50 protein-coding genes (1 of these 50 running past the window's edge) are annotated in these 57,671 nt (G+C 69.4%); 35 read left to right on the top strand and 15 right to left on the bottom strand.

Going from position 1 to position 57,671, the window contains the following annotated elements:
* Positions 1-883, top strand: the 3' portion of a protein-coding gene (locus ADL01_RS27160) for an ABC transporter substrate-binding protein (RefSeq protein ID WP_053744646.1). It extends 725 nt beyond the left edge of the window; only the last 883 of its 1,608 coding nucleotides appear in the window; its start codon lies beyond the left edge, outside the window; its stop codon occupies positions 881-883.
* Between the two features lie 82 nt (positions 884-965).
* Positions 966-2,546 (top strand): ABC transporter substrate-binding protein, encoded by a 1,581-nt coding sequence (locus tag ADL01_RS27155; RefSeq protein WP_053744645.1) that lies wholly within the window; start codon positions 966-968, stop codon positions 2,544-2,546.
* A 91-nt stretch (positions 2,547-2,637) separates the two neighbouring features.
* Here ADL01_RS27155 and ADL01_RS27150 read toward each other — a convergent pair whose 3' ends face one another.
* Positions 2,638-3,309 carry a response regulator gene (locus tag ADL01_RS27150; RefSeq protein WP_053744644.1) on the bottom strand — a complete coding sequence of 224 codons (672 nt, stop codon included), beginning with the start codon at positions 3,307-3,309 and terminating at the stop codon, positions 2,638-2,640.
* A gap of 108 nt (positions 3,310-3,417) precedes the next feature.
* Positions 3,418-4,296 carry a RecB family exonuclease gene (locus ADL01_RS27145; protein WP_053744651.1) on the bottom strand — a complete coding sequence of 293 codons (879 nt, stop codon included), beginning with the start codon at positions 4,294-4,296 and terminating at the stop codon, positions 3,418-3,420.
* A gap of 179 nt (positions 4,297-4,475) precedes the next feature.
* On the opposite strand from ADL01_RS27145, the gene ADL01_RS27140 reads away from it, so the two are divergent.
* The gene (locus tag ADL01_RS27140; protein WP_053744643.1) at positions 4,476-5,888 is read left to right on the top strand and encodes a site-2 protease family protein; all 1,413 of its coding nucleotides are present in this window, start codon (positions 4,476-4,478) and stop codon (positions 5,886-5,888) included.
* A 56-nt stretch (positions 5,889-5,944) separates the two neighbouring features.
* Here ADL01_RS27140 and ADL01_RS47315 read toward each other — a convergent pair whose 3' ends face one another.
* Positions 5,945-6,067 (bottom strand): hypothetical protein, encoded by a 123-nt coding sequence (locus ADL01_RS47315; RefSeq protein WP_267889944.1) that lies wholly within the window; start codon positions 6,065-6,067, stop codon positions 5,945-5,947.
* 979 nt (positions 6,068-7,046) lie between these two features.
* A complete protein-coding gene (locus ADL01_RS27130; protein WP_053744641.1) occupies positions 7,047-7,877 on the bottom strand; it encodes a glycoside hydrolase family 113 in 831 nt (276 codons plus the stop codon).
* 30 nt (positions 7,878-7,907) lie between these two features.
* On the opposite strand from ADL01_RS27130, the gene ADL01_RS44905 reads away from it, so the two are divergent.
* The 3 genes from ADL01_RS44905 to ADL01_RS27120 all read left to right on the top strand — a co-directional run bounded on the left by ADL01_RS44905 (position 7,908) and on the right by ADL01_RS27120 (position 9,992).
* Positions 7,908-8,066, top strand: a complete 159-nt coding sequence (locus tag ADL01_RS44905; protein WP_159049640.1) for a hypothetical protein — start codon at positions 7,908-7,910, stop codon at positions 8,064-8,066.
* 252 nt (positions 8,067-8,318) lie between these two features.
* A complete protein-coding gene (locus tag ADL01_RS27125; protein WP_053744640.1) occupies positions 8,319-9,221 on the top strand; it encodes a tRNA (adenine-N1)-methyltransferase in 903 nt (300 codons plus the stop codon).
* Positions 9,222-9,416: 195 nt separating this feature from the next.
* Positions 9,417-9,992 carry a hypothetical protein gene (locus tag ADL01_RS27120; RefSeq protein WP_053744639.1) on the top strand — a complete coding sequence of 192 codons (576 nt, stop codon included), beginning with the start codon at positions 9,417-9,419 and terminating at the stop codon, positions 9,990-9,992.
* A gap of 117 nt (positions 9,993-10,109) precedes the next feature.
* Here the strand turns inward: ADL01_RS27120 and ADL01_RS27115 are convergent, their stop codons facing one another.
* A complete protein-coding gene (locus ADL01_RS27115; protein WP_053744638.1) occupies positions 10,110-10,415 on the bottom strand; it encodes a ferredoxin in 306 nt (101 codons plus the stop codon).
* Positions 10,416-10,668: 253 nt separating this feature from the next.
* Here ADL01_RS27115 and arc point away from each other — a divergent pair, with 253 nt between their 5' ends.
* The 6 genes from arc (at position 10,669) to prcA (ending at position 16,819) form a co-directional block, all read left to right on the top strand.
* Complete coding sequence (gene arc, locus ADL01_RS27110; protein WP_006376864.1) at positions 10,669-12,435, top strand: proteasome ATPase; 1,767 nt, start codon at positions 10,669-10,671, stop codon at positions 12,433-12,435.
* Between the two features lie 234 nt (positions 12,436-12,669).
* Positions 12,670-14,181, top strand: coding sequence for a depupylase/deamidase Dop (gene dop, locus ADL01_RS27105; RefSeq protein ID WP_420719742.1), 1,512 nt, complete (start codon positions 12,670-12,672; stop codon positions 14,179-14,181).
* Between the two features lie 155 nt (positions 14,182-14,336).
* Complete coding sequence (locus ADL01_RS27100) at positions 14,337-14,552, top strand: ubiquitin-like protein Pup (RefSeq protein WP_030606474.1); 216 nt, start codon at positions 14,337-14,339, stop codon at positions 14,550-14,552.
* 129 nt (positions 14,553-14,681) lie between these two features.
* On the top strand, positions 14,682-15,194 hold the full coding sequence (locus tag ADL01_RS42615) for an endonuclease VII domain-containing protein (RefSeq protein WP_078960779.1): 513 nt from the start codon (positions 14,682-14,684) through the stop codon (positions 15,192-15,194).
* Positions 15,146-15,991 carry a proteasome subunit beta gene (gene prcB / locus ADL01_RS27095; protein ID WP_053744636.1) on the top strand — a complete coding sequence of 282 codons (846 nt, stop codon included), beginning with the start codon at positions 15,146-15,148 and terminating at the stop codon, positions 15,989-15,991. The genes ADL01_RS42615 and prcB overlap by 49 nt, the downstream gene beginning before the upstream one ends.
* 90 nt (positions 15,992-16,081) lie before the next feature.
* A complete protein-coding gene (gene prcA / locus ADL01_RS27090) occupies positions 16,082-16,819 on the top strand; it encodes a proteasome subunit alpha (RefSeq protein ID WP_053744635.1) in 738 nt (245 codons plus the stop codon).
* A gap of 92 nt (positions 16,820-16,911) precedes the next feature.
* Here the strand turns inward: prcA and ADL01_RS27085 are convergent, their stop codons facing one another.
* Positions 16,912-17,985 carry a LacI family DNA-binding transcriptional regulator gene (locus ADL01_RS27085; protein WP_053744634.1) on the bottom strand — a complete coding sequence of 358 codons (1,074 nt, stop codon included), beginning with the start codon at positions 17,983-17,985 and terminating at the stop codon, positions 16,912-16,914.
* 107 nt (positions 17,986-18,092) lie between these two features.
* Here ADL01_RS27085 and ADL01_RS27080 point away from each other — a divergent pair, with 107 nt between their 5' ends.
* The 11 genes from ADL01_RS27080 to ADL01_RS27030 all read left to right on the top strand — a co-directional run bounded on the left by ADL01_RS27080 (position 18,093) and on the right by ADL01_RS27030 (position 29,793).
* On the top strand, positions 18,093-19,352 hold the full coding sequence (locus ADL01_RS27080; RefSeq protein ID WP_053744633.1) for an MFS transporter: 1,260 nt from the start codon (positions 18,093-18,095) through the stop codon (positions 19,350-19,352).
* 9 nt (positions 19,353-19,361) lie between these two features.
* Positions 19,362-20,723 carry a Pup--protein ligase gene (gene pafA / locus ADL01_RS27075; protein ID WP_053744632.1) on the top strand — a complete coding sequence of 454 codons (1,362 nt, stop codon included), beginning with the start codon at positions 19,362-19,364 and terminating at the stop codon, positions 20,721-20,723.
* Between the two features lie 165 nt (positions 20,724-20,888).
* Positions 20,889-21,887 carry an FKBP-type peptidyl-prolyl cis-trans isomerase gene (locus ADL01_RS27070; protein ID WP_053744631.1) on the top strand — a complete coding sequence of 333 codons (999 nt, stop codon included), beginning with the start codon at positions 20,889-20,891 and terminating at the stop codon, positions 21,885-21,887.
* Between the two features lie 97 nt (positions 21,888-21,984).
* Positions 21,985-22,356 carry an FKBP-type peptidyl-prolyl cis-trans isomerase gene (locus ADL01_RS27065; protein ID WP_053744630.1) on the top strand — a complete coding sequence of 124 codons (372 nt, stop codon included), beginning with the start codon at positions 21,985-21,987 and terminating at the stop codon, positions 22,354-22,356.
* 201 nt (positions 22,357-22,557) lie between these two features.
* Positions 22,558-23,511, top strand: a complete 954-nt coding sequence (locus tag ADL01_RS27060) for a helix-turn-helix transcriptional regulator (RefSeq protein WP_053744629.1) — start codon at positions 22,558-22,560, stop codon at positions 23,509-23,511.
* A 16-nt stretch (positions 23,512-23,527) separates the two neighbouring features.
* A complete protein-coding gene (locus ADL01_RS27055; protein WP_078960778.1) occupies positions 23,528-24,598 on the top strand; it encodes a helix-turn-helix transcriptional regulator in 1,071 nt (356 codons plus the stop codon).
* Positions 24,595-24,888, top strand: a complete 294-nt coding sequence (locus tag ADL01_RS46665; protein WP_053744650.1) for a hypothetical protein — start codon at positions 24,595-24,597, stop codon at positions 24,886-24,888. The genes ADL01_RS27055 and ADL01_RS46665 overlap by 4 nt, the downstream gene beginning before the upstream one ends.
* 175 nt (positions 24,889-25,063) lie before the next feature.
* A complete protein-coding gene (locus ADL01_RS27045) occupies positions 25,064-25,258 on the top strand; it encodes a hypothetical protein (RefSeq protein WP_053744627.1) in 195 nt (64 codons plus the stop codon).
* Between the two features lie 255 nt (positions 25,259-25,513).
* Positions 25,514-25,798 (top strand): Sec-independent protein translocase subunit TatA, encoded by a 285-nt coding sequence (gene tatA / locus ADL01_RS27040; protein WP_053744626.1) that lies wholly within the window; start codon positions 25,514-25,516, stop codon positions 25,796-25,798.
* A 54-nt stretch (positions 25,799-25,852) separates the two neighbouring features.
* Positions 25,853-26,815: a twin-arginine translocase subunit TatC gene (tatC, locus tag ADL01_RS27035; RefSeq protein ID WP_053744625.1), complete on the top strand. Its 963-nt coding sequence runs from the start codon at positions 25,853-25,855 to the stop codon at positions 26,813-26,815.
* Between the two features lie 116 nt (positions 26,816-26,931).
* The gene (locus tag ADL01_RS27030) at positions 26,932-29,793 is read left to right on the top strand and encodes a DEAD/DEAH box helicase (protein WP_053744624.1); all 2,862 of its coding nucleotides are present in this window, start codon (positions 26,932-26,934) and stop codon (positions 29,791-29,793) included.
* Positions 29,794-29,991: 198 nt separating this feature from the next.
* Here the strand turns inward: ADL01_RS27030 and atzF are convergent, their stop codons facing one another.
* The 4 genes from atzF to ADL01_RS27010 form a co-directional block, all read right to left on the bottom strand.
* A complete protein-coding gene (atzF, locus tag ADL01_RS27025) occupies positions 29,992-31,683 on the bottom strand; it encodes an allophanate hydrolase (RefSeq protein WP_053744623.1) in 1,692 nt (563 codons plus the stop codon).
* Positions 31,684-31,920: 237 nt separating this feature from the next.
* Positions 31,921-35,436, bottom strand: coding sequence for a 5-oxoprolinase/urea amidolyase family protein (locus tag ADL01_RS27020; protein WP_053744622.1), 3,516 nt, complete (start codon positions 35,434-35,436; stop codon positions 31,921-31,923).
* Positions 35,433-36,053 carry an urea amidolyase associated protein UAAP2 gene (locus ADL01_RS27015; protein ID WP_053744621.1) on the bottom strand — a complete coding sequence of 207 codons (621 nt, stop codon included), beginning with the start codon at positions 36,051-36,053 and terminating at the stop codon, positions 35,433-35,435. Before ADL01_RS27015 ends, ADL01_RS27020 begins: the two co-directional genes overlap by 4 nt.
* Entirely contained in the window at positions 36,050-36,874 is an 825-nt protein-coding gene (locus tag ADL01_RS27010) for an urea amidolyase associated protein UAAP1 (RefSeq protein ID WP_053744620.1), read from the bottom strand. Before ADL01_RS27010 ends, ADL01_RS27015 begins: the two co-directional genes overlap by 4 nt.
* 228 nt (positions 36,875-37,102) lie before the next feature.
* On the opposite strand from ADL01_RS27010, the gene ADL01_RS27005 reads away from it, so the two are divergent.
* From ADL01_RS27005 to ADL01_RS26980, 6 genes are all read left to right on the top strand, one after another.
* Positions 37,103-37,747, top strand: a complete 645-nt coding sequence (locus ADL01_RS27005) for a TetR/AcrR family transcriptional regulator (RefSeq protein WP_053744619.1) — start codon at positions 37,103-37,105, stop codon at positions 37,745-37,747.
* A gap of 327 nt (positions 37,748-38,074) precedes the next feature.
* Positions 38,075-39,706 carry a sensor histidine kinase gene (locus ADL01_RS27000; protein ID WP_053744618.1) on the top strand — a complete coding sequence of 544 codons (1,632 nt, stop codon included), beginning with the start codon at positions 38,075-38,077 and terminating at the stop codon, positions 39,704-39,706.
* Positions 39,703-40,110: a roadblock/LC7 domain-containing protein gene (locus ADL01_RS26995; protein WP_053744617.1), complete on the top strand. Its 408-nt coding sequence runs from the start codon at positions 39,703-39,705 to the stop codon at positions 40,108-40,110. Before ADL01_RS27000 ends, ADL01_RS26995 begins: the two co-directional genes overlap by 4 nt.
* Positions 40,107-40,547 carry a DUF742 domain-containing protein gene (locus tag ADL01_RS26990; protein ID WP_053744616.1) on the top strand — a complete coding sequence of 147 codons (441 nt, stop codon included), beginning with the start codon at positions 40,107-40,109 and terminating at the stop codon, positions 40,545-40,547. Before ADL01_RS26995 ends, ADL01_RS26990 begins: the two co-directional genes overlap by 4 nt.
* Positions 40,528-41,148: a GTP-binding protein gene (locus ADL01_RS26985; protein WP_053744615.1), complete on the top strand. Its 621-nt coding sequence runs from the start codon at positions 40,528-40,530 to the stop codon at positions 41,146-41,148. The genes ADL01_RS26990 and ADL01_RS26985 overlap by 20 nt, the downstream gene beginning before the upstream one ends.
* A gap of 117 nt (positions 41,149-41,265) precedes the next feature.
* Positions 41,266-42,753 carry a cytochrome P450 gene (locus tag ADL01_RS26980; RefSeq protein WP_053744649.1) on the top strand — a complete coding sequence of 496 codons (1,488 nt, stop codon included), beginning with the start codon at positions 41,266-41,268 and terminating at the stop codon, positions 42,751-42,753.
* A gap of 292 nt (positions 42,754-43,045) precedes the next feature.
* On the opposite strand, the gene ADL01_RS26975 is transcribed toward ADL01_RS26980, so the two are convergent.
* Positions 43,046-43,987 (bottom strand): RluA family pseudouridine synthase, encoded by a 942-nt coding sequence (locus ADL01_RS26975; RefSeq protein ID WP_053744614.1) that lies wholly within the window; start codon positions 43,985-43,987, stop codon positions 43,046-43,048.
* A gap of 1,129 nt (positions 43,988-45,116) precedes the next feature.
* On the opposite strand from ADL01_RS26975, the gene ADL01_RS26965 reads away from it, so the two are divergent.
* Entirely contained in the window at positions 45,117-46,841 is a 1,725-nt protein-coding gene (locus ADL01_RS26965; protein WP_053744612.1) for a hypothetical protein, read from the top strand.
* 92 nt (positions 46,842-46,933) lie between these two features.
* Here the strand turns inward: ADL01_RS26965 and ADL01_RS26960 are convergent, their stop codons facing one another.
* From ADL01_RS26960 to ADL01_RS26950, 3 genes are all read right to left on the bottom strand, one after another.
* Positions 46,934-48,490, bottom strand: a complete 1,557-nt coding sequence (locus tag ADL01_RS26960; protein ID WP_053744611.1) for an amino acid permease — start codon at positions 48,488-48,490, stop codon at positions 46,934-46,936.
* 224 nt (positions 48,491-48,714) lie between these two features.
* Positions 48,715-49,554, bottom strand: a complete 840-nt coding sequence (locus tag ADL01_RS26955; RefSeq protein ID WP_053744610.1) for a siderophore-interacting protein — start codon at positions 49,552-49,554, stop codon at positions 48,715-48,717.
* A 65-nt stretch (positions 49,555-49,619) separates the two neighbouring features.
* Complete coding sequence (locus ADL01_RS26950; protein WP_234354806.1) at positions 49,620-50,549, bottom strand: 5'-3' exonuclease; 930 nt, start codon at positions 50,547-50,549, stop codon at positions 49,620-49,622.
* 216 nt (positions 50,550-50,765) lie between these two features.
* Between ADL01_RS26950 and ADL01_RS26945 the strand changes: the two genes are divergently transcribed.
* The 4 genes from ADL01_RS26945 to ADL01_RS26930 all read left to right on the top strand — a co-directional run bounded on the left by ADL01_RS26945 (position 50,766) and on the right by ADL01_RS26930 (position 55,547).
* The gene (locus tag ADL01_RS26945; protein WP_053744608.1) at positions 50,766-51,860 is read left to right on the top strand and encodes a quaternary amine ABC transporter ATP-binding protein; all 1,095 of its coding nucleotides are present in this window, start codon (positions 50,766-50,768) and stop codon (positions 51,858-51,860) included.
* Positions 51,853-53,703: an ABC transporter permease/substrate binding protein gene (locus ADL01_RS26940; RefSeq protein ID WP_053744607.1), complete on the top strand. Its 1,851-nt coding sequence runs from the start codon at positions 51,853-51,855 to the stop codon at positions 53,701-53,703. Before ADL01_RS26945 ends, ADL01_RS26940 begins: the two co-directional genes overlap by 8 nt.
* 467 nt (positions 53,704-54,170) lie before the next feature.
* Entirely contained in the window at positions 54,171-54,740 is a 570-nt protein-coding gene (locus ADL01_RS26935) for a helix-turn-helix domain-containing protein (protein ID WP_053744606.1), read from the top strand.
* A gap of 63 nt (positions 54,741-54,803) precedes the next feature.
* The gene (locus ADL01_RS26930) at positions 54,804-55,547 is read left to right on the top strand and encodes a helical backbone metal receptor (RefSeq protein ID WP_053744605.1); all 744 of its coding nucleotides are present in this window, start codon (positions 54,804-54,806) and stop codon (positions 55,545-55,547) included.
* Here ADL01_RS26930 and ADL01_RS26925 read toward each other — a convergent pair.
* Positions 55,474-56,640, bottom strand: a complete 1,167-nt coding sequence (locus tag ADL01_RS26925; RefSeq protein ID WP_107091006.1) for a TDT family transporter — start codon at positions 56,638-56,640, stop codon at positions 55,474-55,476. The genes ADL01_RS26930 and ADL01_RS26925 overlap by 74 nt on opposite strands.
* Before the next feature lie 70 nt (positions 56,641-56,710).
* Here ADL01_RS26925 and ADL01_RS26920 point away from each other — a divergent pair.
* Positions 56,711-57,671 (top strand): LysR family transcriptional regulator (locus ADL01_RS26920; RefSeq protein WP_063783594.1); only part of this gene is annotated, 961 nt, incomplete at its 3' end.

The raw sequence follows: 57,671 nt of genomic DNA, 5'->3' as shown, positions 1-57,671 counted from the left end.
GGACGCCGACGCGATGGGCACCGCGCTCTCCGACGGCGACATCGACCTGATGACCCGCACGATGACCCCCGAGCAGATCCGCAAGCTCGACGGGGGCTCGACCGGCGACATCGACCTCGTCCAGATGCCCGGCCTCGAAATCCGCTACCTCGCCTTCAACACCGACGCCCCGACGGTGAAGAACAAAGCGGTCCGCCAGGCGATGGCCCAGATCATCAACCGCGCCGAACTCGTGGCGAAGGTGTACGGCGACGAGGCCCAGCCGCTCTTCTCCCTGGTCCCGGCCACCATCACCGGTCACTCGAACTCCTTCTTCAACAAGTACGGCGAGCCGAGCGACATCAAGGCCAAAAACCTGCTGCGGAACGCCGGAATCACCACCCCGGTGAAACTGACCCTGCATTACACGACCGACCACTACGGGGCCGCCACCAAGCCGGAGTTCGAGGAACTGCAGAAGCAGCTCAACGCCAGCGGGTTGTTCAACGTCACCATCGAGGGCGCCCCTTGGGACACCTTCCGCCCGGCCGAGAAGAAGCGTGAGTACGACGTCTTCGGCATGGGCTGGTTCCCGGACTTCCCCGACGCCGACAACTACCTCGCCCCGTTCCTCGACAAGGACAACTTCCTCAGCCTGCCGTACGCGAACTCCAAGATCCGCGGCAGCCTGATTCCGGAGTCCCGCCGTGAGGCCGACCGACTCACCGCCTCCGCGAGCCTCACGGACATCCAGGACATCGTGGCCGACGACGTACCCGTACTGCCGCTGTGGCAGGGCAACCAGTACATCGCCGCTCGCGACGGCATCACGGGCGCCGAGTGGGCCCTCAACTCCTCCTCGACGCTCCAGCTCTGGGAGCTCGGCCGCGGTGTGAGCAACTGACCAGCACACCCCGCCCGACGCACACGTCCCGACCCGGGGCTGGGGGGTCCCGGGTAAAGACCCGACGACAAGGCACTTCGACGTGAACCTGCGCAACCAGTGGCCGGTCCTGCCCATCGTGGCGGGGCTGGCCTCCGGCCTGCTGACCGCATGCGGCTCGGTGAACGGTGGTTCGGGGGCCAACGGCTCCACCGTGGTGATGGGGATGTCCGACGACGTCCTGGCAACCGACCCGGCATCCGGTTACGACCCGGGCTCCTGGCTGTTGTTCAACAACGTGTTCCAGTCGCTGCTGAGCTTCCCCAACGGGGGCACCGAACCGCAGCCCGAGGCCGCCAAGGAGTGCGCCTTCAGCGACACGCAGACCAAGGTGTACAAGTGCACCCTGCGTGACGGCCTGAAGTTCAGCAACGGTGACTCGCTCACCTCGAAGGACGTCAAGTTCTCCTTCGACCGCATGCTGAAGATCAACGACGCCGCGGGTCCCGCGATCATGTTCCCGATGCTCGGCTCGGTGGACACCCCGGACGAGAAGACCGTCGTCTTCAACCTCAAGGTGCCCGACGCCACGTTCCCCAGCAAGCTCGCCTCCGGCGCCGGCTCGATCGTCGACCACGGCCAGTACGAGAAGGACGGCCTGCGCAAGGACGGCGAAGCCGTCGGCTCCGGCCCCTACAAGCTCGACTCGTTCGGCGAGGACAGCGCGGTCTTCTCCGTGAACCCGAACTACAAGGGCACCGCCGAGGTCCGCAACTCCGGCGTCACCCTCAAGTTCTTCCACGGCGACCAGACCAAGCTGAAGCAGGCCATCGTCGACAAGGACATCGACATCGCCTACCGAGGTCTCAAGGCCGGCGACATAGCCGACATCGAGAACGCCAACGGTCACGAGGGCATCGACATCGTCGAGGGCACCAGCGCCGAGGTCCAGCACCTCGTCTTCAACGTGAAGGACCCGGTCGCCGGAAAGATCGGCGTGCGCAAGGCCATCGCCTACCTCCTCGACCGGGAGGCCCTCGTCAACGAGGTCTACGAGGACACCGCGACCCCGCTCTACTCGATCATCCCGGCCGGCATAGCGGGTCACAACACCGCCTTCTTCGACACCTACGGCGCCCGCCCCTCCCAGGCCAAGGCGCAGGCGGCCCTCCAGGCCGACGGCCTCACCGGCAAGGTCAAGCTCACCCTCTGGTCGACGCCGTCCCGCTACGGCCCCGCCACCGACGACGAGTTCCAGGCCATCGCCAAGCAGCTCAACGCCAGCGGTCTGTTCGAGGCAAGCGTCAAGTCCGTGCCCTTCGCGCAGTACGAGAAGGACATCGCGGCGGGCAAGTACGGCGTGTACGTGAAGGGCTGGGTGCCGGACTACCCCGACGCCGACAACTTCACCGCCCCCTTCTTCGGCCAGGGCAACGTACTCGGCAACAACTTCACCAACAGCACCATCACCGACACCCTCATCCCCGGCACCGCCGCCCAGAGCGACCGCTCCGCGACCGACACCGACTTCGGCGAACTCCAGAACATCGTCGCCAAGGAGGTCCCCGTCCTCCCCGTCTGGCAGGCCAAGCAGTACGCCGTCGCCCGCGAGAACGTCTACGGCCTCGAGAACTGCCTCGACGCCTCGACCGTCTTCCGCTTCTGGGAGATCAACAAGGGCTGAGCCAGGCCGCACACGAACGAGGGCGCCCCTTCCGTCTCCGGAAGGGGCGCCCTCGCCGTCGTACACACAACTCCGCCGTACGCGTGTCCGGTTACTGTGCGCCGGGACGCACCAGCCCGCTCTCGTACGCGTACACCGCGGCCTGGACCCGGTCGCGCAGCCCCAGCTTCGTCAGCACATGCCCGACATGCGTCTTGACCGTCGTCTCGCTGACGAACAGATCAGCGGCGATCTCCGCGTTCGACAACCCCCGCGCCACCAGCTTCAGCACCTCGACCTCACGGTCGGTCAGGGTGTGCAGCGTCTCCGGCAGGGGTTCGTCACCCGACGGCAGATGCCCCGCGTACTTGTCGAGAAGCCGGCGCGTGATGCTCGGCGCGAGCATCGCCTCACCCGCCGCCACCACCCTGATCGCCTGCACCAACTCGACCGCCGGCGCGTCCTTCAGGAGGAAACCGCTGGCACCGGCCCGCAGCGCCTCCACCACGTACTCGTCGAGATCGAAGGTCGTCAGCACCAGCACCTTCGCCGGCCCGTCCCGCCCCGGCCCGGTGATCTGCCGAGTCGCCTCCACCCCGTCCATCCGCGGCATACGGATGTCCATCAGAACCACATCGGGCTGCAGGGCCCGCACCTGATCGATCGCCTGAAGACCGTCTCCGGCCTCGCCGACGACCGCGATGTCCTGCTCGGCCTCCAGAATCATCCGGAACCCGGTACGCAGCAGGGGCTGGTCGTCGACAAGTAGGACGCGGATGGCCACGTAAGTCTCCTTCGCTAGTCCGGCCCCATTCTGCCTTGCGAGGGCGTAGCCCCTTCCCGCAAGGGGCGCGGGGAACTGCGCGACAAGCCCCCACCGGCCCGCAGCTGACTAAGGCGCATCCGGCGGAGCCACCCGCACCGGCAACGGATAAGGCGGGGGAGTCCCCCCGAACTCCGGACACACGGACTGGTGATCGCACCAACCGCACAACTTCGTCGGCCGGGGCCGCCACACCCCCGTCTCCGTCGCCTCCCGGATCGCCTCCCACAACGCCAGCAGCTTCCGCTCCACCCGCTCAAGATCGGCCAGAACCGGGTCGTACGTCAGCACATCCCCACTGCCGAGATACACCAGCTGAAGCCGCCGCGGCACCACGTTCTTCAGCCGCCACACGACCAGCGCGTAGAACTTCATCTGGAACAGCGCACCCTCCGCGTACTCCGAACGCGGCGCCTTTCCCGTCTTGTAGTCGACGATCCGCACCTCGCCCGTGGGCGCCACATCGACCCGGTCGATGATCCCGCGCAGCTTCAGCCCCGAATCCAGCTCCGCCTCGACGAACAGCTCACGTTCGGCGGGCTCCAGCCGGGTCGGATCCTCCAGCCCGAACCAGCGCTCCACCAGCCGCTCCGCCTCACCCAGCCACCGCGACAGCCGCTCCCCGTCCGGATCGTCCGCGAACAGCTCCACGACCTCCGGCCGTGACTCCCGCAGCCGGTCCCACTGACCCGGGATCAACGACTTCGCCTGGGGCGCAGTCCGCTCGGCCGCCGGGGCGTCGAACAGTCGCTCGAGAACCGCGTGCACCAAGGTGCCTCTCGTCGCCGCCTCACTCGGCTTCTCCGGCAACCGGTCGATCACCCGGAACCGGTACAGCAACGGACACTGCATGAAGTCACTGGCCCGCGAGGGCGACAGCGACGCCGGCGCGGAGGGCAGCACGACCGGCGGGACGGACTCGGCGGCGCCCTCGGTGCTCATTTCCATGACGACGACCATACGGCCCACCACTGACAGTCACCCAGCCGCGGCCACGGTCCGGCCCCAACGGCCCGGCGAACACAGGGGGTGCCGGGGCGGAACACGGTGCGACGGCCGCATACCATCGACCCGAGACCTTTCCGCCCCGGAGCGGAAAAGGGAGACGCATCCGACAAGGGGACACCGTGGACGAGAGCGGCGGGAGCGGACAGCCGCGCTCCGGCAACGACCAGTCGACCGACCGCCACACCGGCGGCACGGCCCGGACCACCGACCCCGCACACCCCGAACCGGCGACCCACAACGAGCGGGACGACGAGCACTCGGCACCCGAACCGGCCACCCCGGAACAGGCGGAACCGACGGAGCCCACACCCCCCGCTCCGCCGTCCGGGCCCACCGGCACCCCCCGCCTCGCCAAGTCCCGCGCCCCCCGGAAACCCAAGGAACTCAGCGGCGGCCTCCTCATGGGACGCCCCTTCGGCGTACCCGTCTACGTCGCCCCCAGCTGGTTCCTCGTCGCCGCCCTCATCACCTGGGTCTTCGGCGGCCAACTCGACCGCGTACTGCCCGAACTCGGCGCCCTGCGCTACCTCGTCTCCCTCTTCTTCGCGGTCGCCTTCTACGCCTCCGTCCTCGTCCACGAACTCGCCCACACCGTCGCCGCCCTCCGCTTCAAACTCCCGGTACGACGCATCCAGCTCCAGTTCTTCGGCGGCGTCTCCGAGATCGAGAAGGAGTCCGAGACCCCCGGCCGCGAATTCGTCCTCGCCTTCGTCGGCCCCCTCCTCTCGCTGATCCTCGCGGGCGTCTTCTACCTCGCCCTCCAGACCGTCCGACCCGGCACCGTCCCCGGCGTCCTGCTGGCCGGCCTGATGATCTCCAACCTCATCGTCGCCGCCTTCAACCTCATGCCCGGCCTGCCCCTCGACGGCGGCCGCATGCTCCGCGCCGTCGTCTGGAAGATCACCGGCAAACCCATGACCGGTACCATCGCCGCCGCCTGGGTCGGCCGCGCCCTCGCCGTCTCCGTCCTCGTCGGACTGCCGCTGCTCACCCAGTCCGGCGCCCTCGGCTCCACCGCCGAGGACAGCGTCGGCATGGACACCGTCACCGACGCCCTGCTCGCCGCCATCCTCGCCGCGATCATCTGGACCGGCGCCGGCAACAGCCTCCGCATGGCCCGCCTGCGCGAACACCTCCCGGAACTCCGCGCCCGCAACCTCACCCGCCGCGCCGTCCCCGTCGAGACCAACACCCCCCTCTCCGAGGCGCTGCGCCGCGCCAACGACGCCGGCGCCCGCGCCCTCGTCGTCGTCGACCCCGACGGAGAACCCCTTTCCCTCGTCCGCGAGGCCGCCATCGTCGGCGTACCCGAACACCGCCGCCCCTGGGTCTCCGTCAGCGGCCTCGCCCAGGACCTCAGCGACGGCATGCGCGTCTCCGCCGAACTCTCCGGCGAAGAACTCCTCGACGCCCTGCGCGCGACCCCCGCCACTGAATACCTGGTCGTGGAGGAGTCCGGCGAGATCTACGGAGTCCTCTCCGCAGCCGACGTGGAACGGGCTTTCGTCAAGGCGATGGCCCGCCCGAACTAGGGCCTGTCGTCGGAGTACGCACGCGCGCGTGGGGGAGCCGACAGCCACGACAAGCGTCAGCCGGACGCCCGCGCGCGGCGCCAGGAACCGGCGGCCAGGCGCTCCACGAGCAGGTAGTGGACAAGCAGCGACAGGAACCACGTCACCGCGCCCCCGACCAGGGAACAGAGCGAGATCACCCAGGTTGGGCCGGCCGCGCCGCAGCAGCCAGTACACGGGCAGGTGCAGCAGAAAGAGGCTGTACGACATCCGGCCGACCTCCGTGAGCACCTCGCCCGACACAGCCGTACCAAGGGCCCCCGGCCCCCGCAGAGCGCCGCCGTCAGTACAGCGGCACCCAGCACGACCGCGACCACATAGGTTGCCGCTGGCCCCTCCACCGAGAAGGACGGCCGACACCACCAGTACCGTCGCCGCGCCGAACCCGGCCACCACCAGCAGGACGCCGACCTGACGGGACACCGTACGGCCCCCGCGTTCGACCAGGTGAACGAGGCAAGCGGCAGCCACACCGGCCGGCAGAGCCAGCGTCTGCACGCCGGTGACCACGCCGACGCCGGGCGGCACCCCGCAGGCCGCGCCGAGAGTCACCGCCCCGGCGACCAGGGCCGCGATCAACGCCACCACGGCGAGTCGGCGCCGGGCCACCAGACACAGGCCCGCCAGCAGCAGCGACCACACCAGCACGGAACGCGCGGTCACGTCCCACAACCACAGCGGAGCGAGCGGGGCGTCCAGCGTGGGGACGACGCCCAGCCGGCGGCCGTGCACCCATCCGGACCAGCCCCCTCGGCCCAGCACGACCGACCAGACCTGCCCGCCAGATCGCGGACGATGCGCGAAGGACCGAGCACCCAACATCCGGCGAGGGTCACGCCGACCGACACCAGCAGCGCGGGAACCAGCCGCTTCGCCCTACGGACCAGGAAACCGGCGGCCCCGGTCCTGCCGGTTGCCGTCGCCCTGCGGAGCAGGGGCAGGGCGGTGAGGAAACCCGTCAGCCCCAGCAGCACATCGACGCCGCCCCCCCCGCACCGGCCCAGGACACATACGGCCCGCCCACTCCGGTGTCGAACAACAGAACGGCCAGCACAGCCGCTCCCCGCAGACCGTCCACGGCGAGAAACCGCCGCCCACCCGCCTCCCGCTGCCCACCCTTCACCGCCACCGGGACCGGCTCGACCACGGGCGCCGGCGCGGGCGCGGGCTGGAGAAGCAGCACCGGGAGTCGGCCACCTGTGGCCGGCCACGCGACCGGAACCGACTCCGCGACCCTTCCCGCAGGGCCGGACGGCAGACGCCCGTGGCGTTCCTCGTTCGTCTCGGCCAGGTCCGGAAGCAGGAGGCGATGACGGCCTCGGCGGGTCGGCCGAGGAAGGAGGTACGGGAACCGGCGGGCGTACCGGCCGACGGGTCGGCGTGAAAGTCGAGGTTCCACCAGTACAGGCCGGCCATCTTTCGGTCCCGGGCGACCCGGCAGACCGCCTCGAACCAGCGTCGCTGAACCGTGGGACTGAGCTTCCCCCGCCCGTCCACACCGCCGGATGACGATAGGCACCGTCCTCGGCGATGATGCCGACCTCGCTCAGGACGATCCGGGGCAGCTCCGGTGCTCTTGCGGTCCAGCCAGCGCTGCCAGCCCTCGGCGATCTGACTGACGGAGGCGTCGTCCCCGAGCCGGGGGAGCGGGAAGTACGCGTCGATGCCCAGATGGTCGACGGGGACAGAGACATGCCGGGACACGTAGTCGTCCCAGTTGGCGTCATAGGACAGCTCACCGGACAACGCCCTGCGCGCCGCCACGACCACCGAACGCCAGCCCGGATCGTCCTCCAGCGACGTCGACTCCGCCCCGAGGACGAAAGTGGCCACGTGATGACGGGCCGCGAGGGTGAGACAGGGCGCGAGGAACGCCTCGTACGACCGGAACCAGGCCGCCCTGTCGGCAGGCGCGAGCGAACCCCGCCAGGCCAGCGGATCCCGGGCCACCAGGCTCCGCTCGTCGAGAAGCGCCGCAGAGTGACGCGCAACCCGGCCGCCGCCGCGGTGTCCATGAGCATCCCCAGCTGCCGTACGGAAGAGGTCCCGGCCGAGGCACCCACCGCGCTCGCCGTGGGGCCCGCGGCCACGAAGGGAAAAGTCACCGAGACCGCGTTCATGCGCTTGCCGACCATGTAGTTCACCAGGCGCAGCGCATTGGTGCGGACGGACGCGTCCGTTTCACCGGCGTGAATCAGCGGGCTGCGGGCAGCCAGCGCGTCGATACGGGCGGCGGCCTCACACCCCTCCTCCGTCAGCACGTCGACGCGCAGCGCGGGGAACCAGCTGATGCCCGTCACAGAGCGGCACACCCGAAGCCGGCCCCGAGTCACTCCCGCGTACACGGCCTCGATGGTCGGAGGCCCCCGTCAACACCGGTAGGCTCTTCACATGTCCGAACCGACCGGTGCCGCCCGCAGGCGCGGGCCCTTCAAGGTCGGGGACCAGGTTCAGCTGACCGACCCCAAGGGCCGCCACTACACGTTCACGCTCGAAGCCGGAAAGAACTTTCACACCCACAAAGGTTCCTTCCCGCACGACGAGCTGATCGGCGCACCCGAGGGCAGCGTTGTCCGCACCACCGGAAACGTCGCCTACCTCGCGCTGCGCCCCCTGCTCCCCGACTACGTCCTGTCCATGCCCCGCGGCGCCGCCGTGGTCTACCCCAAGGACGCGGGGCAGATCCTCGCCTTCGCCGACATCTTCCCCGGCGCACGCGTCGTCGAAGCCGGCGTCGGCTCCGGATCGCTCAGCAGCTTCCTGCTGCGCGCCATCGGCGACCAGGGAATGCTGCACTCCTACGAGCGCCGCGAGGACTTCGCCGAGATCGCCCAGGCGAACGTGGAGCGCTACTTCGGCGGCCCCCACCCCGCCTGGCAGCTCACCGTCGGCGACCTCCAGGACAACCTCAGCGACACCGAGGTCGACCGCGTCGTCCTCGACATGCTCGCCCCCTGGGAATGCCTGGAGGCCGTCTCCAAGGCACTCGTCCCCGGCGGCATCGTCTGCTGCTACGTGGCGACCACCACCCAGCTCGCCCGGACCGTCGAGTCCATCCGCGAGATCGGCTGCTTCAACGAGCCGAGCGCCTGGGAGTCGATGGTCCGCAACTGGCACATCGAAGGCCTCGCCGTCCGCCCCGACCACCGCATGATCGGCCACACCGGCTTCCTGCTCACCGCCCGCCGCCTCGCCGACGGCGTCGAGCCGCCCATGCGCCGCCGCCGCCCCTCCAAGGGCTCCTACGGTGAGGACTACTCCGGCCCCAACGCCGACGGCGGCAACGGCCGCTGACCGCATCAACGCACGGACACCGTGGCCGAGTTCCCGCAGTTCACCGGGAACTCGGCCACAACGCTTTCCCGTTGACACCCCACCGGCACCAGGGCTGACACCAAGCACCACGCGCCCCGCCGTTCCCCCGCACTGTGACGTGTGGCACTATGCGGGACACCCCACCGGCACAGCCCTCATCGGGAGACACTCCGAGTGCAGCAACCCGCCGTCCCGGAACTCGCACACACGCACACCCGCCCCATCCACTGGCTCGCCACGGCCACCGCCCTCGCCGGCGTCGTCGCCCTCTCCTCGGCCCTCCAGCCCGGCTCCGCCACCGCGGCCCAGGCAGCCGGCCCCACGGGAAGACCCGCCGCGGCCGCGGCGCCCCCCGACCCCACCGGAGTCGACTTCCCCCTCCACTGCGGCCCGCTCCCGATTCTCGTCCAGGGCAGGGCCACCGGCGACCTCGACGGAGACGGCAGACCCGAAACGGTCGCCTCCGTGCGCTGCGACGCAGGATCCGGCACCCCGCCCAACGGCGTGTACGTCCTCACCCGGGCCACCGACGCCGAGCGCCCCCGGGTCGTCGCGACCCTCGTCGACCCCAAGGACCACCTCAACGTCACCGACCTCACCGTCAGTGACGGCGCCGTGACGGCCACCCTCCTCGGCTACTCGTCCCTCGACGTCCCCAGATGCTGCCCCGACGTCGACGAGCGCGCCAAGTGGCAGTGGAAGGACGGAGCGTTCCTCCGCTCGACACCCGCCGGCGCACTCGGCGCGTGATCCGCCGCAAGTGATCGACAGGCGGCCACCCGGCATCCGTACGGAGAACAGCCTGTGAGAAACCAGACAACAATCAGGACGAGAATCAGTCAGTGATAGCGCGGAGTGATCGGAGCATCACTCCGCGTCCGGACCGAAAACCTCGACCCTGTCCGAAACTCGACGTACGTGAATACAGTCCCCCGGGCACTCCTTCGCGGAGTCCACCACGTCCATCAGCAACGGCAGCGGAACCGGCGTCGTCGCCCCCGGGGCCTGCAACAACTCATCCCCGGGACTCTTCACATAGGCCAGCCCGTCGATGTCCAGCTCGAACACCTCCGGCGCGTACTGGACACAGATCCCGTCCCCCGTACACAGGTCCTGATCGATCCAGACCTCCAACGCCTCACCGTCGGCCACGGCGCCATCCTGCACAGTCATATCCCCTGCCGTTTCTGTCCCGAGCAAGACAATCCGACGGCAAGTCGGCCCAGCTCTGACGGGTGTTGAACAGTTCGACCCTACCTCCGGCCGCTTCCCAACCGCGTTCTGTGGGTATCCCCCTGGCGTGAGGGAGAGCGCAAGGGTGAAGATCGGACACACCTCGACAGTCTTTGTGATCTAGGGGTTTCAATCGACACCCACCCAGGTAGGGTCTGGAAGCGTCCAGCTCCCCTTGGAGGAGGTGAGGACCGTGGCAGCCCACGACGACGACATGAACCGCGGCATCCGCCCGGGACGAGGGTCCGACGACCCGTCCGGGCAGGTTGCCTACCTTGAGCAGGAGATCGCCGTCCTGCGGCGCAAGCTCGCCGACTCTCCGCGACACACGAGGATTCTCGAAGAGCGGATCGTCGAACTGCAGACCAACCTGGCCGGCGTGTCCGCACAGAACGAGCGGCTCGCCAACACACTCCGAGAGGCCCGCGACCAGATCGTGGCCCTCAAGGAAGAGGTCGACCGGCTGGCACAGCCCCCGGCCGGCTTCGGAGTCTTCCTGGAAGCCAACGAGGACGGCACAGCCGACATCTTCACCGGAGGCCGCAAACTCCGCGTGAACGTCAGCCCCAGCGTCGAGCTCGAAGAGCTACGCCGCGGCCAGGAAGTGATGCTCAACGAAGCACTCAACGTGGTCGAGGCCATGGAGTACGAGAGCGTCGGCGACATCGTCACCCTCAAGGAGATCCTCGAGGACGGCGAGCGCGCCCTGGTACAGGGACACACCGACGAGGAACGGGTGGTACGGCTCGCCGAGCCGCTCCTGGACGTCGTCATCCGCCCTGGCGACGCCCTCCTGCTCGAACCGCGCTCCGGATACGTCTACGAGGTCGTACCGAAGAGCGAGGTCGAGGAACTGGTCCTCGAAGAAGTACCCGACATCGGCTACGAGCAGATCGGCGGTCTGGGCAACCAGATCGAAATGATCCGCGACGCGGTCGAACTCCCATACCTTCACCCCGACCTCTTCAAAGAGCACGAGCTCAGGCCACCCAAGGGCGTCCTGCTCTACGGGCCCCCCGGCTGCGGAAAGACACTCATCGCCAAGGCCGTCGCCAACTCGCTGGCCAAAAAGGTCGCCGAAGTCACCGGCCAGGCCCAGGGCAAGAGCTTCTTCCTCAACATCAAGGGCCCCGAACTCCTCAACAAGTACGTCGGCGAGACCGAGCGACAGATCCGCCTCGTCTTCCAGCGTGCTCGTGAGAAGGCCAGCGAGGGCACCCCCGTCATCGTCTTCTTCGACGAGATGGAATCCCTCTTCCGCACCCGCGGATCCGGCGTCAGCTCGGACGTGGAGAACACCATCGTCCCGCAGCTGCTCGCCGAGATCGACGGCGTGGAAGGCCTGCAGAACGTGGTCGTGATCGGCGCCTCCAACCGCGAGGACATGATCGACCCCGCCATCCTGCGCCCCGGCCGCCTGGATGTGAAGATCAAAATCGAACGTCCGGACGCGGAATCCGCCAAGGACATCTTCCAGAAATACCTCACCGACCGCCTCCCGCTGCACCCCGAGGACGTGGGGGAGCACGGCGGCGACAAGGTGGCCACGGTCCAGAGCATGATCCAGACCGCCGTGGAACACATGTACACGGAATCCGAGGAGAACCGCTTCCTGGAAGTCACCTACGCCAACGGTGACAAGGAAGTCCTCTACTTCAAGGACTTCAACTCCGGAGCCATGATCGAGAACATCGTGGGCCGGGCCAAGAAGATGGCGATCAAGGACTTCCTCGACCACAAGCAAAAGGGCATCCGCGTCTCCCACCTCCTCCAGGCCTGCGTGGACGAGTTCAAGGAGAACGAGGACCTCCCCAACACCACCAACCCCGACGACTGGGCCCGGATCTCCGGAAAGAAGGGCGAACGGATCGTCTACATCCGTACGCTCATCACCGGAAAGCAGGGCGCGGACACCGGACGCTCCATCGACACGGTGGCCAACACCGGCCAGTACCTGTAAAAAACCGGGTGGCTGCGGGTGCCCTCACCGGGTACCCGCAGCCAACTGTTTTTCAGGCCACAGCCGGAGCGAGGCAATGACGCAAATGATCTCCCCACCAGCGCAAAGGCGTTCTAGGCTCATTCGTACCGCCGAGTCGCGCAGTGCGGGGACGGGCACCGCACACGCACCGGAGCACCACCGGTACTTGAGCGGCGTCCCCGACCGAGGACACCGCCGGGCAAGGAGGGCCGCATGACCGTACGGCGAGTAATGGGCATCGAGACGGAGTACGGGATCTCCGTCCCCGGCCACCCGAACGCCAATGCCATGCTTACCTCGTCCCAGATCGTCAACGCCTACGCGGCGGCGATGCACCGGGCCCGCCGGGCCCGCTGGGACTTCGAGGAGGAGAACCCGCTGCGCGACGCGCGAGGCTTCGACCTCGCCCGAGAAGTCGCCGACTCCAGCCAGCTCACCGACGAGGACATCGGCCTCGCCAATGTCATCCTCACCAACGGCGCACGGCTCTACGTCGACCACGCACACCCCGAATACAGCGCCCCCGAGGTCACCAACCCCCGCGACGCCGTCCTCTGGGACAAGGCCGGCGAGCGGATCATGGCCGAAGCAGCCGAGCGCGCCGCCCAGCTCCCCGGCGCCCAGCCGATCCACCTCTACAAGAACAACACCGACAACAAGGGCGCCTCCTACGGCACGCACGAGAACTACCTGATGAAGCGGGAGACCCCCTTCTCGGACATCGTGCGCCACCTCACGCCGTTCTTCGTCTCCCGCCAGGTCGTCACCGGCGCCGGCCGCGTCGGCATCGGCCAGGACGGCCACGAACACGGCTTCCAGCTCAGCCAGCGAGCCGACTACTTCGAGGTCGAGGTAGGCCTGGAGACGACGCTGAAGCGCCCGATCATCAACACCCGGGACGAACCCCACGCGGACGCGGAGAAGTACCGCCGCCTCCACGTGATCATCGGCGACGCGAACCTCTCCGAGATCTCGACCTACCTGAAACTGGGCACGACAGCCCTGGTCCTCTCCATGATCGAGGACGGCTTCATCGCCGTCGATCTGGCCGTCGACCAGCCCGTACGCACCCTCCACCAGGTCTCCCACGACCCGACGCTCAAACGCCTGGTCACGCTCCGCAGCGGACGCACACTGACCGCCGTGCAGCTCCAGATGGAGTACTTCGAACTATCGCGCAAATACGTCGAGGAACGGTTCGGGGCCGACGCCGACGACCAGACGAAGGATGTCCTGGCCCGCTGGGAAGACACCCTCAACCGCCTGGAGAACGACCCCATGAGCCTCGCCGGCGAGCTCGACTGGGTCGCCAAGCGAGAACTCATGGAGGGCTACCGGCGCCGGGACGACCTCGACTGGGACGCCGCCCGGCTGCATCTGGTCGACCTCCAGTACGCCGACGTAAGGGCCGAGAAGGGCCTCTACAACCGCCTCGTGGCCCGTGGCCGCATCAAGCGGTTGCTGGACGAGGACGAGGTCGAGAGGGCCCGTACGAAGCCCCCGGAGGACACACGCGCCTACTTCCGCGGACGCTGCCTGGAGCAGTACGCGGACGATGTCGCCGCGGCCTCCTGGGACTCGGTGATCTTCGATCTGCCGGGCCGGGACTCGCTCCAACGCGTCCCAACCCTGGAGCCGCTTCGCGGAACGCGTAATCACGTGAAAGAGCTCCTGGACCGCTGCCGCACGGCAGAAGACCTGGTCAGGGTCCTGTCAGGCCGCTGAGAGGGCCTTATGGCCCCAGCGGCCCGGCAGGGTGGAAAGTGTGGCGTCCGGGAATCATCGAGGTGGTTCCCGGACGTTGTAGCAACAGCGGGGCCAATGTCGGACCCTGCTTGTAGGGTCTGATCAAGAACGTCGAACCGAGCGGGGTGAGGGTTATGGCGACCAAGGACACCGGCGGCGGACAGCAGAAGGCGACGCGCAGCACCGAGGAGGTCGAGGAGGCACCCGAGGCACAGGCCTCCGAGGATCTCAAGGAGCGCCAGGAGAAGCTGAGCGACGACGTCGACTCCGTCCTGGACGAGATTGACGATGTCCTCGAGGAAAATGCTGAGGATTTCGTTCGAAGCTTCGTCCAAAAGGGCGGCCAGTAAGCCGGCTTTTCCTTCGATTGGAAGGTAGGGCTGCGGGGGAGTTCGCGAGTGCCAGATGAGCAGGACTCGAAGCGATGTTCGCGGTGTCAGAAGGAGAGGCCGCGAACCGTCTTCGCGAGCAACAAGTCCATGCGTGACGGTCTCCAGGCGTACTGCCGGGAGTGCTCTGCCGAGTACTACTGGCAGCGCCAGGAGGCGAAAGGGCGGCGGGTGCGTGAAAAGGTGCCCGTTCCGCCTGGCTGCAAGCACTGTCGGGGCTGCGGCGAGGTCAAGCCTCACAGCGACTGGCATCGGAAAAGCAGCGCTCCCGGCGGTCTGGCGAGCCGCTGCAAGACCTGCAAGGCGGCCGCTGGGCCGGCTGGCCACCTCCGTCGGAAGTACGGCCTCACCGAAGCCGGACGTGACGAGTTGATCGCCTCTCAGAAGGGCGTCTGCTGTATCTGTTTTGCAGCGTCGGCTGTCCAGGTTGATCACTGCCACAACACGGGTAGGGTCCGAGGCGTACTGTGCTTCAACTGTAATTCCGGCCTCGGCCTGTTGAGGGATGACCCCGACGCGATGTACCGAGCTGCCGATTACCTGGAAGGAAACGCGTGGAAGCCAACACTCGTAGCACCGGGCGTCTACCGGCTGCCTTCCTGACGCCTGGGTCGTCGTCCTTCATGGACTTTCTGTCGGACCATCAGCCGGAGATGCTCCCAGGCAGGCGGCAGTTGCCGCCCACCCAGGGTGCGATCGAGGCGCCGCACGGCACGACCATCGTGGCCGTCACCTTCCCGGGTGGTGTCGTCCTTGCCGGTGACCGGCGGGCGACCATGGGGAACGTCATCGCGCAGCGGGACATCGAGAAGGTGTTCCCGGCGGACGAGTACTCGGCTGTCGGGATCGCCGGCACCGCCGGCCTCGCCGTCGAGATGGTCAAGCTGTTCCAGCTGGAGCTGGAGCACTTCGAGAAGGTGGAGGGTGCGCAGCTCTCGCTCGAGGGCAAGGCGAACCGGCTGTCCACCATGATTCGTTCGAACCTCGGTATGGCCATGCAGGGTCTTGCCGTGGTGCCGCTGTTCGCCGGGTTTGATGTGGACCGGGGGAAGGGGCGCATCTTCTCGTACGACGTGACGGGTGGGCGTTCCGAGGAGCACGGTTACGCGGCGACGGGGTCGGGGTCGATCTTCGCCCGCGGTGCGATGAAGAAGCTGTACCACCGTGATCTGAGTGAGGCGGACGCGACGACGCTGGTGATTCAGGCGTTGTACGACGCGGCGGACGACGATTCGGCGACGGGTGGTCCTGATGTCGCGCGGCGGATCTATCCGATTGTCACCGTGATCACCGAGGACGGTTTCCGCAGGCTGACGGACGAGGAGGGTGCGGAGATCGCTCGTTCGATTCTGGAGCGGCGTCTTGAGCAGCCCGACGGTCCGCGTGCTTCGCTGCTCTGAGCTGTTGGGGTGCGGAGGCTTGTAGTGCCTCTGGTTGTTCAGGTGGTCCAGTGACTTCGACAGATTTGACAGGAAGGGACGGTTAATTCGGTGTCGACGCCGTTCTATGTCTCACCCCAGCAAGCGATGGCCGACCGGGCGGAGTATGCCCGTAAGGGCATCGCGCGTGGTCGCAGCCTGGTTGTGCTGCAGTATGCCGATGGCATCGTGTTCGTCGGCGAGAACCCGTCCCGTGCGCTGCACAAGTTCAGCGAGATCTATGACCGGATCGGCTTCGCGGCTGCCGGTAAGTACAACGAGTACGAGAATCTGCGGATCGGTGGTGTGCGGTATGCCGATATGCGCGGGTACACGTACGACCGTGCCGATGTGACGGCTCGTGGTCTGGCGAATGTGTACGCGCAGACGCTGGGCACGATCTTCTCTTCGGCGGCGGAGAAGCCGTACGAGGTGGAGTTGGTGGTGGCCGAGGTGGGGGAGACCTCTGACGGTGACCAGATCTACCGGCTTCCGCACGACGGGTCGATCGTCGATGAGCATGGTTCGGTCGCGGTCGGTGGTAATGCCGAGCAGATCAGTACTTATCTGGATCAGCGTCATCAGGACGGCATGTCGTTGGCCGAGGCGTTGAAGCTGGCGGTTCAGGCGCTGTCGCGCGATACGAACGGTACCGAGCGGGAGATTCCGGCGGAGCGGCTGGAGGTGGCGGTGCTGGACCGTACGCGTCCGCAGAAGCGGAAGTTCAAGCGGATTGTCGGGCGTCAGCTGGGGCGGTTGCTGGAGGCCGGCGGTGCGACTACCGAGGCGGAGAGCGCCGAAGAGGAGTAGTTGTCCGGTGGGCGGTTGTGTTCCGCCTTCTGTTTTCTGAATTTCGCACCCCGGTCGCTTCTGGCGGCCGGGGTGCGGGCGTTGGCGGGGGTTCAGGGGCGGCTGCGGGGTGGTGCTGTGGAGCCTCGTACGACGAGTTGGACGGGGATGTCGCCCTGGGTGGGGGTGCGGCCGTCGAGGACGGCGAGGAGGGCTTGCATGCCGCGTTCGCCGAAGAGTTCGGCGTCGAGTCGGACGGTGGTGAGTTCGGGGTCGATGGCGGTGGCGAGGGCGAGGTCGTCGAGGCCGGTGACGGAGAGGTCGTCGGGGATGCGCAGGCCGAGGCGGCGGATGGCTTTGTAGGCGCCGGTGGCGAGTTTGTCGTCGTCGCAGACGAGGGCGGTGGGGTGGGGGCCGGGGCCGGTGAGGGCGGCTGTGGTGGCCTGTTGGGCGCCTTCGATGGTGATGGGGGCATAGATGGTGCGCAGGGCGGTGCCGGGGACGGTGGCGAGGCGTGTGGCGAGTTCGTGGGCGCGTACGGCGAAGGTCCAGGAGGGGATGTCGGCGGCGAGGTGGAGGAAGTGGCGGTGGCCGAGGGTGAGGAGGTGGTCGGCGACCTGGCGTACGCCGTCGGCGATGTCGAGGTTGACGGTGGCGGCGCCGAGGCTGCCTCGGGGGTCGCTGTCGAGCATGACGAGGGGGAGTTGGTCGCCGCGGATGGCGGTGAGGGCGTCGGCGGCCATGGAGGAGGCGATGACGCCGTCGAGGGCGGCCTGGGCCGAGTGGAAGGGGTTGGGAATCTGAGGGGCCCGTGGGGGCCTTCCTTTGAGGGTGGTGGTGGGAGACGGGCGGGCGGCGCCGATGCCTTCGGGGGAGGGGTAGAGGACGACGCCGAAGCCGTGTTCGGCGGCGATGCGGGCGGCTCCGGTGTAGACGCCGGCGAAGAACTCGGTGGTGAGGACGGGGACGACGAGGAGGACGGTGCGGGTGTGGCCGAGGCGTAGGTTGCGGGCGGCGAGGTTGGGGCGGTAACCGAGGTCGCGGGCGGCGGTGCGTACGCGTTCGGCGGTGGTTTCGGAGACGCGGCCGCGCCATTTGTCGCCGAGGACGAGGGAGACGGCGGCCTGGGAGACGCCTGCGGCCCGGGCGACGTCGCGGCTGGTGGGTCGGGTGCTGCCTCGTGCCACCGTGGGCCTGTCTTTCGTGTGGACGTGCGGACTGGGCACATGGTACGTATGACGGGCGACGTTATACGTACAACTTCCGGCGTCGCGGTTGACGGGAAGGGCTGGTCATGGCGGCGGGATACCTGGAGATCCTCAGGGCGCGGCATGCGGTGCGACTGCTCGTGGGCACCCTGGTGGGCCGGTTGCCGAACGCCACGGCGGCGATCGCGATCGTGCTGTTCGTCCGGGCGGAGGGCGGCACCTACAGCCTGGCTGGCGGGCTCGCGGCCGCGTACGGGGTGGCGAACGCCGTGGGGCAGCCGCTGCTGGGGCGGCTGGTGGACCTGTACGGGCAGCCGCGGGTCCAGTTGTCGGCGGCGCTCGTGTCGGCGTTCGGTATGGGGGCGTTCGCGTTCACGGGCACCGATCCGCTGCCGCTCGCCTATGCCGCCGTGCTGGTCGCCGGGCTATTCACGCCTCCACTGGAGGGCGGTCTGCGGGCGCTGTGGCCCTCTGTCCTGCGTAAGGAGGAGCAGGTGCACACCGCGTACGCGATGGACGCGGTGGCGCAGGAAGTCATGTTCACCGTGGGGCCGCTGCTGGTGACGCTGTGCGCCTCGCTGTGGTCGGCGCGGGCGGCGTTGCTCGTGCTGAGCGTGATCGGCGTTCTGGGGGCCCTTTCCGTGGTGCTGTCGCCGCCTTCGCGGGCGTGGCGTTCGGCGCCGCGTGAGGCGCACTGGCTGGGCGCGCTGCGTTCGCCGGGGCTGCTGGTGATGCTGGGGGCGTTCCTGTTCGTGGGGATCGCGCTGGGGTCGATCACGGTGGCGTCGGTGTCGTACGCGGACGGTCATGGCGGGGACACGGTGTACGGCTGGCTGATGGCGGCGGTGGGGCTGGGGGCGTTGCTGGGCGGGACGGTGTACGGGGCGCGGCAGTGGGGTGGGCCTGCGGAGCGCCGGTTGACGGTGCTGGTGGGGTTGCTGGCGGTGTGTTATCTGCCGTTGACGCTGATGCCGGGTGCGGTGGCGATGACCTTGCTGATGGTGCTTGCCGGTGTGTTCCTGGCGCCGGCTCTCGCGTGTGTGTTCGTGCTGGTGGATCGGCATGCTCCGCAGGGGACGGTCACCGAGGCTTTCTCGTGGCTTGTGACGACGTTCACCGTGGGTGCGTCGCTGGGAACGGGCCTTGCGGGGCCGGTCGTCGAGTGGGGCGGAACGTTGTGGGGGTTCGTCGTGCCGGGGGGTGCGGGGGCCGTGTCTTTCCTGGTTCTGCTGGTCACCGGGCGGGTGCTGGCGGTGCCCTCGGAGGGTGCGGTGGTTGCGGTCTCATCGGAAAATGATCCAAACCGTGCTGTCGGATCCCGTTTCAGCTCGGGGGATCGGGCGTAATGTTCAGTCATGGACCGCCGCATTTTCGGGCTGGAGAACGAGTACGGCGTCACGTGTACGTTCAGGGGACAGCGGCGTCTGTCTCCCGACGAGGTGGCTCGGTACCTCTTCCGCCGTGTCGTGTCATGGGGCCGTAGCAGCAATGTCTTTCTGCGAAACGGCGCACGCCTCTATCTTGACGTGGGATCACATCCGGAATACGCGACACCGGAATGTGACAACGTGACGGAACTCGTCACGCACGACAAGGCCGGCGAACGCATTCTCGAAGGACTCCTGGTGGACGCCGAACGACGCCTGCACGAGGAAGGAATCGCGGGCGACGTCTACCTCTTCAAGAACAACACGGACTCGGCGGGCAACTCGTACGGTTGCCACGAGAACTATTTGGTGGCCCGACACGGGGAGTTCTCCCGGCTCGCGGACATCCTCATTCCGTTCCTCGTCACCCGCCAGCTTCTGTGCGGTGCGGGCAAGGTGCTGCAGACGCCGCGCGGTGCCGTGTACTGCGTGAGTCAGCGGGCGGAGCACATCTGGGAGGGGGTCTCCTCGGCGACGACCCGGTCCAGGCCGATCATCAACACGCGTGACGAACCGCACGCGGACGCCGAGCGTTACCGGCGGCTGCATGTGATCGTGGGCGACTCGAACATGTCGGAGACGACGATGCTGCTGAAGGTCGGTGCCACCGACCTCGTGCTGCGCATGATCGAGGCGGGCACGGTGATGCGGGATCTGACGCTGGAGAACCCGATCCGGGCGATCCGCGAGGTCAGTCATGACATCACGGGCCGCCGCAAGGTGCGGCTGGCCAGCGGCCGGGAGGCCTCGGCGCTGGATGTGCAGCGCGAGTACTACGAGAAGGCCGTGGACTTCGTCGAGCGGCGCGGTATCCGTACGGGCACGGTCGAGCAGGTGCTGGAGCTGTGGGGTCGGGTGCTCGACTCCATCGAGGCCGAGGATCTGGACCGGATCGGTACCGAGATCGACTGGGTGATGAAGTACCAGCTCATCGAGCGGTACCGGGCCAAGCACAATATGACGATGTCGCATCCGCGCGTCGCTCAGATAGACCTCGCCTATCACGACATTCACCGCAGGCGGGGTCTTTACTACCTGCTGGAGAGGAAGAACCAAGCCGCCCGGATCTGCAACGACTTGAAGATCTTCGAGGGCAAGTCGGTTCCGCCGCAGACCACTCGGGCGCGGCTGCGTGGTGACTTCATCCGGCGGGCTCAGGAGCAGCGCCGTGATTTCACCGTCGACTGGGTGCATCTGAAGCTCAACGACCAGGCGCAGCGCACGGTGTTGTGCAAGGACCCGTTCCGCAGTGTCGACGAGCGGGTGGAGAAGTTGATCGCCGGTATGTGAGATTTGCGGCCGGATGTTCCCCCACTCTCGAATGCGCTCGAGCGGGAGGGGCCCCACCGGAACGCAACGCGGGCGCCGTACGTTTTCCGTACGGCGCCCTTCGCACGCCGTAGAGTTGCGCGCACGCCAGCAACACAAGATCGACACCGATACGAGGCTTTCACCGTGCGCCGACGCTCAGTTCTCCTTGCCGTACCTGCCGGACTTGTCACGCTCGCCGGATGCGGCGACGAGAAGTCCGACAAGAGCAAGGCCAGTGACAGCAGTCCCTCTCCGTCGGGTGCGTCAGCCGCGCCGGCGCCGAAGATCGTCGACGGTCCGTTGCCGGCGATCACCGCGGGGGTGAAGTTCGGCGAGAAGCCGACCGTGGCGAAGGCCAGTGGTGAGCCGTCGAAGGATCTCGCGGTGAAGACGCTGATCGCGGGCAACGGCAAGACGGTCGTGGAGAACGACTTCGTCGTGGCGAACTACCTGGGTCAGGTCTGGGAGTCGGGGAAGGTCTTCGACAACTCGTACGACCGGGGGACCGCGCTGGTCATCCAGCTGGCGCAGGGCAAGATCATCGACGGCTGGCGGTACGGGTTGACGGGCCGGAAGGCCGGCAGCCGGGTCATGATGGCCGTGCCGCCGACGTGGGGCTACGGCAAGCAGGGCAACCCGCAGGCGGGGATCAAGGGCACCGACACGCTGGTCTTCGTCGTGGATGTCGTGGACACGTTCAACTCGAAGAGCTCGGCGAAGGGCAAGGTCGTCCCCCAGGACGACGCCGCGCTGCCGAAGGTCGGTACGAACACGGACGGCGCGGCCCCCTCGATCGAGGTCCCGAAGTCCGCCCCGCCCACGAAGCTGGTGGCGAAGTACGTCATCGAGGGCGACGGCGCGGTGGTCAAGGAGACCGAGTCGGTCCTCGTGCAGTACAAGGGCGTGCTGTGGGACACGGGCAAGGAGTTCGACTCGTCCTACAAGAGCGGGCAGCTGGTTTCGTTCGGGCTGTCGCAGGTCGTGAAGGGCTGGGCGCAGGGTCTGGCCGGCAAGAAGGTCGGCAGCCGCGTGATGATCTCCATTCCGCCGGCCCTGGGCTACGGGGACAACCCGCCGCAGGGCAGCGGTATCGAGAAGGACTCCGTACTGGTGTTCTCCGTGGACATCCTCGCGAAGATGTGAGCCCTCCGGGGAGGTCGGCCTGGCGCGGGCGGCACCGCGTCCGGGATGAAAGACTGTCCTTGTTGCCTTTGTTCATTCACCAGCAGGAGCCAGAGACGTGAGCATCGAGAAGCCCGAGATCGACTTCCCCGAGGGCGAGCCGCCGGCGGACCTTCAGATCAAGGACATCTGGGAGGGCGACGGCGCCGAAGCGGTGTCGGGTCAGAACGTCACCGTCCACTACGTGGGCGTCGCCTTCAGCACGGGCGAGGAGTTCGACGCCAGCTGGAACCGGGGCACCCCGTTCAAGTTCCCGCTGGGCGGCGGCCGGGTCATCAAGGGCTGGGACAAGGGTGTGCAGGGCATGAAGGTCGGCGGCCGGCGCGAGCTGACCATCCCGGCCCACCTCGCCTACGGCAACCAGAGCCCCACGCCGGCGATCAAGGCGGGCGAGACGCTGATCTTCGTGGTCGACCTGATCGCGGTCTGACCGTCCGGTCCGACTGTCGTACGGCGGCCGAATGGGATCGGAATCAGGCCGGATCGTCGTACGAGACAGGTACGGGGTCTGACCGAAGTCGATCATCCGGGGTCCATGCCTGTCCGGGCATGGGCCCTCGGCTTTTGCCGCGCCACTTCGGAGCGGTACGGTCATCCGTCGTAAGCACCATAGGGAAGACGAAGGGCGTCGATGGCCATTGCCAAGGCCGAGCGGCTGATGAACCTGGCGCTGTGTCTGCTCGGGACGCGCCGGCCGCTGAGCAAGCGCGAGCTGCGTGACTCCATCGAGGCCTATCTCGAAGCGGGCAGCGACGACTCCTTCAACCGGATGTTCGAGCGCGACAAGGACGATCTGCGCGAACTCGGGCTGGTCATCGAGACGGTGGAGAACCTCGACGGCGAGGTCGGCTATCGCGCCGGCCGTGACAGCAACCGGCTGCCGCCCATCACCCTCGACGCCGAGGAGGCCGCCGCCCTGGGCCTGGCCGCGAAGGTCTGGCAGCAGGCACGCCTCGCCGGTGCGGCCAGCGGCGCACTGCAGAAGCTGCGCGCGGCCGGACTGCCCGAGGACGTCGACCCCTACGAGGCTCATGGCGCCCTGGAGCCGCGTATTCCGGTGCACGAGGCCGCCTTCGAACCGCTGATGCTGGCCTGCCGGGACCGCCGCCCGGTCGTCTTCGACTACCGCAAGGCCACCGCCGTCCGCCCGGAGCCCCGTCAGGTGGAGCCGTGGGCGCTGGAGTGCTGGCGCGGCCACTGGTATCTGGCGGGCTGGGACCGCGACCGGGGCGCCGAACGGGTGTTCCGGCTCTCCCGGATCACCGGCAAGGTCCGCAGCCGCAGCGCGAAGTTCACCGCCGAGGTGCCCGATGTCGTCACGGTCCGCGAGACCGTCGCCAGTTGGGCGGGGGAGACCGCCGACCGTTCCGCGCTGATCCGACTGCGGACGGGCGCCGGCTACCCCCTTCGGGCGAAGGCGTCGGCGGTGCGGGAACTCGGCGACGGCTGGGACGAGTTGGAGATTCCGTACGGGCACGGGCTGGATGCCTGGCTCGTGGAGTTCGGGCCGGACGTGGTGGTCGTGGAGCCGGCCGAGCTGCGTTCCGACGTGGTGGACCGGCTGCGTGCCGTGGCCAAGGGCTGAGGGGGAGCGCAAGCAAGTGGCAGGCAAACCGGCCAGGCCCGTGAACGCCATCGACCAGACGCGACGCATGTTGTCCCTGGTGACCTACCTGCGCGAGCGGCCCGGCGCGCGCGTCGGTGATGTGGCCCGCGCGTTCGGAATCACCGAGGACGAGCTGGTCTCGGACCTGGACGTGCTGCCCATGTGCGGCACCAGCTTCCGCGGCGGCGATCTGCTCGACATCGACACCGACGGCGAGCGGATCTGGTGGCACAACCCCGCCGCCCTCGGCGAGGAGGCCGCCGAACCGCTCAGGCTGGCCGCCGACGAGGCGACCGCGCTGCTCGTCGCCGCCCGCGCGGTGTCCACCCTGCCGGGACTGCGCGAGAGTGACCGGCAGGCCCTGCTGCGGGCCACCGCCAAGGTGGAGACGGCGGCCGGCGAGGCCGCCGGGGCCAGCGCGCGGCTTTCGGTGACCTTCGAGTCGGAGGGCGGGGTGTTCGCGGACGTCGACCGGGCGATCTCCGAGCGCCGCCGCCTGTGGATCCGCTACTACTCGCCCGCGCGCGACGAGCTCACCGAACGGGAGATCGACCCGATCCGCCTGGTCAGCGTCGGGCACACCTACGTCGAGGCCTGGTGCCGACGCTCCGAGGCGCGTCGGACCTTCCGCCTTGACCGGGTCGCCGAGATCAAGATCCTCGACGAGCCGGCCGCGCCGCCCGAGATAGAGCTGCGGGATCTGTCGGAGGGGCTGGTGCAGCCCGCCGCCGAGGATCCCGAGGTGGTGGTCGAGGTCGGCCCGGGCGGGCGCTGGGTCGCCGAGTACTACCCGCACGACAGCGCGGATGAGCTTCCCGAGGGCGGGCTGCGTATCACCCTGCGCACCCCCGATCCGGCGTCGCTGCGGCGCCTGGCGCTGCGGCTCGGCCGTGACGGACGCATCGTCTCGCCGCAGGATCTCGCGGACAGTGCCCGGCTGGCCGCCCAGGAGGCGCTGGCGGCGTACGACGCCCCGCCGGCCGGCCCCCGGACACCGGCGGCGGGCGGGCCTGGGGGGCATGGGGGTCAGGACGGGTTGTACGGCGGACGGGAGCAGGGGTGTTGAGCGAGTCTCCGATGTCAGGTGTGCGGGACATGACTGTGGCGGCCGCCTTCGCGGGCATGCGGAGGGTGGCGCCCGTGGTGTTCCGGGCCGCCTGTCCGGACTGTCGTGGCAACTTCGAGCTCACCGCGAGTGCTTTGCGCCTGGCGATCGGTGGTTCCAGTCGGACCACGTTCTACTCCTTCACCTGTCCCGACTGTGATGTGACCGTTCGTAAACCGGCTGGTGAGCGTGTGGTGGAGTTGCTCACCGGGGGTGGGGTCAGGACTCTGCGGCTGGCCGGGCCTTCCTGAGGGGGCGCTGCGGGATGTGCGGTTCGGGTGGTGCGGGGTGGGGTTTTCGCCCCCGCCGCCCCTACCCGTCCCGTTCCTTTCTGGGGGCTGCGCCCCCAGGCCCCCGCTGTCGGCCCTCAACGGGGCCTTGTCCTCAAACGCCGGACGGGCTGAGAGGGGGGCTAGGCTCGGGGGCATGTTCTGGCCGATGTTCGCTGTCGCTGTGGGGTTTCTCGGGATTGCTGTTCTTGGTGTGCTTGCCGTCCGGGTTTTTCTGGAGGCGCAGCGGCTGGGGAGGCAGGTCGCGGAGTCGGCGCGGCGTATCAATCGGGCCGCCGAGGATCTGGAACGGGCCGCCGCGCACACGGCACGTTCCGTTGATGCGTTGTGACCGTCCGGCGGCTCTTCTGTGAATCCATGGGTTGATGTGTTTTGGGCGACTTCGCCCTGTCACGTTGTCGGGGTCGGCAGGTACGCTCTCATCGCGGCCGGAAAACGAGGCCCGGACCGCAAACCGGGAGTACGCACAGGGATTGCCTCAGGTTTACCCCCGAGAGTTACGATCGCTGTGAATACGACGGTCGGACACATGTCCGGACGATCGGACAGCACCCCCATCCAGCCGCCTCGGTGAGAAGGTAAAGAAATGTTCGGAAGGCTCGGAGCTCCCGAGATCATTCTCATCCTCGTCGTCGTCATCCTGTTGTTCGGCGCGAAGAAGCTTCCGGACATGGCGCGGTCGCTCGGCAAGTCCGCGCGCATCCTGAAGAGCGAAGCCAAGGCGATGAAGGCGGAGGGCCAGGAAACCGCCCCCGCCGCTCCGCCGCACACCGACGAGCAGTCCCCGGCCCAGCGCACCATCAAGGCCGCCCCCGGTGACGTGACGAGCTCGCGCCCGGTCACCGAGCCGACGGACACGACCCAGCGCTGACGCTGACGCAAGGCCGGACACCTCCGGCCCTGCCGCACGAGATGAGGACGTGGGTTGCTCAAGTCTGCCCGCAACACGGAGGAGAAGGCGAGGGATCCCGAGGGGCGGATGCCCCTCGTGGAGCATCTCCGCGAGCTCCGCAACCGGGTCGCGAAGGCCATGCTGGCCATCGTGATCGTCACGGTTGTGGCCGCCTTCTTCTACAACGACATCATCAACTTCTTCACCAAGCCGGTGCTTGATTCGGTCGGATGCCCGTCATCCTTCTCCGAGCTGGCGAAGCAGCAGACTCAGCGTGGCAACCCCTGCGCGAAGATCACGATCAACGGTCTGCTCGCACCCTTCACGCTCGCGCTGAAGGTGTCGCTGATGGCCGGCGTCGTGCTCGCCTCGCCGGTCTGGCTCTACCAGCTCTGGGCGTTCGTCGCCCCGGGCCTGCACAAGAACGAGAAGAAGTACGCGTACGCGTTCGTCGCGTCCGGCGTTCCGCTGTTCCTCGGCGGCGCCTACTTCGCCTACCGGGTGCTCCCCACCACCGCGAAGGTTCTGATCGAGTTCACGCCGTTCGACGTCGACAACCTGCTCCCGCTGGACGACCTGCTCGACCTCGTCACGCGCATGGTGATCGTCTTCGGTCTCTCCTTCGAGCTGCCGCTGCTGCTGATCATGCTCAACCTCACCGGGATTCTCACCGGTAAGCGCATGGCCAGTTGGTGGCGCGCCATGATCATGGGCATCACGGTGTTCGCGGCGGTCGCGACGCCCAGTACGGACCCGCTGACCATGATGGCCCTCGCCGGACCCATCTGGGTCCTGTACTTCGGCGCGGTGGCCTTCTCCCTCACGAACGACCGACGCAAGCGCCGACGTGACGAGGCGGGCCCCGGCGACGACGAGGCCTCCGACCTGGACCTCACCCCCGAGGAAATCGGCGAGGTCGAGACCGTCTCCGCCCACCGCGCCCTGCCGGAACAGACGGGCACGGACCGGGTCAACGGCTACGACGACGTGACCTGACGCTTCTCCTCAAAACCCTGGCGCGGAGGCGGCCGGGGCGCCCACCCGGCGCCCCGGCCGCCTCCGCGTTGCCTGAGCTGCGCGGATCCCGTGTTTCCCAGGCATCGATCCGGATAATGATCGTCCTGTTGTCAGTGGGGGCCGGTAGTCTCGAAAGCACGATGACAGAGGACCTCTCACCGGCCGAGCGGTATGCGGCAGCACGCAAGCGCGCTGTCGAGCAGGCCACCGCGCTCGCGTCCTTCCGCGAGATGTACGACTTCGGCCTCGACCCCTTCCAGATCGAGGCCTGCCAGGCGCTCGAAGCCGGGAAGGGCGTGCTGGTGGCCGCCCCCACCGGATCGGGCAAGACGATCGTCGGCGAGTTCGCCGTCCATCTCGCCCTCCAGCAGGGCAAGAAGTGCTTCTACACGACGCCCATCAAGGCGTTGTCGAACCAGAAGTACTCGGACCTGTGCCGTCGTTACGGCGCGGACAAGGTGGGCCTGCTCACCGGCGACAACAGCGTCAACTCCGATGCCCCGGTGGTCGTGATGACCACCGAGGTGCTGCGCAACATGCTGTACGCGGGCTCGCAGACCCTCCTGGGCCTCGGCTACGTGGTCATGGACGAAGTGCACTACCTCTCCGACCGCTTCCGCGGCGCCGTGTGGGAGGAAGTGATCATCCACCTTCCCGAGTCGGTCACCCTCGTCTCCCTGTCGGCGACCGTCTCCAACGCCGAGGAGTTCGGCGACTGGCTCGACACCGTACGCGGCGACACCCAGGTGATCGTTTCCGAGCACCGGCCCGTGCCCCTCTTCCAGCACGTGCTCGCCGGACGCCGGATGTACGACCTGTTCGAGGAGGGCGAGGGCAGCAGGAAGGCCGTCAACCCCGACCTCACGCGGCTCGCGCGGATGGAGGCCAGCCGGCCTTCTTTCCAGGACCGCAAACGCGGACGCGCCATGCGCGAGGCCGACCGTGAGCGGGAGCGCAGGTCGCGCTCACGCGTGTGGACGCCCGGCCGTCCCGAAGTCATCGAACGGCTCGACGCCGAGGGGCTGTTGCCCGCCATCACGTTCATCTTCAGCCGCGCGGCCTGCGAGGCCGCCGTACAGCAGTGCCTGTACGCGGGACTGCGGTTGAACGACGACGAAGCGCGGGAGCGGGTGCGGGCCGTCGTCGAGGCGCGCACCGCGTCCATCCCCACCGAGGACCTGCACGTACTGGGGTACTACGAGTTCCTGGAGGGCCTGGAGCGAGGTATCGCCGCCCACCACGCGGGCATGCTGCCCACGTTCAAGGAGGTCGTCGAGGAACTCTTCGTACAGGGCCTCGTGAAGGCGGTGTTCGCCACCGAGACCCTCGCGCTCGGCATCAACATGCCCGCACGCTCGGTCGTGTTGGAGAAGCTCGTCAAGTGGAACGGCGAACAGCACGCCGACATCACCCCCGGCGAGTACACCCAGCTCACCGGCCGCGCCGGCCGCCGCGGCATCGACGTCGAGGGTCATGCCGTCGTGCTGTGGCAGCGCGGGATGAGCCCCGACCACCTGGCGGGACTGGCCGGCACGCGCACGTACCCGCTGCGTTCCAGCTTCAAGCCGTCGTACAACATGGCGGTCAACCTCGTGGAACAGTTCGGTCGGCACCGCTCGCGCGAGCTGCTGGAGACCTCGTTCGCGCAGTTCCAGGCAGACAAGTCGGTGGTCGGGATCTCCCGGCAGGTGCAGCGCAACGAGGAGGGTCTGGACGGCTACAAGGAGTCCATGACCTGCCACCTGGGCGATTTCGAGGAGTACGCGGCACTGCGCCGCGAACTCAAGGACCGGGAGACCGATCTGGCCCGGCAGGGGGCCGCCCAGCGGCGCGCCGAGGCCGCCGTCGCGCTGGAGAAGCTCAAGCCCGGAGACATCATCCACGTCCCCACCGGCAAGTACGCGGGTCTCGCCCTCGTCCTGGACCCCGGGCTGCCCGCCGGCCGGTCCAACGGCCACCGCGGTTTCGAGCAGCACGACGGCCCGCGCCCGCTGGTGCTGACGTCCGAACGGCAGGTGAAGCGGCTCGCGTCCATGGACTTCCCGGTACCCGTCGAGCCGTTGGAGCGGATGCGGGTCCCCAAGTCCTTCAACCCGCGTTCGCCGCAGTCCCGTCGCGACCTCGCGTCCGCGCTGCGCACCAAGGCCGGGCACATCCCGCCCGAGCGGGCTCGCAAGCAGCGGTCCCAGGCGGCCGACGACCGCGAGATCGCCCGGCTGCGCACCGCGATCCGCGCCCACGCCTGCCATGGCTGCAACGACCGTGAGGACCACGCTCGTTGGGCCGAGCGCTACTACCGGCTGCTGCGCGACACCTCGCAGCTGGAGCGGCGCATCGAGGGCCGCACCAACACCATCGCCCGTACGTTCGACCGCATTGTCGCCCTGCTCACCGAGCTGGACTATCTGCGCGCCGACGAGGTGACCGAGCACGGCAAGCGGCTCGCCCGGCTCTACGGCGAGCTGGACCTGCTGACGAGTGAATGCCTGCGCGCGGGCGTGTGGGACGGGCTGTCGCCCGCCGAACTCGCCGCGTGCGTCTCGGCGTTGGTGTACGAGTCCCGGGCCGCCGACGACGCGATGGCGCCGAAGGTGCCCTCCGGCAAGGCCAAGGCCGCGCTCGGCGAGATGGTCCGCATCTGGGGCCGGCTCGACGCACTGGAGGAGGAGTTCCGGATCACCCAGAGCGAGGGCGTCGGCCAGCGTGAGCCCGACCTCGGCTTCGCATGGGCGGCCTACGAGTGGGCTTCCGGCAAGGGCCTCGACGAGGTGCTGCGCGAGGCGGAGATGCCGGCCGGTGACTTCGTGCGGTGGTGCAAGCAGGTCATCGACGTCCTCGGACAGATCTCGGCCGCCGCACCGGTGTCCGGCGGCGAGTCGTCGACGGTCGCGAAGAACGCGCGCAAGGCCGTGGAGGGGCTGCTGCGGGGGGTTGTGGCCTACTCGTCGGTGGGGTAGCCCCCGGCGGTTCGGCCTGTTGTGGTTCGGCCTGTTGTGGTTCGCCGGGTCGGAGTCGGAGTGGGGCTCGTGGGGTGCGGGCGACCGGCGGGGCGTGTGGGGGTGGGATGCGGGTCAACTCGCCTTGGCCCCAGGGTGGCCGCCCGGCGGAGGCGCACACCGGGCGGCCCGCCCTGCCTTCGGCAGGGCCCGCCGTGGTCAGGGGCGGCTGTTCAGGTACGCGCGCCAGCCTCCGTACGCCGTGATGTCCTCGGCGCCTTCGAGAGCCGCCGGTTCGCACAGGAAGCCGGGTACGTGCGTGCCGTCGGCGAGTTCGACGCGGCCCAGCGTCATCGGGCGGGGCAGGGCGGCGAGGAAGTGGCCGAGGCCTTCGGCGGGGAGGCGCCACACCTCTGCCGCGATGGCCGCTCCACCGGTTTCCCCTTCTCCTTCCCCTTCGCCCACGTGGACGAGGCCCGGCTTCGGTGGGGTCGTGGGGAGGGCGTGCAGCCGGTAGACGGGGGCTGTCGTGGTCGCACGTTCCAGTCGGGCGCCCAGAGCCAGGAGTTGGGGGTTCAGCGGCTGGCCCGCGAGATGCGCGCCGACCACCGCGAGGCGGGCCTCGGGCTGCAACAGGCGGGCGATCGTGGTGAGCCGGTCGTCGGTGAACGCCGGACCGATCAGCATCACGCCGAACGGGAGACCGTCGACCTCACCCGCGGGAACGGCGACCGCGGCCAGGTCGAAGAGGTTCGTGGAGTTCGTGAAACGGCCCAGCCGGGCATTGGCGCCCAACGGATCGGCGGCGACCTCCGCAAGGGTCGGCTGACCGGGAGCCGTGGGCAGCAACAGTGCGTCCGCGTCGGCCAGTTCGGCGAGTGCCCGGGTGCGCAGGGCGGCCAGCCGCTCCTGGTCGGCGTAGAGCTGGTGGGCGGGGATGTCGCGGGCGCGGGTGATGATGCCGGCGACCGTGGGGTCCAGGGTCGCGCTCGCCTCACCCCCCTCGGCGAGCAACTTGTCGACAAAGGCGCCCACGGCTGTGTAGCGCTCCGCGACGAACGCGCCCTGGTACAGCATCGCGGCCGCCTCGGTGAACGGGGTGAGGTCGAGCTCCTGCACGGAGACGCCGGCCGTGCGGAGCTGGGTCACCGCGGCCTCGTACGCCTGTGCCCAGCCCGGGTCGAGTTCGCCGAGTTGGGCGAGCGGCGGGACCGCCACGCGCCAGGGGCCGGGGGCGCGTTGGGGGAGGGGCGGGAGGTCGCGGGCGGGCGGGGACGCCATGTGCGCGAGTGCCTGCTCGGCCTCGGGGAGCGTACGGGCGAAGACGGTCACACAGTCGAGGGACGCGCAGGCCGGGACGACGCCGGTCGTGGGGACCAGGCCTCGGGTGGGCTTGAGGCCGACGATGCCGTTGAAGGCGGCGGGGACGCGGCCGGAGCCTGCGGTGTCGGTGCCGAGGGCGAAGTCGACGAGGCCCAGTGCCACGGCGGTGGCGGAGCCGGAGCTTGAGCCGCCGCTGACGCGGGTCGGGTCGTGGGCGTTGCGGACGGGGCCGTAGGGGGAGCGGGTGCCGACCAGGCCGGTGGCGAACTGGTCGAGGTTGGTGGTGCCGAGGAGGAGGGCGCCGGCGTGCCTCAGGCGGGCGACCACGGGAGCGTCGGCCTCGGGGTGGTAGGCGTAGGCGGGGCAGCCGGCGGTGGTGGGGAGGCCCTGGACGTCGATGTTGCCCTTGGCGGCGAAGAGTTTGCCGGCGAGGGGGAGGTGGTCGCCTGCGGCTAGGCGGGCGTCGATGGCGCGGGCCTCGGTCTCGACCTCGGGCTGGGGGCGCAGGTCGATCCAGACCTCGGGGCGGTCTACGGTGGCGATGCGGGCGTAGGCCATGCGGACTCGGGTGAGGGTGGGGGTCGACATGGGTGCTCCTTTGTCGGCTGCGGGCTGGTTCTGGCTGTTTGTTTCGCCCCCGCCGCCCCTTCCCGTCCTGTCCCTGGGGGCTGCCGCCCCCAGACCCCCGCTTCGAGCCCTGAAGGGGCCTCGTCCTCAAGCGCCGGACGGGCTGGGTATTTCAGCCTCTCCGGCGTTTGAGGAGCGAGGGTTCGGGGGCGGAGCCCCCGAGGACGGGACGGGTAGGGGCGGCGGGGGCGAGGAAGTTCAGGGGCTTGGCGTCAGGATGATCAGTGCTGTGCCTGCCTCCACCTGGGCGCCCGGTTTTGTCAGGATCTGCTGGACCACTCCTGATATCGGGGCGTGTATCCGGGACTCCATTTTCATCGCCTCCAGGGCCAGGAGTGGCTGGCCCGCTGTCACCTCGTCGCCCGGAGCCACGTTCAACTGCCATACCGACGCCGCGAATTCGGCCTCGATCAGGTGCCCCCCGGCGGGGATCGTCACTTCGGGGGAAGGGGCCGGAGGTCCCGTGGCCGCTTCCGCCCTCGTGAACTCGCCTGCCGCCTCCCACGCGTCCCGTTCCCTGGAGAAGGCCCCGCCCTGGCGGGTGCGGAACTCCGCGATCGACTCGGCGTTCTCCGCCAGGAACTCCTCGTACTCCGCGAGGGAGAACACACCCTTCTCGATGCGGGGGACGAAGCGACCCGAGGTGATGTCGGCGCGCAGTTCCAGGAGTTCGTCCGGCTCGACGGCGTACCACTTGATGCGGTCGAAGAACCGCAGCAGCCACGGTGACCCCGGCTCGAACGCGCCGCGCTGCTGCCAGCCCGACCACACCTGGGTCGTACGGCCGACGAACTGGTAGCCGCCGGGGCCCTCCATGCCGTAGACGCAGAGGTAGGCGCCGCCGATGCCCACCGAGTTCTCCGCCGTCCAGGTGCGGGCCGGGTTGTACTTCGTCGTCACCAGGCGGTGGCGGGGGTCCAGCGGAGTGGCCACCGGGGCGCCCAAGTAGACGTCTCCCAGGCCCAGTACGAGGTACTCGGCGTCGAAGACCGTGCGGTACACGTCGTCGACCGAGTCCAGGCCGTTCACGCGGCGGATGAACTCGATGTTCCACGGGCACCAGGGGGCGTCGTCACGGACGCCCGCCATGTAGCGGGCGATCGCCTCGCGGGTCGCCGGGTCGTCCCAGGAGAGGGGGAGGTGGACCGTGCGGGAGGGCACCGTGAGGCGGTCCGCGGGGGGTAGGGCGGTGGCTGTTCGCCGTATGGCGGCGAGGAGGTCGGGTTGGGGGAGTATGGCCGGGTTCGCCTGGATCTGGAGGGAGCGGATACCCGGTGTCAGGTCCGTCACCCCGGCCAGGTCCAGCTCCGTCACCGCCTCCATCAGGGCGTGGACGCGCATGCGGAGCGCCAAGTCCAGCTGCATGGGCCCGAATTCGACCAGCAGGTTGTCGTCGCCGCTGCGGCGGTACGTGATGTCGCCGTCCCGGGCCAGTACCCCGCCGTCCACAATTTCCGCCCGCTGTACGCCCGTTGTGTCCACCGGTGCGAAGCGGACCGTGTCACCGGGGCGCAACTGGCCCAGTTTCCAGCGTTCCGTGCTTAGAACGGTCGCCGGGCAGACGAAACCGCCCAGGGAGGGGCCGTCCGGGCCCAGCAGGACCGGCATGTCGCCCGTGTAGTCGACGGCGCCCACGGAGTACGGCGTGTCGTGGATGTTGGACGGGTGCAGGCCCGCCTCACCGCCGTCGGTGCGCGCCCAGCGGGGCCTCGGGCCGACCAGCCGTACGCCCGTGCGGGCCGAGTTGAAGTGGACCTTCCAGTCGGCCGCGTAGAAGTCGTGGATGTCCTCCTCGGTGAAGAACTCCGGTGCCGCGTGCGGACCTTCGACGGCGCCGATGTGCCAGGGGGAAGCGAACTCCGGGCGGTCGGACGGGGGCACCGGGGTTGCGGACTCCGTCGTCGCCCCGCCGTGCAGGACGTCGCCCGTGCGCAGCGCCCGGCCTCCGTGGCCGCCGAATCTGCCCAGCGTGAAGGTGGCCGCGCTGCCGAGGAAGGGCGGCACGTCCAGGCCGCCGCCCGCGAACAGCACGTAGGTCCGCAGGCCTTGTTCGGTCGGGGTGCCGATCGCCAGTACGGCGCCCGCCGGTACCGTCACCGGCTCCCACTGGGCGACCGGCGTGCCGTCCAGGGTGACCGGCGCCGGGGCCCCGGTCACGCACACCGTCGTGGGGTGCGTGAACCTCAACGACGGGCCCTGGAGGGTGCATTCGAGGCCGGGGGCGCCCTCGTCGTTGCCCAGGGCACGGTTGCCGAGCCGGAACGAACGGTCGTCCATCGGGCCGCACGGAGGCACGCCCACCTGCCAGTAGCCGGTGCGGCCCGGCCAGTCCTGGACGGTGGTGAGGGTCCCGCCGGAGACGACCTCGATGCGGGACGTCGAATCGCTCACGCCGGCTAGGGTCGCCGTCGAGTGCCTTGCGGCGCGGAAGTCGGGGTCCGCGAGTGCCGCCCGTACCAGCCCGAGGTTCGTCTCGATGCCGTCGACCCGGGTGCGGGCCAGCGCCTCGTCGAGCCGGCGCAGCGCGTGCGCCCGGTCGGCGCCGAACGCGATCACCTTCGCGAGCATCGGGTCGTAGGACGTGGTCACCTCGGTGCCCGTCTCCACCCAGCCGTCGATCCGCACCCCGCCCGGGAACTCCACCCGCGTCAACAGGCCCGCGCTGGGCCGGTGTTCGCGCGAGGGGTCCTCCGCGTAGACGCGGGCCTCGACGGCGTGACCGCGAGGGGTGCCCGGATCCCGTACGACATCGCGCTCACCACGGGCCAGCCGCAGCATCCAGGCGACGAGGTCGACGCCGTAGATCTCCTCCGTGACCGGATGTTCCACCTGGAGGCGGGTGTTGACCTCCAGGAAGTACGCCTCCTCGCGCGCGGCGTCGTACACGAACTCCACTGTTCCGGCGGAGCGGTAGTCCACCGAGGAGCACAAGTTGCGGGCGGCGTCCGCCAGTTGGGCGCGCACGTGCGCGGGGAGCCCGGGGGCCGGGGCCTCCTCCACCACCTTCTGGTTGCGGCGCTGGAGCGAGCAGTCGCGGTCGCCGAAGGTGACGACCCGGCCCTCGCCGTCGCCGAAGACCTGCACCTCGACATGACGGGCGTGTTCGACGAGCCGTTCCAGGAAGACGCCGGCCGAGGAGAAGGAGGCGGCGGCGACGCGCTGCACCCGCTCCCAGGCGTCGGCGAGTTCGGCGGCCGAGGCGCAGGCCGACATGCCGATGCCGCCGCCTCCGCCGGTCGCCTTGAGCATCACGGGATAGCCGATGGCGGCGGCCCGCGCGTACGCCTCGTCGAGGGAGGCCAGCAGGCCTGTGCCCGGCGCCAGCGGCACACCCGCCGCCTCGGCCGCCGCCCTGGCCGTGTGTTTCGCGCCGAACAGTTCCAGCTGCCTCGGCGTCGGCCCTACGAACACGATCCCGGCGTCCTCGCAGCGGCGTGCGAAGTCGGCGTCCTCGGACAGGAAGCCGTACCCGGGATGGATCGCCCCCGCGCCCGTCACCTTCGCCGCCGCCAGTACCAGGTCGGCGTCGAGATACGACTCCTTCGCGGGCGCGGGCCCAAGGCGCACCGCCTCGTCGGCGAGCCGGACATGCGGGGCGGAGCGGTCAGGGTCGGAGTACACCGCGACCGTGCGCAGGCCCAACTCCCGTGCGGTACGGATGATGCGGACGGCGATCTCGCCCCGGTTGGCGACCAGCAGCGTGTCGAAGGTCATTCCGTACCCGCCTCGGTGACGCTCATCTCCACGGCGGTCGGGTCGAAGCCGTTGCAAGGGTTGTTGATCTGGGGGCAGTTGGAGACGAGCACCAGGACGTCGCACTCGGCGCGCAGGGTGAGCGAGAGCCCCGGCGCCGAGAGGCCGTCGACGATGCCCAGCGTGCCGTCCTTCTCCACCGGCACGTTCATGTACCAGTTGATGTTGGAGACCAAGTCCCTTTTGCCCAGGCCGTGTCGGGCGCCCTCGGCGAGGAAGTTGTCCACGCACGCGTGCTGCGACCAGGTGTGGTGGCCGTACCGAAGAGTGTTCGACTCCTTGGAACAGGCGCCGCCGACGGTGTCGTGCCGGCCGACGTCGTCGGCGACCACGGTCATCAGGGGCGTGTGCTCGTTCGACATCAGGACGCTGCCGGTGGTGAGGAAGACGCCGCCCTGCGCGTGGATCGTGTCGGGCGCGCTGTAGCGCACGGACGTGTCGTGGGCGTCGTACACGAGGAAGTCGACGGCCTGGTTGCCGTGCAGGTCGGTGATGGTCAGTGTGCCGCCGGCGCGGACGACGGACGACCAGGCGGCGCGGGCCGCGACGACGGACTTCCGGACGATCGGCGTGCTCATGCGAGCCCCCTCGCGGTAAGGAATTCGGCGGTGTTGAGGAACGCGCGGCGCCCTTCGGGCGTGGCCTCCCACAGGGGGTCGCCGGGGCGGGTCGCCTCGGCGCGCCAGGCCAGCACCTCCAGGGGTGTGCTGACGTACTCGTCGCGCGGGTCGGCGGGGTGCGGGACGTTCACGATCAGCACGGTGACGTCCTGCTCGGCGCGCAGCGTCACACTGCCGCCCGGTCCGGCCGAGCCGGTGAAGTCGAGGGCGCCGTCCTCGTGTACCCGCACGCCCTGGAAGAAGGAGAGCGAGGGCGGCAGATCGCGGGGCTGGAGGCCGTTCTTGGCCGCGGCCAGCTTGAACAGCTCACGGCCGGCGGGGGAGGGCGACTGCGGGGTGCCGTCGCCGTAGCGGTTCGTGTTGCGTACGAGGGTGGAGGTGCCGCACAGCGCGTCGTGACGGCCGGAGGTGTCGGCGACCAGCGAGGCGAGGACGCGGCCCTGGTCGGAGAGGAGCAACTGCCCCTCGCCCAGGTACGCGTTCCACTGCACCTTGACCGTGTCGGCGACGTTCAGCCGCTCCCAGGGCCGGTCCCCGACGAAGAGCAGCAGATGGGCGCAGGCGTCACCGCGCAGGTCGGTCAGGCGCAGCTCGGTGCCCCGGGCCAGCACCCGGTGCGTGTAATTGCCGCCCGCCACGGTCTCGGCCCACACCAGATGGCCGGCGGCGCAGGGCGGCGCCGGCCAGTCGGCGGCCGGGACGACGGGCATGGCCTCGGCCTGGGCGCCCTCCTGGGCGCGGGCGTGGTCGCGGGCTCCGTACGTGGTCGATGTCCCCATCGAGGGTCCTCCGGCTCCGAAGTCGTGCTGGGTGTCGTGCTGTCTCACGTAGCGTTTTTCGTGTTGCTTCAGGTGCTGCTTCTCGGGCTGCTTGCCCAGGTTCTTTATTTCTGTCGCCCGACAGAAATTAGGCGGGCGGCGCGACGCCGTAGTTGCCCGCGTGTTTCCACTCCGTTACCCGTTGCTCACGAAGATCGCCGGGCCGGGTGGTGTGCGAGGATCGAACGCATGGGAACGACGGGTGGGCCGAACGAGTCGGGCGGGCGGCGGGTCGGTCGACCGCGGGCCGCGCAGCGACCGGACAGCGGGCTCGCCCCGCGAGCCGAACTGCTCGCCGCCGCCGCCGAGTTGTTCACCGTCCGAGGCTATGCGGCCACCACCACCCGGACCATCGCCGAGCGGGCCGGGATGCGCCAGGCGTCCATGTACCACTACGTCTCCGGCAAGGAGGAGCTGCTCGCCGAGCTCCTGGAGTCCACCGTCACGCCCTCCCTGACGTACGCCCGCGGCCTGCTCGCTGACGACGCGACCCCGGCCGAGGACCGGCTGTGGGACCTGTGCCGCACCGACGTCGAGCTGCTCTGTGGCGGCCCGTACAACCTCGGCGGTCTCTACCTCCTTCCCGAGGTGGCCGCCGAACGCTTCGCGGGTTTCCACGCCGTGCGGGCCGAACTCAAGGACGCCTACCGGCAGTTGCTCGCGGCGACGGCCGCCGGGGGTGCGCTCGCCAAGGGTGAGCTGGACCTGCGCACGGACTTGCTCTTCGGGCTCATCGAGGGCGTCATCCTTGTGCACCGCTCCGACCCCGAGCGCCCGGTCTCGGTCTTCGCGGAAGCCACCGCGGACGCGGCGCTGCGCATCGCCGGAATCTGAGGGGCGGGGCGCTCCCGGGGCCCGCGGAGGCCTGTATTCACCCGTCGCGGTGAGTGGTTCTCGTACGCCCATACGTCGTGACGCATTGTGTGCGATTGCATCCGCAGCGTGTAAATGGGCCGAGAGTACTCCAGTTGCGGGGGGTATTTCAGATGCTTGCCGAATATGACACGGCGTTGATCCGGTCGGACTAAGCTCGCCCGCAGCGCACCGAGTTGGGACGTATTCGTGCGCTTGTTCCCAAAAATACCGAAGATCCCGACAGTTCCCAGATCTACCCCACAGCAAGCACACCCAACCCCAACCGATTTGTCTCAGAGGGCATACATGGTGAGTGTTCAATCGCCTCCCGGTGGCCGTGAACTTCCCTACGCGCGCGTGCTGTTGCTGCCCGCCATAGCAATGGCCGGCGCTACCGGAGCCGCTGTCGCCCTGGTGTCGGGGCCGGCCCGTACCGCCGTCGGCCTGTGCGGAGCCGTCGCCACGCTCCTGGTCGTCGCGGTCGCCGCCGAAGCGGTCCGCCGTGGCAGGACCGTCCGTAAGCTGCGTGCCGAGCACGCCCGTCGCACCATGTATCTGGAACGGCGCATCCTCACCCAGAACGAGGACATCGAGCGACTCGGCTCGGAAGTCCTGCCGTACGTGCTGTTTCTGCTGCCTCGCGCCGGTTCACCCGGAGAGGTGATGCGCCAACTCGCACTGCCGAACTCCCCGTTCAGCCAGCTCACGGCGCCGCAGCGCTACGTGCTGGAAAAGGTCCTGGAAGTCGTCGACCGCGAGGAGTCCATGCGAGACGGCTCGCAGCGCGCGTTCGTCAGCATCGCGCGGCGCGTTCAGGCGATCGTCCACCAGCAGGCCAACGAACTCCGGGAGATGGAGGAGGACCACGGCCGCAACCCCGAGGTCTTCGACGACCTCCTGCGCATCGACCACGGCACCGCGCTGATCGGTCGCCTCGCCGACTCGATCTCCGTGCTCGGCGGTGGCCGGCCCGGACGCCAGTGGCCCCAGCCCGTCGCGCTGTACAGCGTGCTGCGCGGCGCCATGTCGCGCATCCTGGAGTACCGCCGCATCGAGCTGAAGTCCATCTGCGCGGTCAACGTCGACGGCAACTCCGTCGAACCGCTCATCCACGCGGCGGCCGAACTCCTCGACAACGCGACGCGCTACTCCCCGCCGCACACCAAGGTGCACGTCACCGCCACCGAGGTGCAGACCGGCATCGCCATCGAGATCGAGGACGCCGGCGTCAGCCTCAGCGAGGAGGCCCGACAGCGCGCCGAGGACATGATCGCCCGCGCTCAGGCCGGCTTCGACCTCAACGACCTCGGTGAGTCGCCGCGCCTCGGCCTGGCCGTCGTAGGGCGCCTCTGTCAGTCGTACAAGATGCAGATCTCGCTCAGGCAGTCCGCCTACGGCGGTGTCCGCGCCGTTCTGGTCGTGCCGGCCGACATGCTGACCACCGAGGGGACCCCCGGGCTCGCCCACGGCATCGGAGCCACCGCCGCGCCCAAGATCGAACTCGGCGCGCTGGAAGGCCCCAAGCGCCCGCCCAAGAAGCGCCGGCCCACGACCGGCCCGCGTATCCCCGCGTCGGTCTCCATGGAGGACGACATCCCGGTCGTCACCGAGTGGACCGACAACGGTCTGCCGCAGCGCCGCAGCCGGGTCACGACCTCCATCGCCGAGCGGTACGCCCGTTCCAGGGCCTCCGAGGCCGAGATCGCGGCCGACCCGGAGCTCCGGAAACTGTGGGAGCCCGAGCCGAAGAAGAAGGAAGAGGAGCCCCTGCCGGGGCTGTGGGTCGAGGCGTTCATGGAGGGCCTCAAGGGCGACCCGGACCCCACGGCCTTCACCAGGAACCCCAACGACCCGACGACGTTCTCCGGCCACCCGGACGACGCGACCAACCAGCAGTCGGCCCACGCTGAGGCCGACGACGAGGAGAACCTCAAGTGATCCAGCAGCGAGCCAACTTCGACTGGATGCTCAAGGAGCTCGCCGACGGCGTACCGGGCATCCAGCAGATCGTGGTGCTCTCCGCCGACGGCCTGCGCATCGCCCGTTACGGCGGCGACCCCGACGCCGCCGACCGTGTCGCCGCCGCCTGCGCAGGGCTGCAGAGCCTCGCCGGCGCCGTCGCGCACGAGATCCCGGACAGCGACGGCACCATGCGCATGGTCATCATCGAGGTCACCGGCGGCTACTTCTACCTGATGGCGGCCGGCCCCAACGCCTACCTCGCGGTCCTCGCCAACGTGGTCGCCGAACCCGGCAACATGAGCAACCACATGCGCGACCTCGTCGTCCGCATCGGCGCTCACCTCACCAGTCCGCCCCGGCGGAACGGGCACCCCGTATGACTCCTCCGCAGCGCCGACGGCGCTATCCCATGAAGCAGGAACCTCCGGCGGAGCCCCTCCACGAGAGGCCGGCGGACACGGAGGGCGCGGAGGGCAAGGAAGGGGAGCGGAAGAACCCGGAGCGGCTCTACGTGATCACCGGCGCCGTTCAGGGGGGCGACCGCGCCTCCCTCGACCTCGTCACGTTAATCGTGGCGCGCGCCGAGCCCCCGCCCTCCGCTTCGCCGGAGCAGTCGGTGCTGCTCCGGCTCTGCAAGGACCCCCTGTCCGTGGCCGAACTCTCGGCCTATCTCAATCTGCCGTTCAGCGTGGTGACCGTCCTGCTCACCGAGCTGCTGACGGCCGAACTGGTCCAGGCGCGCTACCCGATCATCCGGGAGTCGCTCGCCGACCGTTCCCTCCTCGAAGCGGTGATGCATGGACTTCAAAAGCTCTGACACCATCCCCGGTCCACGGACCGAGGACCGCCTGCCGTCCAGTACCCAGGCCGCGGTGAAGATCGTGGTCGTGGGCGGATTCGGCGTCGGCAAGACGACCATGGTCGGCTCGGTGAGCGAGATCAGGCCGCTGACCACCGAAGAGACCATGACGCAGGCCGGCATCGGCGTCGACGACAACTACGGCTCCGATTCCAAGACGGCCACCACCGTGGCCATGGACTTCGGCCGCATCAGCATCACCGACCAACTGGTGCTGTATTTGTTCGGCACCCCGGGCCAGGAACGCTTCTGGTTCCTGTGGAACGGCCTGTTCGAAGGAGCCCTGGGCGCGGTCGTCCTGATCGACACCCGGCGCCTGGAAGTGAGCTTCGACGTCATAGGGCGACTGGAGGAGTGCGGTGTGCCCTTCGTCATCGCCGTCAACGCCTTTCCGGACGCGCCCCGTTACCCGATCGAGGACCTGCGCTCGGCGCTCGACCTGGCCCCGGACATCCCCATCGTGGAGTGCGACGCACGCCGCCGGGCCTCCAGCCGGGACACGCTGATGACGCTGATGCGCTTTCTGCACTCGATCGAGATGACGAAGGCGTCGGTCTGACAGCGGCATTGCACGCTCGGCGAGCCACCACCCGAAACCCGCACTTCGTCGTTCACCCGTATGACATTCCGTCAACTCCTCACACACCGGATCCACTTCAGTTTCGGAGCGATCACAGTGACGCCTGACCCCCACTCCCTGACCGGCACCCACGACGCCGCCCTCGATCCGCCCCCGGGGTGCCCTGCCCACGGCCTCGGCCTCGGCACCGGCCCAGGCGGACTGCGCCGGCTGTACGGCCCGGAGGCGGAGGACCTGGGAGCCGTGTACGAGAAACTCCGCGCCGAACACGGTGCGGTGGCCCCCGCGTTGCTTCACGACGACGTACCGGTCTGGGTCGTGCTCGGCCACGGCGAGAACATGCACATGGTGCGCACGCCCTCGCAGTACTCCCGCGACCCCCGGTTGTGGACCTCCCTGAACGACGGCACGATCAAGCCCGATCATCCGCTCATGCCGATCATCGCCTGGCAGCCCATGTGCAGCCACGCCGAGGGAGACGAGCACCTGCGGCTGCGTGGCGCGGTCACCGGCGCCATGTCGACCATCGACCACCGGGGCATCCGCCGCCACATCAACCGGGCGAGCCAGCACCTCGTCAACAAGTTCTGCGAGAAGGGCACGGCCGATCTGGTCGCCCAGTTCGCCGAGCACCTGCCGATGGCGGTGATGTGCGAGGTTCTCGGTATGCCCGAGGAGTACAACGACCGGATCGTGCAGGCCGCCCGCGACCTGCTCAAGGGCACCGAGACCTCGATCGCCAGCAACGAATACATCATGGACGCCCTGATGCGGCTCACTGCCAGCCGCCGCGTCGAGTCCAGGAACGACTTCGCCAGCCACCTGATCAATCACCCGGCGAGGCTCAACGACGAGGAGGTCGGCCACCACCTTCGCCTTGTGCTGATCGCCGCGTACGAGAACACCGCCAACCTTCTCGCCAACGTACTGCGGGTGGTGCTCACCGACCCGGGGTTCCGCGCCCGGCTCAACGGCGGTCAGATGACGGTGCCCCAGGCGGTCGAGCAGTCCATGTGGGACGAGCCGCCGTTCAGTGCCATCCTGGGGTACTTCGCCAAGCAGGAGACCGAGCTCGGGGGCCAGCGCATCCGCAAGGGCGACGGCCTCATCCTGGGTATCGCGCCGGGCAACGTCGACCCGCGCGTGCGTCCCGACCTCAAGGCCAACATGCAGGGCAACCGCTCCCACCTGGCGTTCAGCGGCGGTCCCCACGAGTGTCCGGGCCAGGACATCGGCCGCGCCATCGCCGATGTCGGCGTCGACGCGCTGCTGAACCGCGTTCCCGACATCCAACTCGACTGCGACGAGGACGAGTTGAACTGGCGGTCGTCCATCTCGAACCGGCATCTGGTGGAACTGCCGGTGAAGTTCATGCCGAGGCCTCCGCAGGACGTCATGCAGCTGCCCTCCATGAACCCGTTGCCGCCACAGCGTTCGAAGGACATGCCGGTCGGTGCCGTACGGCCACAGCCGGTCGCTCCAGAACCCGCGACCGCGGAGCCCACCGCGCCGGTGGCGACACCCGAACCGGCCGGCCGGCCCGGGCTGTTCGGACGCCTCCTGCGCTGGTGGCGCGGCGACTGAGCCGACCGAATACCGGGCTACCGAACACTTGCCCAGTGCTCCTCCTTCAGGGTGGAGGTGAAGTGCATCCTGTCCATTGCGGCCCGGAGGGCCGCAGCGGCATGGCTGAGATCGCCTCATCCGACGGCGAAGTTGTCGGATCTACCGCCGGACGGGCGGGAAGTGACGCCTGTGGAGGCCCCTGTGAGACCGAGCTCCCCGGAGACCGGCAAGGGCCAGTGAAGCAGGAACCCGAGGTGGTACCGCGTAGCGGTGCGGACCGGAATCTCCTGCCCTCGGGCAAGAGAGGGCGTCAACCGGCCCAGTCGTCGTAGGACGACCAGGCCCGCAGCGTGCGCGGGCTGACGAACCGGTGCTCGCGCCCCGTGACCGGATCGGTGAACTCCAGCACCCGCGCCAGCAGTTGGAGCGGGCGCCGGAAGTCACCGACCGCCACGGGGCCGGTCACCACGGGGTAGAGGGGATCACCGAGGATCGGCACCCCCAACGAGCTCATGTGCACCCTCAGTTGATGTGTCTGCCCGGTACGCGGTGTCAACCGGTACCGGGCTCGCCGGTTTTGGTGCTCCAGAACTTCGACGCGGCTGACGGCGTTCGGCTCGCCCTCGACCTCGCGGGCCGCCAGGACCCCGCGCTCCTTGACGATTCGGCTGCGCACGGTACGGGGAAGAATCAGCTCGGGGGCGTACGGCGCCACAGCCTCGTACTCCTTCGCGACTCGCCTGTCCCGGAACAGCGACTGGTACGCGCCGCGCTCCTCGGGCCGCACGACGAACAGCACCAGCCCGGCCGTCAGCCGGTCCAGCCGGTGCGCCGCGCCGAGAGCTGGGACGCCCAGTTGCTTCCGCAGTCGCGCCAGGGCAGTCTCGGCGACGTGACTGCCGCGTGGGGTGGTGGCCAGGAAATGCGGCTTGTCGGCCACCACGATGTGCTCGTCCCGGTACACGATGCCGACCTCGAACGGCACCCGCTCCTCGTCGGGCAGGTCCCGGTGGAACCACACGAACATCCCTGGCACGTACGGCATGTCTCGCGGAACCGGAAGGCCGTCGATGCCCACGATCCGCCCGGCGTCGAGCATCCCGTCGATCACCCCGGCCCCGGCCGCCAGCCGCGCCACCAGATGATCCCGTACGGTCGCCCACTCGTCCCCGGCCGGCAAACGCACACGTACCGGATCCACCCCGTCGCGCTGCGGCAGGGGAGAGGGCGGGGGAGGGGTACGGCGTCTCATCACGACGAAGCCTACGACGGGGCACTGTCGGGGCGGGGGCGCTGCGGTACGTCCGAAAAACGATGCGCCCTCTTTGCGCCCCTTGGCTGGAATCGTACTGATGCCCGGACGGGTCGGGGCGGGCCGGATGGCCGGCCCGGCGTGGACCCCGCATCTTGCGGCGTGGCCGGACGGCGAGGGTGCGGCCCGTGCGTGCGGCGGTCGATGGCTTGAACCGGTCCTGTCGGGCTTGCGTTGTCTTTCGGCCAGGCGGAGGGGCGCCTCCAGTGGACGGTGATCCGCTGGAACGACGGGTTTCGTCCTGCGGCTCTGACGCTACGGTTGAGGGCGCGTCAGGCCGGCGTCCGCGCCCCCCGCCGGGCCGATCACGGCCACCGCGCACCTGACCAGGGCGCGGACGGGGTGTGGAGAAGCGCGCGTCTCGCGGGAGTAGGTACAACTGGCGCGTGTTCGAGGTGAAACGCGTAGGTCGTGTCCGGATGGGCGGGTAGGCGAGGTATGTATCCCTCTTTGGGGGCGCACGTCGTAGGCCGCGTACGCATCACTGCGTATAGGAGTGGCTTCCGCTCGTGGCTTGCGGATGGCACAGTTAGAGCGCTCGTCCAGGTCGCACATGCCGCCTTGGAGTGGCGTGCTCTTCCTGCGGGGCCGGGTGCGTGAGGCGATGTCTGTGGACCAGGGTCCGACTCACGATCTGCGCGAGGGCAATTCCATGGTCCTTCTTCCCCTCGCCCTGCGGGGCGCGGCACAGCCCCACGCGGACGCGCCGCACCATCTGACCGCCCGGCGTCGCGACAGTGTCCTGTGCTCCGTCGGATCTGGCCGGCCCGGACGAATCGGGGTCCTGCCTTGCTCGATGTGTCTTTTGCGGACGAGGCAGTGCTTGCCACGGGCGGAGCCGACCGGACCGGTGGAATCGATGCTACCGACCACCGTCCCCTCCGCGGCCGACTTCCGGCAGATTGACCAGCCCCACCTCCACGGCGGACCGCTCGCGGGCAACTGAGCGGAGCCGCGCTGTCGTACGAGCCCCTTCCCCCCTTCCGAACCACCGAGCTCCTGACTTCGCACCACTCGCTGACACGCACTGTGCACCTACCACAGAGCCTCGATCGAAGGAGTGCTTCAGATGATTGAGCTGCCCGGCGACACTCTGGCCCCCGAAGGACGGGTCCCGAACCAGCCAGGTCCGGCCTCTCGCGAGCCTGACGGCATCATCATGCAGGGAGTACGCAAGGCGTACTGGTCCAAGCTCTCGGCAGCGGAACGGCACCGCGCGCCCGCGTCCGACGGGGAACCACCCGCCGACCTCGCCTCCGGTCTGGCGCTCTCCCGGCCGGACCGCACCGACGTACGCCGGACGATCCAGCTGTGGCACCGGGCGATGCAGGCCTACGCGCCCCGTCGCGGCACCCACGAGCAGCCCTCCCGGGACGGGTCCCAGCGAGGATGGCTTCAGCTGGCAAGTCAGTGCGGGGAGCAGTGGAAGAAGAAGGGCTGTCCGCTCGATCTGGAGGAACCCGTTCCTCGAACAATGATCGAACGACTGGCGGCGCAGATACGCATACCAGTGCAACTGTTCGTGCCGCAGACCCTGTTCGGCTGGCTGCTCGCCTGGCGGGTGTTCGAACCGGACCGCGAAGCGGCCCGTCAGGGCATGTACTGCGACCTCGCCTCGACGACCGACTGGGGCAGGTACGTCCGTGGTGAACTCGAGGACTGGCATGCCGTCGCCATCGCCGAAATCCGCGCGGCCCAGCAGCAGTTGTCGCTCACCGCTGCCGTACGGCACATCCTGATGGCCCGGAAGTCCAGCGTCATGGCCAAGCACCGCGGCAGGTGCATCACCGGGTATCCCGAACTGGGTGTCCCTGTCCTGCGGACAGAAGTTCCGTACTACCCGTCGGCGAACGCCATGATCTGCGAGTGGTACGCCCTGGACATGGGGCTGCCCACGCTGGCGGACCGTGCCTGTGTGTCGCACGCGGGCAGGGCCTACTTCAGCATCTCCAAGATGGTCAACGACATTCACGACCTCGCCATCGACACCTACACCGGCGACGTCGGCAACGGTGCCCGCCTCTATGGCGACGGCCGGCACGGCGCCGACACCCTGGTCACCTGGCTGGTGGGGCTGGGGCACCTCCTGCCGGCCATGGCCGCGAAGGTCGCCGACGGATCGTTGACCAGGGACGACCGCACTTTCCTCGCCGGATGCGCGGGCGTCTCCTACACCCTCTGGGGGCACCGCAGCGACCTGTGGGCCACGGTGGGACCCATGGCCCAGCACGGTTACGGATGGGGGGCCGTGAGCGAGCACGACTGCCGGGTGTGCCGAGCCGCACCCCGCTGCGGTCCCTGCTTCTACCTCGACGCCGAAGACTGCCCGCACCTGTCCCGGACCGACCTGAGCGGCACGGACGCCGACGCCAGGGAGATCGTGTACACCGCCCTGACCCTCACCGGGGCTGTCGATGTGATCCCTCCGGAGGTGGCGGCGCGGGCAGTCACCCGTCTGGCGAAGCTCTCACCCACCGCCCTCGGCTGGCACGCCGACCGGAAACACCTCGATCCCGGCACCACCGTGGTCGCGGCGCTGACCCTGGGCGTCTACGCGTTGGCCGCCGAATGCTCCGAAGACGACCTCGGCACCCTCACCGACCTGGCCCGTGCGGCATGGTGGCGCGTCCTGCCCGCCTTCGACCGGCCGGAGGAGCTCACCCTCGACATCTACATGTACTCCACGGCGGCACACCCCCACATCACCCTGACATTCGGCGCGCACATCGCGGACATCGTTTCCCAGGCGCAGGGCGCCAGCGACGCTCAGGCCGTCGTCACTCAAGCGCGCTGACCGGTGTCCGGATACGCCCTGATGCGCTTTCCGGCTCCTGCCAGGAGCCGGAAAGCGCATCAGGGGTGGTCGACGAGCTACGGCGGTCGAGGCTACGGAGCCGCTGCGGAGAGCGCCGGATCAGGCTGCGTGGAGTGCACGCGTCGTTCGCGCAGCAGCCGGTACAGCACCCCACCCCCCACCGTGACCACCAAGAACAGCACCGTGAACCACTGGAAGTACCAGTGCCCGCCCGCCGGGTCGTACACCGCTGCCCGGGGCCAGGCCAGGTTGACGGTCATGAACAGGCCGTAGAGCAGGGCGAGGACGTTCACCGGGATGCCCCAGCGGCCCAGGGAGAAGAGGGGCTTGCCGGTCTCGTCGGTGCCGTCGGCGGTGAAGGTGCCCTTCACGCGCTGGACGAGGAGGGGGCCGGTGACCATCGCGTACGCCAGGTACAGCATCACGATGCACGTGGTGCCGATGGCCAGGAACGCTTCCGGAGACGCGAAGTTGAGGAGGAGCAGGGCGGCCGCCAGGACGCCGACGACCACGGCCGGAGCGCTCGGCATGCCCGTGCGCGGGTTGACCTTGGCCAGGCGGGCCGAGAACGGGAGTTGGCCGTCGCGGGCCATCGAGAACAGCATCCGGCACGCCGCCGTCTGGATCGCCAGGGTCGCCACCGCGATCGCCACCACCACGTCGACCAGCAGGGCGCGGCCCACCCCGTCGCCGAGGCTGCTCGTCAGGACGTAGCTCAGGCCCTCGACGCCGAGCCGGCCGTCGGTGAGGCTCGGTGCGGCGAGCAGGCCGGCGAGGATGATCAGGCCGCCCAGCAGGCCCGCCGAGGCGAGCGCGGTCAGGATCGTGCGGGGCGCGGTACGCCGGGGATTGTGCGTCTCCTCGCTCATCTCGCCCGCGCTGTCGAACCCGATCATCACGTATGCCGCCGTGAACGAACCCACCAGCAGCGCGCCGAAGAGGCCTGACTCCAGTGCCGTACCCGTGTGGAAGGTGATCCCGGGAGTGCGCTCGGAGTGGGTGAACAGAAGCACGATGATCAGGGCGGCGCCGATGATCTCGGCGGTCACGCCGACCCGGTTGATCAGGGACATCACGCGGTTGTCCAAGACGTTCACCAGGGTCGTCAGGGCCAGCAGGACGACACCGAGGATCGCCGCGTTGGCCGCGCCGCTCGCCGAGGTGGGGGCCGGGTCGTCGCCGACCAGCTGGAAGCCGGACCAGATGGCCGGCATGACGACCTGGAGCGCGAGGGCTGCCGCCGCGACCACCACGATCTGCCCGATCACCATGATCCAGCCGGCGAACCAGCCGAAGGTGAGGTTGGAGAGCCGCGACGACCACTGGTAGATCGCGCCGGAGATCGGGTACTGCGCGGCCAGTTCCGCGAAGCACGCGGCGACCAGCAACTGGCCGATCAGTACGGCCGGCCAGGCCCAGAAGAAGACGGGGCCGCCGAACGCGTACCCGAAGGCGAAGAACTGGAAGACGGTCGTCAGGACGGATATGAAGGAGAACCCCGCGGCGAACGAGGCGTACCGGCCGAGGCTGCGGTGCAGTTCCTGGGGGTAGCCGAACTCGGCGAGGGAGTGGTCCGCGGACGGGTCCGGCGGATCGGGGCGTACGTCGGAGGGAGCGGTCGTGGTCACGGCGGGACCTGCCTTCGGCGCGGAATTCCTGTCGGGTGACAGAAATTAGGGATGCGCTGTTTCGCAGGGATGTCGCAGCCGTGTCGAGACGGGGCCCAAGTCCTCACGTAGGCCCAGGCGCCCTCGGCCCGTCCGGTGATTGAGGACAAGGCCTCTTCAGGGGCGAGCAGGGACCGGCGGGGTGGGGAGGGGAGTTCGAGGCTGTCCGGCCATCGAGGGTGAACTCAGGAGGCCGTCGGCTCCTGCTCTGCTTCCACCTGTGCGTTCCACTCCCGCTTGGACGCCTGCCAGCCGTCCTCGTTGTGGCCGAGGCGCCAGTAGCCGGAGATCGAGAGGTCCTCGCGCGGGATCTCGCGCTCCACGCGCAGCAGCCGGCGCAGCTCCTTCACGAAGGCCGCCTCGCCGTGCACGAACGCGTGCACCCGGCCCGCAGGGAACTCCAGGGCGCGTACGGCCTCGACGAGAGCCTGGCCCAGCGGGCGGTCACCGCGGTGCAGCCAGTGGACCTCGACGTCGGAGTCGATCTTCTGCTCCTCCTCGCGTCCCGCGACCTCCACGAAGGCGTACGCCTTCGCGCCGTCGGGCAGCGACTCCAGGGCGCAGGCGATCGCGGGCAGCGCGCTCTCGTCACCGGCGAGCAGATGCCACTCGGCGTCGGGGTCGGGGGCGTACGCGCCGCCGGGGCCGCCGAAGGCCAGCGTGTCGCCCGGCCGGACGCGCATCGCCCAGGGGCCGGCCAGGCCCTCGTCGCCGTGCAGGACGAAGTCGAGGGTCAGTTCGCGCAGTTCGGGGTCCCAGGCGCGCACCGTGTAGGTGCGGGTCACCGGCCACTGCTCGCGCGGGAACTCCGCGCGGATGCGCTGCATGTCGAAGGGGAGCGGATAGGTGACGCCCTCGGCCGGGAACAGCAGCTTCACGTAGTGGTCGGTGCAGGTGCCGGCTGAGAACTCGGCGAGGCCCTCGCCGCCCAGCACCACGCGCTGCATGTGCGGAGTCAGCCGCTCCGTGCGGACGACCTGCGCGGTGTGGGTCTTCGGAGCCCTGCGTTCCGGGCGCTCTGCCATGACGGCCTCCCTGGTCCCTTGCTTAGGGTTACCTAAGTTAGCACCTCTCTCCGGGAAGTGGGTCCTCACCTTCCGAGTGTCGTGAGCAATCTCTCCAGCGAACCCCCAAGTCCCCAGCGGGCGGCGAGCACTTCGAGCGCCGCCGGGTCGCGGGGAGTGTGCGGCAGCGCCGTGTTGACGTCCGGCAGCGGTACATCGCCCGCGACCAGGACGACCTTGGGCGCGACCTCGACGTACGGCCGTGACTCGTCGAGGCGTTTGCGCTGCGACGGCGTCAGCTTCGCCTTCGGGTCGTCGACGGCGGCCATGATCCCGGTCAGGTCGCCGAACTCGGCCAGCAGCTTCGCGGCCGTCTTCTCGCCGATGCCGGGCACGCCCGGCAACCCGTCGCTCGGGTCGCCGCGCAGCAGCGCCAGATCCGCGTACCCCTTCCCGTCCACCCCATACTTCTCGCGCAGCCACGCCTCGTCGGTCAGCTGCAGCGTGCCCACGCCCTTGAGCGGGTACAGGACACGCACCCCCCGCCCGTCGTCGACCAGTTGGTACAGGTCCCGGTCGCCGGTGACGATGTCGACGGGGCCCTCGGCGCGGCCGGTGAACGTGCCGATCACATCGTCCGCCTCGTAACCCGCGACGCCCACGCGCGCGATGCCGACCGCGTCCAGGACCGCCTCGATGATCGGCACCTGCGGTGACAGGGTGTCCGGCACCTCCTCCTCGTCCGGCCCCACCGCGTGCTCCTCGGCGACCCGGTGGGCCTTGTACGAAGGGATCAGGTCGACCCGCCACTGCGGACGCCAGTCCGCGTCCATGCACGCCACCAGGTGGTCCGGCCGGTGGTCCTTGACGAGCCGGTCGATGAATTCGAGCAGCCCGCGCACGGCGTTCACCGGCGTGCCGTCCGGAGCCTTCACGGACTCCGGGACGCCGAAATAGGCGCGGAAATAGAGCGAGGCGGTATCGAGAAGCATCAGTCGTCCGGTCACGCCTCGCATCATGCCGTACGCCACTGACAGTCACCCCGCGCGCCGCTTTCCGGCCGCTCCCCGAGCCATTCGCCCAGGTCTCGCGTTACCTATGCGAAGAGTTGTGAACTGGCCCACTCCTCCGTTTGCCCATGTCGGACACGGGCAGGCGCGGCACGAACGAACCCGGTTGTTCGCGCAATCGTCGCAATCGTCGCAACCGGAAAGCACCACCGAGGAGCACCCTTGTCATCCAGGCTTGAGACCGAGCATCTGTACAAGGTGTTCGGCAGACGATCCGGCGACGCGGTCACCCGACTCGAACAGGGAGCCGACCGCGACGCACTCCGCGACGACGGCATCACCGCCGCCGTCATCGACGCGTCCATCGCCGTCGAGCCCGGCGAGATCTTCGTCGTCATGGGCCTGTCCGGCTCCGGCAAGTCGACGCTGCTGCGCATGCTCAACGGCCTGCTGGAACCCACCGCCGGACACGTCCGCTTCGACGGCCAGGACCTGACCGCGCTCGGCGACCGCGAACTGCGCGCCCTGCGCGCGAACAAGATCAGCATGGTCTTCCAGCACTTCGCGCTCTTCCCGCACCGCAGCGTCCGTGAGAACGCCGCGTACGGCCTGTCCGTGCAGGGCGTGCCCCGCGCCGAGCGCGAGCGCCGCGCCGACGAGGCGCTCGCCCTGTGCGGTCTGGCCGGCTGGGAGGACTCGTGGCCCGACGAGCTGTCCGGCGGCATGCAGCAGCGCGTGGGCCTCGCCCGCGCGCTCGCCACCGACGCCGACCTGCTGCTCATGGACGAGTCGTTCAGCGCCCTCGACCCGCTGATTCGCCGGGACATGCAGGACCAGCTCCTGGAACTCCAGAAGACCCTCAAGAAGACCATCGTGTTCATCACCCACGACCTCAACGAGGCCATGCGCCTGGGCGACCGCATCGCCGTCATGCGCGACGGCCGCATCGTCCAGACCGGCACCGCCGAGGACATCCTCGTCCGCCCCGCCGACGACTACGTCGCCTCCTTCACCAAGGACGTCGACCGCACGCGCGTCCTCACCGCCGACGCCGTCATGGACCCGCCGACCAGCGGCGACGAGGCCGACTGCGACTGCCCGACGGCGACGCCCGACACGCCGTTCACCGAACTGTGCGCGCTGAGCGCCCGGCTGTCCCACCCGGTCGCGGTGGTCACCGAGGACCGCGAACTGGTCGGCGTCGTCCCCAGACAGCGTCTCGTCGGCTTCCTGGGCGACCAGCAGGGCGACCCCGAGCCCTGCGGCAGCCCGAGCGCCCCGGCCGCCGCGGACGGGAAGGTGACCGCCCGTGCCTAGGCTCCAGCTCGGCGACTGGGTCGACGACGGCGTCAGCTGGCTCGTCGACCACATGTCCTGGCTCTTCGACGCGGTCAAAATGGTCGTCGAGGGTCTGTACGACGGCATCTACGCGGTACTCACCGCCCCGGAGCCGCTTCTCCTGGCCGGCATCCTCGCGGTGGCCGCCTGGTGGCTGCGTGGCCTGGTCGCGGGCGCTCTCGCCTTCGCCGGATTCGCGCTCATCGACTCCATGGCCCTGTGGGACAAGGCCATGTCGACGCTCGCCCTGGTGCTCGTCGCCACACTCATCGCCCTGGTGATCTCGATCCCGCTGGGCATCTGGGCGGCCCGCTCCACGACCGTCAGCGCCGTCCTGCGGCCCGTCCTGGACCTGCTCCAGACGATGCCGTCGATGGTGCTGCTGATCCCGGCGATCCTGTTCTTCGGCATGGGCGTCCCGGCGGGCGTCGTCGCCACCCTGATCTTCGCGCTGGCTCCCGGCGTACGCATGACCGAACTCGGCATCCGCCAGGTCGACGCCGAACTCGTCGAGGCCGCCGAGGCGTTCGGCACCCCGCCCCGCGACACGTTGCTGCGTGTGCAGCTGCCGCTCGCGCTTCCGACGATCATGGCGGGCGTCAACCAGGTCATCATGCTCGGCCTGTCCATGGTCGTCATCGCCGGCATGGTCGGCACCGGCGGGCTCGGCGGCGCCGTCAACGAGGCCATCGGCCAGCTCGACATCGGCCTCGGCTTCGAGGCGGGCCTCGGCATCGTCGTCCTCGCCATCTACCTCGACCGCATGACCGGCGCGCTCGGCGCCCAGATCTCCCCGCTGGGCCGCCGCGCCGCCGCCAAGGCCCGCGCCGCGGGCACCCCGAAGCTCTGGAACCACCGCCCCAGCCCGGTCGTCGCGCTGGCCGGCGTGGTCGTCCTGGCGCTCGTCGCCGGCGGCCTCGGCGTCTTCGGCTCCTCCGCGAAGCCCGACCGGGTCACCGGGACAGACGTGGGACAGGGCAAGAGGGTCACCATCGGCTACATCCCCTGGGACGAGGGCATCGCCACCACGTTCCTGTGGAAGGAGCTCCTGGAGGAGCGCGGCTTCGACGTCACGACCACCCAGTACGCGGCCGGCCCCCTGTACACGGGCCTGGCCACCGGCCAGATCGACTTCCAGACGGACTCCTGGCTGCCTGTCACCCACGCCGAGTACTGGAAGAAGTACGGCGACCAGCTCGAGGATCTGGGCAAGTGGTATGGCCCCACCTCCCTGGAGCTGACCGTCCCGTCGTACGTCAAGGGCGTCGACTCGCTCGCCGACCTCAAGGGACAGTCGTCCACGTTCAAGGGGAGGATCGTCGGCATCGAACCCAGCGCCGGGATGATGGGCCTTCTCAAGGACAAGGTCCTGAAGGAGTACGGCCTCGGCGACGAGTACGAGGTCGTCGACGGCTCGACCCCGGCCATGCTCGCCGAACTCAAGCGCGCGTACGCCAAGAAGGAACCGGTCGTCGTCACACTCTGGTCACCACACTGGGCGTACAGCGACTACGACCTGAAGAAGCTCAAGGATCCCAAGGGCGCCTGGGGCAAGGGCGACGGCGTGCACACGCTCGCCCGCAAGGGCTTCGCCGCCGACAACCCCGAGGTCGGCGCCTGGCTGAAGAAGTTCTCCATGACCGAGGAACAGCTCACCGGTCTGGAGGCGCGCATCCAGCAGGCCGGCAAGGGCGGCGAACAGGACGCCGTACGCGCCTGGCTGAAGGCGAACCCCGGGCTCGCCGCGAAATGGGCACCGGCCGGCGAACCAGAGGGGAAGACCGGGGGGAAGAGCGGCGCGAACGGGGTATCGGACAACTGAGGGAGCCGCTCGAGAGGGGTGGGTCGAAACTGGAGACACACGCGCGTGCGCGGGTGTCTCCGGTGCGGCCCACCCCTCGCCCTGTTCCCGGACGCCGACGTTCCGTGTACGAAAAGGATCCGGACAACCACGGAGCGCCATGCCATCACCCGGGCCTGGCTGCCGGGCCGGACGCTCCCGCTGGTCAGCGCGGCCGCCCGCGCGCGTGGGCCGGTGCCAGGAGGGGCCGGGCGGCCTGTCCGCTGGCGTGAACCGTGAGGGTCGTACCCGACTCGAGGTGAGGCCGATGTGACGGGCGCATGAAACGGTTTGACGAACATGCGTAGGGTGCAAGGAAGTCATCAGAGAACGCGTCGTGCATGCTTCGGGGACGATCTGGCGAACAGCCACCGAACACGCGGCGCGATGCGCTGTGATGGGACGTACACGACCGGACGCGACGACGAGCCGAGGAGGGAGCCGGAGCTATGGGCGACCACAAAGAACAGCCCCTTCGGGTGGGCGCGGCCGTCCGGCGGCGGCGCCGGGCGCTGGAGCTCACCCTCGCTGCCGTGGCCGAACGCAGCGGCCTGTCCGTGCCCTTCCTGAGCCAGATCGAGAACGAGCGGGCGCGGCCCAGCCGCAGCTCCCTGGAGAAGGTCGCCGACGCTCTGCGCACCACCGCGGTCGAGCTCCTCGCGGCGGCCGATCCGGCGTGCAGCGTCGACGTCGTCCGCGCGGACGCCCTGGAACCCGCCCCCGACGAGCCCCGGGTGCGCTCCCTGGTCCGAGGCCACCAGCAGCTGCACGCCATGGAGTTCGCCGGGGACCATGACGCCGGCCGCGAATTCCAGCACCGCAACGACGAGTTGATGTACGTCGCCGACGGCGCCGTCGAGATCGAGGCGGAGGGCCGCGCGCACCGGCTCGGCCGCGGCGACACGCTGTACCTGACGGGCGGCGTGCGGCACCGCTGGCGGGCGACCGAGCCGGACACCCGGGTGATCGTGGTGGCGGTGGCCGAACACATCGAGGCGGTCCAGCACAGGCGCCGCTGAGACACGTCAGGCGCGTTCCGCTGTCAACTCGTATCCCGTGAGCAGCAGTTGAGGGAACCCACCATGAGAGTGATTTCGCTGGTGCCGTCCCTGACGGAGGCGGTGGCGGTCACGGTGCCCGGCGTTCTCGTCGGCGCCACGGACTGGTGCAGCCACCCGGCCGACCTCGGCGCCAATGTCGTACGCGTCGGCGGCACCAAGAACCCCAAGGTCGAGTGGATCGTCGCGCTCGCCCCGGATCTGGTCGTCGCCAACGAGGAGGAGAACCGCGAACCGGACCTCGCCGCTCTGCGCGAGGCGGGCATCGAGGTGCTGCTCACCGAGGTGCGGGACGTGCCGCAGGCCTTCCGGGAACTGGCACGGGTGGTCACGGCGTGCGGGGCGGAATCACGGCCCCGGTGGCTCGACGAGGCGGAGTCGGCGTGGTCGGCGCCGGAGCGTTGGCGGAACACGGCCGCCGACGCTCGTACGACCGCTGTCGTGCCCGTCTGGCGGCGCCCCTGGATGGTGCTCGGGCGGGACACCTTCGCGGGGGACGTGCTGGCGCGGCTGGGCGTCGACAACGCGTACGCCTCCCACGCCGAACGCTATCCGCGCGTACCGATCGAGGACCTGCGAGCCGCCGCACAGGGCGGGATGGTCGTGTTGCCGGACGAGCCGTACCGCTTCACGGCCGAGGATGGTCCCGAGGCGTTCGCGGGGGTGCCGTGCGCGCTCGTCAGCGGACGCCACCTCACCTGGTACGGACCGTCACTGGCCGAGGCGCCACGGATGCTGGGCGAGGCCCTGCGAGCAGCTCACCGCTGACCAGGCCCCGCACGGTTCGCACGCCGACGCCGACCCAGGCGGCGACGAGCAGGACGTACAGGGCGACGGCGAGCACGCCGAAGGCGGCGAGCCCGGTGTGCCGGCCGAGGCTCTCCGCGCCGGTGACGCAGGTGCCCACCGGGAAGGTGAAGGCCCACCAGGTCATCGCGAAGCCCATGCCCCGGCGCCGGGCGCGCACCACCAGGGCGCCGGCGAGGGCCAGCCACAGCAGGGCGAAGCCCATGACGGGAACGCCGTAGAGGACGGCGGCGTCAGCGGCGGAGGCATGCGCGACGGGTACGACGCCCGGGGCGAGGTCGGCGACGTTGCCGGCGGCGGTGGTGGACTGGCCGAGCGGGCCCAGGACCAGGAACAGGGTCGGGGTGACGGCGAGCGGGAGCGCACCGCTGGCGAGAGGGCGGGCGAGTACGACGGGCAGCATCACCAGGGTCGCGAGCAGACTCATGCCGAACATGGCCAGGCAGCCGAACAGCAGCGCCCGCTGCGCCTGCCCCGGCGGAAGGTGGGGCACGAGAAGCGGACCGAGCGCCGCGGACACCATGGGCGCGACGACGGGCAGCAGCCAGACGGGGCTGGGGGCGGCGCCGCGTACGACCAGGAGGTATGGGACGGCGACGGCGGCGACGAGTCCGACGACCGTCCCGGCGGTGAAGAGGGCCGCGTCCAGGGTGACGGCGGCCGGTACGCCGATCCAGTCCCGGCCGACGACGAGGGTGCCGCCTCCGACGGCCGTCAGGGCCATCGCGAGGCAGCCGTAGAAGGGCGCCGTCGCCGGGTCGGCGAGATGGGCGCGGGCCTGGTCGCGATGGTGAACCCAGTGCAGGGCGCGGGCGCAGAGCAGCGCGAGCAGCAGGGCGAGGGAGAGGGCCCAGACGGCAGTGCAGACGGTACGCAGTCCCGGGACGCCGTCTGCGCCGGGGAGGCCGGAGCCCGCGGTGCCCACGATGGCGGTGCCCATGACGGGGGCGTACCAGTTGGGGCCGAGGTGGCACAGGATGCCGAGGGGAAGGGGGCGCTGGAGCTGGGGGAGCGGGTGGGTGAGGGGGCGGGCTGCGGTGACTGCGGTTGCCATGCTCCTACCGTCGCGCGGGGCGGGGGCGGTCACCAGGGGGTTCGGATGAATGAGGGCATAAGCTGGATCTATGGGTGATGTGGAGGGCAGGGCCGTACGGTCGGCGGGGGTCGCGCACCGGGTCCCGGACCTCGGTGCCATGGAACTGCTGCTCGCCGTCGCGCGGCTGGGGAGCCTCGGGCGGGCGGCCCAGGAGCTGGGAGTCACACAGCCGGCCGCCAGCAGCCGTATCCGGTCGATGGAACGCCAACTGGGGGTGGCCCTCGTGGACCGCTCGCCGCGCGGCTCCCGGCTCACGGACGCCGGCGTGCTCGTCACCGACTGGGCTCGGCGGGTCGTCGAGGCGGCTGAGGCGTTCGACGCGGGGGCGCAGGCCCTGCGGGCGCGACGCGACTCCCGGCTGCGGGTCGCGGCGAGCATGACGATCGCCGAGTACCTGCTGCCGGGCTGGCTGCTGGCCCTGCGCGGGCTGCGGCCCGAGACAGCGGTGTCGTTGCTGGCGGGGAACTCGGCGACGGTCGCGGAGCGCGTCCTGTCCGACGAGGCGGACCTCGGGTTCGTGGAGGGGACGGGCGTGCCGAGCGGCCTGGACTCGGTGGTCGTCGCCAGGGACCGGCTGATCGTGGTGACGGCGCCGGGGCACCCGTGGGCGCGGCGGCGGAAGCCGGTGGGGGCCGCGGAGCTGGCGGTGACGCCGTTGATCCTCCGGGAGGAGGGGTCGGGGACGCGGCAGGTGCTGGACACCGCGTTGGGTGGGCTGGCGCGTCCGCTGATCGAGCTGTCGTCGACCACCGCGGTGAAGGCGTCGGCGGTGGGTGGGGCGGGGCCGGCGGTGCTGAGTGAGCTGGCGGTGGGGGAGGAGCTCGCTACGCGGCGGTTGGTGTGTGTGCCGTTGGACGGGGTGCGGTTGGATCGGGAGCTGCGGGCGGTGTGGCCGGTGGGGCATCGGCCGGTCGGGCCGGCTCGGGAGTTGCTGGGGTTGACCCGGGGGGAGGACGGGTTTGTTTCGCCCCCGCCGCCCCTTCCCGTCC

Source organism: Streptomyces sp. NRRL WC-3618, assembly GCF_001280005.1.
In the GTDB taxonomy this organism is placed as follows: Bacteria; Actinomycetota; Actinomycetes; order Streptomycetales; family Streptomycetaceae; genus Streptomyces.
The sequence above is the reverse complement of the archived record's forward strand: the minus strand, read 5'-3'. Positions and strand labels throughout refer to the sequence as shown.

Coding starts and splice junctions, on each gene's coding strand:
- ADL01_RS27145 (WP_053744651.1), bottom strand. CDS start 4,296: ATGGAAATGAGCACCGAGGGCGCCGCCGAGTCCGTCCCGCCGGTCGTG.
- ADL01_RS27125 (WP_053744640.1), top strand. CDS start 8,319: ATGTCCGAACCGACCGGTGCCGCCCGCAGGCGCGGGCCCTTCAAGGTC.
- ADL01_RS27115 (WP_053744638.1), bottom strand. CDS start 10,415: ATGACTGTGCAGGATGGCGCCGTGGCCGACGGTGAGGCGTTGGAGGTC.
- dop (WP_420719742.1), top strand. CDS start 12,670: ATGACCGTACGGCGAGTAATGGGCATCGAGACGGAGTACGGGATCTCC.
- ADL01_RS27100 (WP_030606474.1), top strand. CDS start 14,337: ATGGCGACCAAGGACACCGGCGGCGGACAGCAGAAGGCGACGCGCAGC.
- ADL01_RS42615 (WP_078960779.1), top strand. CDS start 14,682: ATGCGTGACGGTCTCCAGGCGTACTGCCGGGAGTGCTCTGCCGAGTAC.
- ADL01_RS27080 (WP_053744633.1), top strand. CDS start 18,093: ATGGCGGCGGGATACCTGGAGATCCTCAGGGCGCGGCATGCGGTGCGA.
- pafA (WP_053744632.1), top strand. CDS start 19,362: ATGGACCGCCGCATTTTCGGGCTGGAGAACGAGTACGGCGTCACGTGT.
- ADL01_RS27060 (WP_053744629.1), top strand. CDS start 22,558: ATGGCCATTGCCAAGGCCGAGCGGCTGATGAACCTGGCGCTGTGTCTG.
- ADL01_RS27045 (WP_053744627.1), top strand. CDS start 25,064: ATGTTCTGGCCGATGTTCGCTGTCGCTGTGGGGTTTCTCGGGATTGCT.
- tatA (WP_053744626.1), top strand. CDS start 25,514: ATGTTCGGAAGGCTCGGAGCTCCCGAGATCATTCTCATCCTCGTCGTC.
- ADL01_RS27030 (WP_053744624.1), top strand. CDS start 26,932: ATGATCGTCCTGTTGTCAGTGGGGGCCGGTAGTCTCGAAAGCACGATG.
- atzF (WP_053744623.1), bottom strand. CDS start 31,683: ATGTCGACCCCCACCCTCACCCGAGTCCGCATGGCCTACGCCCGCATC.
- ADL01_RS27020 (WP_053744622.1), bottom strand. CDS start 35,436: ATGACCTTCGACACGCTGCTGGTCGCCAACCGGGGCGAGATCGCCGTC.
- ADL01_RS27015 (WP_053744621.1), bottom strand. CDS start 36,053: ATGAGCACGCCGATCGTCCGGAAGTCCGTCGTCGCGGCCCGCGCCGCC.
- ADL01_RS27010 (WP_053744620.1), bottom strand. CDS start 36,874: ATGGGGACATCGACCACGTACGGAGCCCGCGACCACGCCCGCGCCCAG.
- ADL01_RS27005 (WP_053744619.1), top strand. CDS start 37,103: ATGGGAACGACGGGTGGGCCGAACGAGTCGGGCGGGCGGCGGGTCGGT.
- ADL01_RS27000 (WP_053744618.1), top strand. CDS start 38,075: ATGGTGAGTGTTCAATCGCCTCCCGGTGGCCGTGAACTTCCCTACGCG.
- ADL01_RS26990 (WP_053744616.1), top strand. CDS start 40,107: ATGACTCCTCCGCAGCGCCGACGGCGCTATCCCATGAAGCAGGAACCT.
- ADL01_RS26985 (WP_053744615.1), top strand. CDS start 40,528: ATGGACTTCAAAAGCTCTGACACCATCCCCGGTCCACGGACCGAGGAC.
- ADL01_RS26975 (WP_053744614.1), bottom strand. CDS start 43,987: ATGAGACGCCGTACCCCTCCCCCGCCCTCTCCCCTGCCGCAGCGCGAC.
- ADL01_RS26965 (WP_053744612.1), top strand. CDS start 45,117: ATGATTGAGCTGCCCGGCGACACTCTGGCCCCCGAAGGACGGGTCCCG.
- ADL01_RS26955 (WP_053744610.1), bottom strand. CDS start 49,554: ATGGCAGAGCGCCCGGAACGCAGGGCTCCGAAGACCCACACCGCGCAG.
- ADL01_RS26950 (WP_234354806.1), bottom strand. CDS start 50,549: ATGCGAGGCGTGACCGGACGACTGATGCTTCTCGATACCGCCTCGCTC.
- ADL01_RS26935 (WP_053744606.1), top strand. CDS start 54,171: ATGGGCGACCACAAAGAACAGCCCCTTCGGGTGGGCGCGGCCGTCCGG.
- ADL01_RS26930 (WP_053744605.1), top strand. CDS start 54,804: ATGAGAGTGATTTCGCTGGTGCCGTCCCTGACGGAGGCGGTGGCGGTC.
- ADL01_RS26925 (WP_107091006.1), bottom strand. CDS start 56,640: ATGGCAACCGCAGTCACCGCAGCCCGCCCCCTCACCCACCCGCTCCCC.